Origin of the sequence: Sorangium sp. So ce726, from assembly GCF_051521405.1 — a bacterium.
In the GTDB taxonomy this organism is placed as follows: Bacteria; Myxococcota_A; Polyangia; order Polyangiales; family Polyangiaceae; genus Sorangium.
The window spans coordinates 3,585,687-3,643,357 of record NZ_CP150349.1 but is presented as its reverse complement, the minus strand read 5'-3'; the positions used below and the strand labels follow the sequence as shown (position 1 = coordinate 3,643,357).

The 57,671-nt window shown below is 72.2% G+C and carries 42 protein-coding genes and 1 tRNA gene (2 of these 43 cut by a window edge); 17 read left to right on the top strand and 26 right to left on the bottom strand.

The window, feature by feature from the left end; all coding sequences use genetic code 11:
* The 7 genes from WME79_RS13760 to WME79_RS13730 all read left to right on the top strand — a co-directional run.
* On the top strand, positions 1-660 hold the 3' portion of the coding sequence (locus WME79_RS13760) for an ABC transporter ATP-binding protein (RefSeq protein ID WP_437535284.1). 420 nt of this gene lie to the left of the window's left edge; 660 of the gene's 1,080 nt are visible here — the last part of the coding sequence; its start codon lies beyond the left edge, outside the window; the stop codon is at positions 658-660.
* A complete protein-coding gene (locus WME79_RS13755; protein ID WP_272103259.1) occupies positions 657-1,403 on the top strand; it encodes an ABC transporter permease in 747 nt (248 codons plus the stop codon). The genes WME79_RS13760 and WME79_RS13755 overlap by 4 nt, the downstream gene beginning before the upstream one ends.
* Positions 1,403-3,091: a GldG family protein gene (locus WME79_RS13750; protein WP_437535283.1), complete on the top strand. Its 1,689-nt coding sequence runs from the start codon at positions 1,403-1,405 to the stop codon at positions 3,089-3,091. Before WME79_RS13755 ends, WME79_RS13750 begins: the two co-directional genes overlap by 1 nt.
* Positions 3,091-5,430, top strand: coding sequence for a DUF4340 domain-containing protein (locus tag WME79_RS13745; RefSeq protein ID WP_437535282.1), 2,340 nt, complete (start codon positions 3,091-3,093; stop codon positions 5,428-5,430). Before WME79_RS13750 ends, WME79_RS13745 begins: the two co-directional genes overlap by 1 nt.
* 70 nt (positions 5,431-5,500) lie before the next feature.
* A complete protein-coding gene (locus WME79_RS13740; protein ID WP_437535281.1) occupies positions 5,501-6,415 on the top strand; it encodes an SH3 domain-containing protein in 915 nt (304 codons plus the stop codon).
* A 175-nt stretch (positions 6,416-6,590) separates the two neighbouring features.
* Entirely contained in the window at positions 6,591-7,109 is a 519-nt protein-coding gene (locus WME79_RS13735) for a hypothetical protein (RefSeq protein ID WP_437535280.1), read from the top strand.
* Between the two features lie 143 nt (positions 7,110-7,252).
* Positions 7,253-7,591 carry a hypothetical protein gene (locus WME79_RS13730; protein WP_437535279.1) on the top strand — a complete coding sequence of 113 codons (339 nt, stop codon included), beginning with the start codon at positions 7,253-7,255 and terminating at the stop codon, positions 7,589-7,591.
* Positions 7,592-7,857: 266 nt separating this feature from the next.
* Here the strand turns inward: WME79_RS13730 and WME79_RS13725 are convergent, their stop codons facing one another.
* The 10 genes from WME79_RS13725 to WME79_RS13680 form a co-directional block, all read right to left on the bottom strand.
* Positions 7,858-8,343 carry a response regulator gene (locus tag WME79_RS13725; protein WP_437535278.1) on the bottom strand — a complete coding sequence of 162 codons (486 nt, stop codon included), beginning with the start codon at positions 8,341-8,343 and terminating at the stop codon, positions 7,858-7,860.
* Between the two features lie 334 nt (positions 8,344-8,677).
* Positions 8,678-8,750: transfer RNA gene (locus WME79_RS13720), tRNA-Phe, on the bottom strand.
* 136 nt (positions 8,751-8,886) lie between these two features.
* Positions 8,887-9,846, bottom strand: coding sequence for a hypothetical protein (locus WME79_RS13715; protein ID WP_437535277.1), 960 nt, complete (start codon positions 9,844-9,846; stop codon positions 8,887-8,889).
* Positions 9,843-11,870, bottom strand: coding sequence for a M1 family metallopeptidase (locus tag WME79_RS13710; protein WP_437535276.1), 2,028 nt, complete (start codon positions 11,868-11,870; stop codon positions 9,843-9,845). The genes WME79_RS13715 and WME79_RS13710 overlap by 4 nt, the downstream gene beginning before the upstream one ends.
* A gap of 106 nt (positions 11,871-11,976) precedes the next feature.
* A complete protein-coding gene (locus tag WME79_RS13705) occupies positions 11,977-13,311 on the bottom strand; it encodes a hypothetical protein (RefSeq protein ID WP_437535275.1) in 1,335 nt (444 codons plus the stop codon).
* A gap of 34 nt (positions 13,312-13,345) precedes the next feature.
* Positions 13,346-15,175, bottom strand: a complete 1,830-nt coding sequence (gene dnaK, locus WME79_RS13700; RefSeq protein WP_437535274.1) for a molecular chaperone DnaK — start codon at positions 15,173-15,175, stop codon at positions 13,346-13,348.
* Positions 15,176-15,335: 160 nt separating this feature from the next.
* Complete coding sequence (locus WME79_RS13695; RefSeq protein WP_437535273.1) at positions 15,336-17,141, bottom strand: DnaJ domain-containing protein; 1,806 nt, start codon at positions 17,139-17,141, stop codon at positions 15,336-15,338.
* A gap of 84 nt (positions 17,142-17,225) precedes the next feature.
* Positions 17,226-17,828: a hypothetical protein gene (locus tag WME79_RS13690; RefSeq protein WP_437535272.1), complete on the bottom strand. Its 603-nt coding sequence runs from the start codon at positions 17,826-17,828 to the stop codon at positions 17,226-17,228.
* Positions 17,828-18,682, bottom strand: a complete 855-nt coding sequence (locus tag WME79_RS13685; protein WP_437535271.1) for a hypothetical protein — start codon at positions 18,680-18,682, stop codon at positions 17,828-17,830. Before WME79_RS13685 ends, WME79_RS13690 begins: the two co-directional genes overlap by 1 nt.
* Positions 18,679-19,341, bottom strand: coding sequence for an RNA polymerase sigma factor (locus WME79_RS13680; RefSeq protein WP_272103245.1), 663 nt, complete (start codon positions 19,339-19,341; stop codon positions 18,679-18,681). Before WME79_RS13680 ends, WME79_RS13685 begins: the two co-directional genes overlap by 4 nt.
* A gap of 310 nt (positions 19,342-19,651) precedes the next feature.
* Between WME79_RS13680 and WME79_RS13675 the strand changes: the two genes are divergently transcribed.
* The 3 genes from WME79_RS13675 to WME79_RS13665 all read left to right on the top strand — a co-directional run bounded on the left by WME79_RS13675 (position 19,652) and on the right by WME79_RS13665 (position 22,882).
* Complete coding sequence (locus WME79_RS13675; protein WP_437535270.1) at positions 19,652-20,656, top strand: rhomboid family intramembrane serine protease; 1,005 nt, start codon at positions 19,652-19,654, stop codon at positions 20,654-20,656.
* A gap of 93 nt (positions 20,657-20,749) precedes the next feature.
* Positions 20,750-21,451, top strand: coding sequence for a PA14 domain-containing protein (locus WME79_RS13670; protein WP_437535269.1), 702 nt, complete (start codon positions 20,750-20,752; stop codon positions 21,449-21,451).
* A 129-nt stretch (positions 21,452-21,580) separates the two neighbouring features.
* The gene (locus tag WME79_RS13665) at positions 21,581-22,882 is read left to right on the top strand and encodes a GTP-binding protein (RefSeq protein ID WP_437535268.1); all 1,302 of its coding nucleotides are present in this window, start codon (positions 21,581-21,583) and stop codon (positions 22,880-22,882) included.
* A gap of 170 nt (positions 22,883-23,052) precedes the next feature.
* Here WME79_RS13665 and rodA read toward each other — a convergent pair whose 3' ends face one another.
* From rodA to WME79_RS13625, 8 genes are all read right to left on the bottom strand, one after another.
* Positions 23,053-24,189, bottom strand: a complete 1,137-nt coding sequence (rodA, locus tag WME79_RS13660) for a rod shape-determining protein RodA (protein ID WP_437535267.1) — start codon at positions 24,187-24,189, stop codon at positions 23,053-23,055.
* Positions 24,186-26,141, bottom strand: a complete 1,956-nt coding sequence (gene mrdA / locus WME79_RS13655) for a penicillin-binding protein 2 (protein ID WP_437535266.1) — start codon at positions 26,139-26,141, stop codon at positions 24,186-24,188. Before mrdA ends, rodA begins: the two co-directional genes overlap by 4 nt.
* A complete protein-coding gene (locus tag WME79_RS13650) occupies positions 26,138-26,662 on the bottom strand; it encodes a hypothetical protein (RefSeq protein WP_272103239.1) in 525 nt (174 codons plus the stop codon). Before WME79_RS13650 ends, mrdA begins: the two co-directional genes overlap by 4 nt.
* Positions 26,663-26,666: 4 nt before the next feature.
* Positions 26,667-27,524: a rod shape-determining protein MreC gene (mreC, locus tag WME79_RS13645; protein WP_437535265.1), complete on the bottom strand. Its 858-nt coding sequence runs from the start codon at positions 27,522-27,524 to the stop codon at positions 26,667-26,669.
* A gap of 149 nt (positions 27,525-27,673) precedes the next feature.
* A complete protein-coding gene (locus WME79_RS13640) occupies positions 27,674-28,708 on the bottom strand; it encodes a rod shape-determining protein (protein ID WP_276598056.1) in 1,035 nt (344 codons plus the stop codon).
* Positions 28,709-28,822: 114 nt separating this feature from the next.
* Positions 28,823-28,984 (bottom strand): 50S ribosomal protein L33, encoded by a 162-nt coding sequence (gene rpmG, locus WME79_RS13635; protein WP_012235039.1) that lies wholly within the window; start codon positions 28,982-28,984, stop codon positions 28,823-28,825.
* Between the two features lie 195 nt (positions 28,985-29,179).
* Positions 29,180-30,121, bottom strand: a complete 942-nt coding sequence (locus WME79_RS13630; RefSeq protein ID WP_437535264.1) for an RNA recognition motif domain-containing protein — start codon at positions 30,119-30,121, stop codon at positions 29,180-29,182.
* 511 nt (positions 30,122-30,632) lie between these two features.
* Positions 30,633-31,586, bottom strand: coding sequence for a prolipoprotein diacylglyceryl transferase (locus WME79_RS13625; protein ID WP_437535263.1), 954 nt, complete (start codon positions 31,584-31,586; stop codon positions 30,633-30,635).
* A gap of 242 nt (positions 31,587-31,828) precedes the next feature.
* On the opposite strand from WME79_RS13625, the gene WME79_RS13620 reads away from it, so the two are divergent.
* From WME79_RS13620 to carB, 5 genes are all read left to right on the top strand, one after another.
* A complete protein-coding gene (locus tag WME79_RS13620; protein WP_437535262.1) occupies positions 31,829-32,365 on the top strand; it encodes a MogA/MoaB family molybdenum cofactor biosynthesis protein in 537 nt (178 codons plus the stop codon).
* Positions 32,362-33,579 carry a molybdopterin molybdotransferase MoeA gene (locus tag WME79_RS13615; protein WP_437535261.1) on the top strand — a complete coding sequence of 406 codons (1,218 nt, stop codon included), beginning with the start codon at positions 32,362-32,364 and terminating at the stop codon, positions 33,577-33,579. The genes WME79_RS13620 and WME79_RS13615 overlap by 4 nt, the downstream gene beginning before the upstream one ends.
* 162 nt (positions 33,580-33,741) lie before the next feature.
* A complete protein-coding gene (locus WME79_RS13610) occupies positions 33,742-35,460 on the top strand; it encodes a carbamoyltransferase family protein (protein ID WP_437535260.1) in 1,719 nt (572 codons plus the stop codon).
* 358 nt (positions 35,461-35,818) lie between these two features.
* Positions 35,819-36,985 (top strand): glutamine-hydrolyzing carbamoyl-phosphate synthase small subunit, encoded by a 1,167-nt coding sequence (gene carA / locus WME79_RS13605; protein ID WP_437535259.1) that lies wholly within the window; start codon positions 35,819-35,821, stop codon positions 36,983-36,985.
* 3 nt (positions 36,986-36,988) lie between these two features.
* Entirely contained in the window at positions 36,989-40,261 is a 3,273-nt protein-coding gene (gene carB / locus WME79_RS13600) for a carbamoyl-phosphate synthase (glutamine-hydrolyzing) large subunit (protein ID WP_437535258.1), read from the top strand.
* Positions 40,262-40,560: 299 nt separating this feature from the next.
* Here the strand turns inward: carB and WME79_RS13595 are convergent, their stop codons facing one another.
* From WME79_RS13595 to treY, 8 genes are all read right to left on the bottom strand, one after another.
* The gene (locus WME79_RS13595; RefSeq protein WP_437535257.1) at positions 40,561-41,853 is read right to left on the bottom strand and encodes a collagen-like protein; all 1,293 of its coding nucleotides are present in this window, start codon (positions 41,851-41,853) and stop codon (positions 40,561-40,563) included.
* Between the two features lie 900 nt (positions 41,854-42,753).
* The gene (locus WME79_RS13590; RefSeq protein ID WP_437535256.1) at positions 42,754-43,368 is read right to left on the bottom strand and encodes an HMA2 domain-containing protein; all 615 of its coding nucleotides are present in this window, start codon (positions 43,366-43,368) and stop codon (positions 42,754-42,756) included.
* The gene (locus WME79_RS13585; RefSeq protein ID WP_437535255.1) at positions 43,365-43,649 is read right to left on the bottom strand and encodes a hypothetical protein; all 285 of its coding nucleotides are present in this window, start codon (positions 43,647-43,649) and stop codon (positions 43,365-43,367) included. Before WME79_RS13585 ends, WME79_RS13590 begins: the two co-directional genes overlap by 4 nt.
* Positions 43,646-47,020, bottom strand: coding sequence for an HAD-IC family P-type ATPase (locus tag WME79_RS13580; RefSeq protein ID WP_437535254.1), 3,375 nt, complete (start codon positions 47,018-47,020; stop codon positions 43,646-43,648). The genes WME79_RS13585 and WME79_RS13580 overlap by 4 nt, the downstream gene beginning before the upstream one ends.
* A gap of 137 nt (positions 47,021-47,157) precedes the next feature.
* On the bottom strand, positions 47,158-49,539 hold the full coding sequence (locus tag WME79_RS13575) for a PAS domain S-box protein (protein WP_437535253.1): 2,382 nt from the start codon (positions 49,537-49,539) through the stop codon (positions 47,158-47,160).
* 243 nt (positions 49,540-49,782) lie between these two features.
* Positions 49,783-50,592, bottom strand: coding sequence for a tRNA (N6-threonylcarbamoyladenosine(37)-N6)-methyltransferase TrmO (gene tsaA, locus WME79_RS13570; RefSeq protein ID WP_437535252.1), 810 nt, complete (start codon positions 50,590-50,592; stop codon positions 49,783-49,785).
* A complete protein-coding gene (treZ, locus tag WME79_RS13565; protein ID WP_437535251.1) occupies positions 50,586-52,430 on the bottom strand; it encodes a malto-oligosyltrehalose trehalohydrolase in 1,845 nt (614 codons plus the stop codon). The genes tsaA and treZ overlap by 7 nt, the downstream gene beginning before the upstream one ends.
* Position 52,431: 1 nt before the next feature.
* Positions 52,432-55,623 carry a malto-oligosyltrehalose synthase gene (gene treY / locus WME79_RS13560; protein ID WP_437535250.1) on the bottom strand — a complete coding sequence of 1,064 codons (3,192 nt, stop codon included), beginning with the start codon at positions 55,621-55,623 and terminating at the stop codon, positions 52,432-52,434.
* 685 nt (positions 55,624-56,308) lie between these two features.
* Here treY and WME79_RS13555 point away from each other — a divergent pair.
* Both WME79_RS13555 and sbnA read left to right on the top strand, forming a co-directional pair.
* On the top strand, positions 56,309-57,283 hold the full coding sequence (locus WME79_RS13555) for a Gfo/Idh/MocA family protein (protein WP_437535249.1): 975 nt from the start codon (positions 56,309-56,311) through the stop codon (positions 57,281-57,283).
* 180 nt (positions 57,284-57,463) lie between these two features.
* On the top strand, positions 57,464-57,671 hold the beginning of the coding sequence (sbnA, locus tag WME79_RS13550) for a 2,3-diaminopropionate biosynthesis protein SbnA (protein ID WP_437535248.1). It continues 749 nt past the right edge of the window; the window shows 208 of its 957 coding nt (coding positions 1-208); the start codon lies at positions 57,464-57,466; its stop codon lies beyond the right edge, outside the window.

The following is a 57,671-nucleotide window of genomic DNA, read 5'->3' as shown; positions in this document are numbered from 1 at the left end:
GTCGGCCTCGCGGACGCGCTCGTCGGCGACCCGCCGCTGCTCATCCTGGACGAGCCGACGGCGGGCCTCGATCCGAACCAGATCCGCGAGGTGCGGGCGCTCGTGCGCCGGCTCGGCCGCGACCGCACGGTGCTCCTCTCGACGCACATCCTCTCCGAGGTCGAGGCGACGTGCACGCGGGCGCTCGTGATCGCGCGAGGGAGGCTCGTGGCGGAGGGCTCGATCGACGAGATCCGCGCGATGCGCCGGTCGTCCGGCGCGCGCGTCGTCGTGCGCGGGGCGGCGGACGCGGCGCTCGCGGTGGCGCGCGGCGCGGCGCAGGTCCGCTCGGCCGAGGCGGAGGACGCCGGCGAAGCGGCGCGGCTCACGGTCGAGTTCGACGCCGGCGCCGACGCGGGCGAGGCCGCCGAGCGCCTCGTCGCCGCGCTGGTCACCGCGGGCTTCGGGGTGCGCGAGCTCGTCCCCTGGGCCCCTTCGCTGGAGCAGGTCTTCTCCGAGCTGACCGCGGCCGACGACGCTGACGCGCGGGGCGGTGCCGGAGAGCCGGCCGAGCCCGGGGCGGAGGGCGGCGAGGCGCCTCGGCCGGCGGCCGGGAACCGGAAGAAGAAGGGCAGCGCGGCTCGGCGCGGCGAAGGCGGCGCGGTGAAGGAGCGGCGGTGAGGGGCTTCTGGCCGATCTTCAAGCGGGAGCTCTTCTCGCTCTTCGTCACGCCGCTCGCGTGGGTGCTGATCACCACATTCCTGCTGGTGCAGGGCGTGCACTTCTTCCTGATCGCGACGCAGTTCGCCGGCGAGGTGGAGCTCTCCGCCGACACGGGCCCGGTGCAGGTCTTCTTCGGGCAGACGATCCTGATCTACCTGCCGCTGCTCTTCGTCTGCCCGCTGCTCACGATGCGCCTCTTCGCGGAGGAGCGCAGGAGCGGCACCATCGAGGCGCTCCTCACGGCGCCGGTCGGCTCCGCCGGCGTGGTGCTGGCAAAGTACGCCGCGGCGCTCGTGACGTACGTGGCGATGTGGGCGCCGACGCTGCTCTACGTCGTCCTCATCGGCAGGACCGGCGAGCTCGACTGGCGGGTCGTGGGGTCGAGCTACCTCGCCGTCTTCGCGATCGGCGCCGGCTACCTCGCGATCGGGACGATGACCAGCGCGCTCACGAAGAGCCAGCTCATGGCCGCGGTGCTCAGCACGATGGCGGTGATGGGCATGTTCATCCTCGGCATCGGCGAGTTCATCTTCCCGGACGGCCCGGCGCACGATCTCTGCGCCTACGTCTCGGTGTGGACGCAGATGAACGACTTCTCCCGCGGGATCGTCGATCTGCGCCGCCTCGTGTTCGACGGGACGGTCGTCGCGCTGCCGCTGTTCGTGACCGTGCGCGCGGTGGACGCATGGAGGTGGGGCTGATGTCCGGAGAGCGGCCCGCGCAAGCCGGGGCTCCGCCGCCGGGCACATCGCTCGGCGAGAAGCTCTCGGCGAGCGTGGGGATCATCGCGGCGATGGTGCTCGCGGTGCTCCTCAACCTGCTCGTCGCCCGCCACTACAGGCGCTGGGACTGGACGCAGGGCGGCCTGTACACGCTGAGCGACGCGACCGTCTCGACGCTGCGCTCGATCGAGGAGCCGATCCGCGTCTACGTCCTGCTCTCGGAGGGCGACCCCCTGACGCTCTCGGTGCGGCACCTGCTCGACGCGTACCGGGCCGAGAACCCGCGGATCGAGGTCGAGGTGACCGATCCCGACCGGCGCCCGGCGGAGTTCCTGGCGGTGCAGCAGCGCTACGGCATCGTCGCGGGCAAGACGGACGACGGGCGCATCGTCACGGACGCGGCGATCATCGTCGCGCGCGGCGATCGGCCCCATTTCCTGACGGCGAGCGACCTTGTCGAGGTCGAGGACGAGGACGACCTGCGGTCGCGCCCGCGGCTCGAGCAGGCGCTGACCGGCGCGATCCGGAGCGTCTTGCGCAGCGAGCGGCCGATGGTCTGCTTCGCGGCCGGGCACGGCGAGAAGTCGATCGAGGGCGGCGGCGCCGGCGGGCTCGCGGCGCTCAAGGATCGGCTCAACAAGAACAACTACGAGGTCGTGGAGCTCGGCGGCGGCCGCGGCGGGGACGGCCACGGCGACGAGGAGGAGGCTGGCGCCGCGCCGTCGGAGCCGGCGCCGGAGGTCGATCTCGACCGCTGCCGGGTGCTCGTCCTCGCCGGGCCGAGCCAGCCGGTGCCGGCCAGCGACGTGGCCCGCTACCGCGCGTTCATCGAGAAGGGCGGCAGCGCGCTGATCGCGCTCGGCCCCGTGCCCGACGAGAGCGATCAGCGGTACGTCGACCTCGGGCTCTCGAGCCTGCTCGCCGTGGCGGGGGTCGAGCTCCGGTCGGACTTCGTGTTCGAGCTCGACCCGAAGCTCCGGTCGACGCAAGGCTTCGGCGAGACCTTCGCGCCGATCGTCAGGCCGCACCCGATCACCGAAGGACTCATCAAGGCGGCCGATCAGGGGCTCGGCCCGGTGCTCACGGTGGCGAGCTCGCTCGCGCCCACGGCGAGCGGGCCGGTGGTCCCGGCGCCCCTGCTCGTGACGAGCGACCAGGCCTTCGGTATGGTCGATTTCTTCGGCTGGGCCCGGGATCCGTCCGAACCGAAGCCGCGCGACGGCGATCACCCGGGGCCGCTCACGGTCGCCTGCGCCTCGGAGCTGCCGAAGCCCGCGGGGTCCAGCGCCGCGCACGGGCCGCGCGTCGTGGTGGTCGGCTCGCCCGGCGTGCTCTACGGCGCGAACTGGCAGAGCCCCGAGCTCCGCGGGACAGCCGTGTTCGTCGAGAGCGCGCTGTCCTGGCTCGCGGCGAGCCCGCCCATGCTCGACATCCCGGACAAGCCGGCGTTCACGGCGGGCCTGCGGATCAGCGAGGACTCGCTCGCCGGGATCTTCCGCTACGTCATCGTGTACATGCCGCTCGCCGCGGCCCTCCTCGGCCTCGCCGTGTACCTGGCCCGGCGCGGCTCCGAGCGCCGCCCCGGCGACAAGGGGGGCCCCGGCGCGCCGGCCGGACGCGGCGCGCGCGGCGCGTCGGCCGAGGCCGAGCGCGAAGGATCGCCGTGATGCGGCCCCTGCGCCGGCACGCGACGACGCTGCTCCTGGTCGCGCTCGCCGCCGCGGCGGCCGTCGCGCTGCTCGTCCTCGACCGGGGCTCGGTGTCCACCGACGAAGCCGAGCGCCGCAAGAAGCACCTCTTCGAGGCGTGGCGGCCCGACGAGATCACCGAGCTCACCGTGACGATGGCCTCGCCCGGCGCGCCGCAGACCGCGCGGCTCACCCGCGGCGAGGTCGACGGCGCCGGCCAGCGGCCCTGGAACGTCGAGATCGACGGGCAGCGCTACCTGGCCGACGAGCCCACGGTCGACCAGCTCCTCGGCACGCTGGAGTTCGCGACCGCGGAGCGGCGCGTCTCCGCGGAGGCGAGCGACCCGGCCGCCCTCGGCCTGGCCTCGCCCAGGCTCTCGATCGCGCTCGCGATGGGCCCGCGCCGCGAGCGCCTGCTGCTCGGCGGCGGCGCCCCGACGCCGCCCGGCGCGGTCTACGCCGAGGTCGCGGGCCGAGGCGTCTTCGTCATCACCAAGCAGCTCGCCTCGGCCCTCGACGTGCCGCCGGATCGCTTCCGCTCGCGCAGCTTCGTCCCCTACGTCGCCGCGGAGCTCTCGGGCCTCACGCTCGACGGCGACGGCGGATCGCGGCGGTTCTCGCGCGCCCCCTGGGGCGGCGGCCGCGGGGCCGGCTTCCGCTTCGCGGAGGGCTCGCCCGAGGGCAGCGGCGTCCGGGTCAGCGCGCCGGCGCTCGACCTCGTGCTCTCGGCGCTCGACCGCATGCAGGCCGAGGCGTTCCTCTCCGAGGAGGAAGCGCAGCAGGCCGCGGCGTCCGGCGGCCCCCGGGTCACGCTGACGCTGGAGCCGAGCGATCCCGCGGCGAAGCGCGGCGTGATCGACGTGGGCGGCGCCTGCCCGGGCCGGCCCGACCACGTCGTCGCGCTGCGGCGCGAGCCCGCGCGCGCGGCCGCCTGCGTGCCCGCGAGCGTGCTCGAGCCGCTCACCGAGGAGGCGTCGCGCTTCGTCGACCTCGCGCTCGTCGCCGCGCCGCTCGACGAGGTCGCCGAGGTGAAGCTCGCCGCCGGCGCGCGTTCGCTGGAGCTCGCGCGCGCCGGCAGCGAGTGGCACCTGCGGGCCCCGCAGGACCGGCCTGTCCCGACGGAGACGGGCCGCGCCCTGGTCCAGGCGATCCTCGACGCCCGCGCCACGCGCCTCCTGCCCGGGGCGAGCGATCTCGCGGCGCTCGGCCTCGCCTCGCCTCAGGCCACCCTCCGCGTCGTCTCGACGCCGCCGGGCGCGGCCGGCGAGGGCGAGCCGCAGGAGAGGATCGAGACGCTCGAGATCGGCGCCGAGCAGGCTGGTGTGGTGCACGTCCGGCGGCTCGAGGACGGCGCGATCGCCGAGATCCCGGCCCTGGCCGCCGGCGCGCTCCTCCCTTCCGAGGTGTCGCTGCGCTCCATGAAGGTGTTCGATTTCACCCCCGATCGGGTCAGCGCGCTGCGGATCGAGCGCCCCGGCCTGGTCCAGCGGCTCCGCCGGACGGGCGAGGGCGCCTGGCGGCTCGTCGAGCCGAGCGGCGAGGGCCTCGCGGCCGACAGCGGGCTGGCTGATGAGCTCGCCGAGCTGCTCGCCGGCCTCCAGGCCGAGCGCTGGATCGCCGAGAAGGGTGACCAGCGCTACGGGCTCGGCGCGCCCCGGCTCGTGGTCGAGGCCGAGCTCGACCCTGCGCCGGAGTCCGGCGGTGGAAGCACCGGTGCGGCGACGGGCGCGGCCCGGGTGGCGCTCGGCGCGCGCGCCGGCGCGGGCTCCTTCGCGCGCGCCGGGGACGGCGCTGCGGTGTTCGTCGCGCCGCCGGCGCTGGAGGCCGCGGCCGGTCGCCTGCTGCTCCGCCGCGACGTCTTCCTCGCCCCGCCTGACGAGATCGCGCGGGTGACGCTGGCCCCTCGGGACGCGAAGCCGGTCGTGATCGAGCGCTCGCCAGAGGGCTTCACGATCGCGGGAGCGGCCGATCAGGCGCGCGCCGCCGCGCTGGCCGCGGGCGTCCGGGACGCGCTCGCCGATCTTCGGGCCGAGGGCGCCGTCGCGCTGGGCGAGCCGGAGCGGCACCAGGGCCTCAGCCCGCCGCGCCTCCGGGTCACCGTCGAGCTTTCCCGGCCGCAGGCCGCCCCGGCGGAGGACAGCGACACGGTCCCGCCGCGGGCGCCGGCGGAGTCGTTCACGATCGCGATCGGCGCAGGCGACGCCTTCCGCGGCACGAACGTCGTTTACGCCCGGCGCGACGGCGTGCGCGCGGTCTACGCCATCGCGCAGTCCCGGGTTCGACCGCTCCTCGAGGCGGCGGGCATCGCGGGCGACTGAGCGGTCGGCGGCCCGATCGAACGGACTATTTCGTTCTGATGGCTCACCTGTGCTAGGCGACGTGCTGGACATGGCGAAGGCGGACATGGCGAAGAGGCAGCGCCCGCTGACGGTCGACATCCCCCGTCCCGGCGATGAGCAGCCGGTCTGGTCGCGGGTCGGGGTGATCGCGCTGGTGGGGTTTGTCGTCGGCGTCGCGTGGCCCAAGCTCGCCGGCGTCCGCATCGGCCCGACCGTGCCTTCCGACGTCAAGGCGACGGCCGAGGCCACGGCGGCGCCCGCGTCCCCTCCCCCCGCGGCAGCCGCGCCCGGGACCGCAGAGCCCGAGGCCAAGCCTCCGGAGGCCGCCGCGAAGAACCAGCAGCAGGTCGTGGTCGGCCCCGGCAGGATCACGCGCTGCTCCGACAAGAAGAACAAGAAGGTCGAGGACTGCGGAGAGCTCCAGTTCGATCCGATCGCGCTGCCCCGGCTGAAGGAGCTCGCCCAGTGTCCGGCGGCGCTCGGCGTGGACGGCAAGCTCCCGATCGGCTTCGAGCTCAACTTCGAGAAGAAGGAGGTCCAGGTCGTCAAGGGGAAGAAGACGAGCCTGCCTGCCCCGACGGTCAGCGGCATCCTCCAGTGCGCAGCGCGCGAGTTCTCGAACGTGTCCCTCGAGGAAGTCCCGCACAAGTACCGCCGGTACTCCCTCGTTTACACTGCCACCTTCTACCCCCCGGGCGCGCAGGCCGACTCCGGGAAGGCAGAGGCCGGCGGCGACGACCAGGAGCAGGCCGCCGGCACGACCACGAGCGAGACCGCCGTCAACGGCCTGGCCACGGTGAGCTGGGATACTGCGCTCGTCCGCGGTGCGCCCAAGGAGGGCGATGTGGTCATGCGGCTGGTGCGTGGCACTCGGGTCAAGCTCGTTGGCCGGCAGAACGATTGGTACAAGGTCGAGCACCGCGGCAAGACGGGGTGGATGTACCGCGGCGCCATCGGCCTGTAACCGAGGCCGCGAGCGTCGGCCTGATTGGAACCACGCAGGCGGCTTCAGGCGCGGATTCCAGGGCTGCGCCCGAGCGAGGGCGCGTCGGTTCGCGTAGAATGGTTGGGGGCCGATGGCGCGCAAGTTTTCACTCCCCCTGATCCACCTCGGCCGCGCCGATCGCGCCACAGCGCCTGTGTCGGGCACGCCCACGGTGGACGCGGTGCGTGAGCGCCTCGGCGGGCGCGCGTCGACCGAGCCCGGCGTGGGCGAGCTGGTCCTGCTGACCACCGCCACGGGCAAAGCGCTCCCCGGGGTGGTCCTGTACAGGGGTGGCACCACCGTCGATGTGTGGATTAACACCACCACAACGGCATCATCCACCCAGGACGAAGCGCGAAGCTTGGGCCTCGCGAACGCTGTGACCCCTCGGGGCCTGGTTCATCGAGCGCGACCTGCCGACCTCGCGCCGTTGCGCGTCGCTGCGCCGGAGTCGCTCATCGCCGTCGCGGCCGATGCGCGCGTCTTCGCGGCCCTGAGCGAGGGCCAGCGCATCCGGTTTCAAGACGGCGGCGATCTCGCCGAAGGCACGCTGGTGGAGAAGTGCCGCTTCGGCGGCCTGGTGCGGCGCGACGACGGCACCCTCCTCGGCGTCGGCTTCCGCCGGCTCTGGCCAGCGCAGTCCGAAGGGGCCAAACGGGGCCAGCGGAACTGAGATGGAGACGGTATCGCACACTCGCCAGCTCCCTGGCGGACGGCTGGCGGCGCACGTGCGGCTTGTGCCTCCTCCGCGGACGCGATAAGAGGGCCACCGTCATCGTAGCTCGCGCGCTGCGCGGCCAGGTCGGAGGATATCCCTTGAAGCTCACCCCCTCGTTCACGATCGCCCTCGCGCTCGCCATGCTTCCGGGCTGTGGTCCTTCGCTGTCTGGCCTGTGCGAGGACAAGTGTGATTGCACCGGCTCGTGCAGCGAAAGAGATGAAGTGGAGTGCGTCGATTTCCTCGAGGATGCCGAGAGATCTGCCGAGTACGAGGGCTGCGAGGATCAGTTCGACGAGGCCATCTCCTGCATCGACGATGAGTTCGTGTGCGACGGCAGAGACGTCGACGTCGGGGGGTGCAGCAGACCGCTAGAGAACCTGAGCGACTGCGCCGGCCTGGACGTGGCCGCCGCCGTCAGGGCCCAGTTCTTCTGATCGAGGGCCGGCGGCGCGCCTGTCACGCGCGCCGCGTGGCTCCTCTGCGCCCCTCGTGACAGGGCACCTCGCGCGAGGTGATCTCGTGTCGATCGCGTGTGACCTGCGGCAGGCCGCGCTCGACGCCTCGCGCTGCGTACGCGGAGGCACCGCGCGGCGCCTGCCGTCCCATCTTCCTGCGAGCTGCTCCTGCGCGCGGAGGGCCTTTCCGGTCGCCAGGGTTCGGTCGAAGCAGCGCCTGGCGCGCGCCGAGAGGGCGAGATCGCTTATTCGCCGAGGTGGGTGCGGACCTTCGTGAGCAGCGTATTGCTGTCGAAAGGCTTGATGAGGTAGTCGGTACACCCGTTCGCGAAGCCGATCTTGATGCTCGTCTGATCGCTCCTCGTCGTCATCATGATGATCGGCACGGTCTTCGTCGCATCGAACGCGCGGAGCCACCTGCAGGCCTGGAAGCCGTCCATCGCCGGCATGACGACATCCATCAGGATGAGATCGGGGCGCTCCGCAATCGCCTTCGCGATGGCCTCCTTGCCGTTGCGCGCGATGACGATGTCGTAGTCGTCCACGCCGAGCGTCAGCTGCTGTGACAGCAGCGAAGTCAGCGAGTCGTCGACGACGAGGATCTTCTTCTTTCGAGCGGTCTCGCTGGCCTGGCTACTTGGCGCGGACGGCCGGCTCCGCGGCGCCGAGTCGGAAGCGGAGGCCGTTTCCGGAGAGCTCTTTCGCGAGGAGTCGACACGACGATCGGCCATGAGGGAGCCTCCATGAGGAGGCGCCGTTCCCTGGAGCGCCTCCGGAGTGTTCAGGTTGCAACGAGTGATCCCCCCGTCACCTTATCAGGATCGCTACCGCACCGGAACCAAGTTCCACTGTCACCCGATGTGGCCAAACCCGCGAAAGTACTCCTGAACAGACCGATGCGCCTCACCCGCAGCGAGCCACCGAGGCCAGCTGGCGAGAGGAGGAGTTACCCGCGAACCTGCGAACCCACGACAAGCGGCTGCGCCGTGCGGAACGGCTGCTCACGCTAGCGTGTGAGGGCGGTAAGGCGGCGTTCGCTCGCCGCCCTAAGTAAGAGAACGGTAGTGCCCAGGGACGGAATCGAACCGCCCACACGAGGATTTTCAATCCTCTGCTCTACCAACTGAGCTACCTGGGCTTACTGCTGGCCCCGCGCTTACGCTGGAAGCGTCGGTCACGGGCGGGCTACGTTACGCGGATGTGGCCGAATGTCAAGGAATTCTTCCACCCCTCCCCGCGAGCCTCCTGCCTGTCGTGCGCACAGAGCGGAGCGATCATCCGGCCGCGTCGTCTGGCCCGGTGTGCTGGTCGCGCTCGTGCCAGGGCGCGGAGCGATCGAGCAGCCGGAGGGCGGCCGCGAGCCACGAGGCGCGCAGGTAGGCCACGGTGGCGAACACTGCGAGCTGCACGGCGAGCGCGGCTGCGACGCGCGGGCCAGTGCTGACCCCGGCGAGGTGCATTCCCCACGCCCCGCCGGCGAGCGCGACAACAGCGAGGGCGCCCCGGGACGCACAGGCCCAGACGGCCGCGAGCGGAGCACCACGCAGCGCGTCGAGCCCTCTGGAGACGCCGGTGTAGAAGCCCCGCTGCTCGCCGACCACGGCGACCCGCGCGAGATCGTGGAGCAGGCCGATGGCCGCGACCGGCACCAGCGCGGCCGCGGCGACGGCGATCGCCGCAAGGTCGCGGCCGCGCGGCAGGAGCGGTAGCTCCGCGCAGAGCTTCGTCCCGGGGAGCAGGACGAGCGCCGCAGCGGCGACCTGCGCCGCGAGCGCGACGCCCCAGAGCAGCGCGAGCGGGCCCAGGGCACGCGCCGCGCGGCTCCCCAGGTCCTGCGCGGAGAGCGGTCCCTTCTGGCTCAGCGCGGCGAGGAGCACCGCGAGCGGGAGCAGCCCGAGCGCGGCGGCCAGGAGGGTGCCCAAGCCGAGCTGCGTGGCGAGGGCAGCGGCGGCGTGCGCCGAGAGACGCGCGAGCTCGCTGAACATCAGGCCGCCGGGGTCGAAGAGGATCGCGTCGCCGCGCGGGTACTCGCCGACGATCTGGGCCACGAAGACGGAGAGCGGCGCCGCGACCACGAACGAGGCGAGCGCCCGGTAGCCGAAGTACAGCGCGACCGCGGCCGGCCGCTCGTGCGCGGCGGCGCGCCCCACCGCACGCCGCGCGCCCCCTGGCTCGGCCACCGCGGCCTCCTGCGAGCCCGGATCGCTCGCGCTCCGCTCCGCCGGCGCGCTCATGGCCCGAGGAGCGTGAGCGCGAGCCCCACGGCGAAGCTCGCGCGCGAGAGCACGCCTGGCGCGAGGAGGTCGGGGCGCGATCGGCGCGCGTTGTTCGCGAGGTCCTCGTCGAGCAGCACCCGGTGGTCGGGGTCGATCACCACCGCGACGAGCGGCGAGGCGCCGGCGTAAGGGATCGCTGCGGCGCTCTCGCGCGCATCCCACCGCGCCCGCTGCACGCTCCCGTCCTCGCCGTGCAGCGCGACGTCGACGGGGAGCACGAGCGAGCCGCGGCGCCGCACGACGGCGCGGCCGCGGTAACCCGCCGCCTCGATCCCGGCCTCGCCCGGCGCGGGCGCCGCGCTGTCCGCGGGCCACACGTCGAACGCCTCGACGGTGTAGTCGACCCAGGCGCGCTCGAAGAGCCCGGCGCGGAGCGCCTCGGCCGCCTCGTCGCCCACCTCCCGCCGCACCGCGTCGAGCAGCGCCTCGGGGCCGGGGTGCCGGAACCGGTTCTCGCGCGCGTAGCGGCCGACGGCCCGCCGCACGAGATCCTCGCCGTACACGCCGGCGAGGGTCGCGAGGAGCACCGCGGGCCTCCCGTACACGAGCCCGAGGTAGTCCTTTCCGTCGACGAAGGCCGCGGCCGGCTGGGCGACGGCGCCGTTGTGGCCCGACGTGAGCGCGTCGGCGCGGTACTGCGCGCGGAGGTCGATCTCGAGCCCGAGCAGCCGCGCCGATGAGCCGTCGCCGTAGCGCGCGCGCAGCGCGTCCGCTTCCGCGTAGGTGGTGAGGCCCTCGTCGAGGAACGGGTAGCGGTGCTCGTTCGTCGCGACGAGGCCGTAGAACCACTGGTGCGCGAGCTCGTGCACCGTGACCGCCTCGACGAGGCGCATGCCCACGGCGGGCCAGAGCCAGCTGCCGCCGGTCGTGATGAGCGTCGGATACTCCATGCCGCCCGCCTCCTCGGCGCCCTCCGGCGGGTGCACGATCGTGAGCGTGCCGTACGGGTAGCGGCCGAACGCCGCGCCGAAACGCTCGAGGCCGAACCGGACGAGGTCGATCTCCAGCGCCGCTTCGCGCTCGCTTCCTTCGGGGAAGAGGCACCGGATCGCGACGCCGTCGCCGGTCGTGGCGCGCAGCTCGCGGAAGCGGTCCCACGCGGCGAAGGCGAAGTCGTGCACGTCCTCCTGCACGAACCGACGGATCGCTCGCCCGTCGGCCCGCCGCTCCTCGACGAGCCGGCCGGTCGCCCCGACCGCGAAGCGCTCCGGGACGTCGACCGTCACGTCGTACGCCCCGAAGTCGGCGTAGAACTCCGAGAGCCGGTGGTAGGGGAAGTGCGCCCAGCGCCCGTCGGGCTCGAGGCGCGCGATCTTCGGGAACCACTGCGCCACCATGTGGAAGCTCCCGTAGTGACCCGTCCTGAGCGCGAGCGACGGGAGGTCCGCGTCCCACGCGAGATCGATCGTGATCGCCTCACCCGGAGCTACGGCCCGCGGCAGCTCCACCCGGATGTCGGTCTCGTCGTCGGGATCGCCGGGCGTCGTGGGCTTCCCCTGGGGCCAGACGTCCGCGCCTTCCATCTCGCGGACCGCGAAGCGGGTCACCTGAACATGCCCGTAATCATACAGTATTTCGCTGCCGCGAAAGCCGTCGACGGACGAGCGGAGGAACACGGTGCGCGGGTTCTTGAAGCCGTTCAGGTAGAGGTGGACGAACAGCTCGCGCTGCGGCTCGCGCGACGCGTTCCGCCAGAGCAGCGTGCCCTCGCCGTGCATCGTGTGCTGCGCCGGATCGAGGCTCGCGCGCAGGGTGTAGCTCGCGATCGGATCGGCGTGCGCCGCGAGCTCGGCCTGCGGCGGAGGCGCGGGCGCCGGAGCTGCCAGCGCTGGCGCGGCGCTCGCGCCGGAGGGAGCGACCGGCAGCCGCCGCGCTGGAGCGTCGGGCTCGATCGGCTGGACCGTCGAGAGGAGCGACGCGCCGATGCGGCCGGCGAGCAGCGCGAGGAGGAGACCGACAGCGGCCTGGAGAGCCGTGCGCACCGGTGCAACCTAGCGAGCTTGCGCCATCGCGGAAAGGTGGGTCTGGGGACGCGGCGGCCCGCTCGGAACGAGGAGGCGACGCCGCGACGTCAGGCGAGGCCGGCGCCTAGACGCTGCAGACGATCCCCTCCTGCACGAGCTCGTACAGGAGCCGCAAGGCCTCGAGCGTCTGCATGCCCGACACGTCGAGGATCTCGTCAATCGAGCTGTAGCCGTCGATGCACGAGAGCAGGAAGCCCGCGCGGTGATCGAGGTTCAGCGAGCGGAGCTGATCCGGCGGCACCGCGAGCCGCAGCACGCGCGAGCCGTCTCCGAGGCGCGACTGATACATCTGCCGGAGCATCTCGACGCAGCTGTCCGCGTACTGCCGCGCCATCCAGTCCTTCGGGTTCTCCTCGAGCAGGCCCTCCGCGAGGACGAGCGCACCGCCGAAATCGCCCTGATCGAACCGGTGCTGCATCTGCTCCCGCGGCCCCTGGGCGCTCAGCTGGGGCTCGGTCGCGCGTGAATGAACCCCCTTGTCGACCTTCGTGGCGGCCGCAGGCGCGCGCTCGGTCTCGGATCGGCGCGGAGCGCGCGCCGCGCCCTGCGCCTCGCCCGAGACCCTGTACGAGGTCGAACCGGCGAGCGCCCCCGTTCCGCCGCGGAACGCGGGCTCGTCGTCCTCCAAGATCAGGCCGTAACGGAGCGTGCCGGGCGGCGGCGTGATCGGCGGCTCGTCCATCGGAGGGCCCGGCTCCTCGAACCCGAGATCGAGGCGGAAATCGATGCCCAGCGGCCCGCCGTCGTCCGGGCGAGGGACGCGCCCCTTCGCGGCCGGGGGGACGTGGACGTCCCGCGCATCGACCGGCGGGCCACCGAAGACGTCGATCTCACCAAAGTTGCGCGGGTACGGCGGGCTCGGCTCGCGCAGGAGATCGTCGTCGAGCTCCGACCCGAAGTCGCGCTCAGCGTCGAGCGATCCGAACCCCATCCGCCCGCCGGGCCGCGACGGGACCCCGGGCTCGTCGCACTCCAGGCCGAGCCTCGCCCCCTCTCGGCCGGGAGCGCCGTGTTTGCCCGAGAACGAGGAGCCGGGCGGTGGCTCCCAGGGGATCGTCCTGCGCGGCGGCGGGACGGGCGGGTACCCCTCCGGCGGAAAGGCCTCCGCAGGGCGCTGCCGCTGGGCGGTGATCTCGGAGCTCGAGTGAGAGCGGCGGGTCATCATCTTTGCCACGTAGTCGCTGACCGGGATCGGCGGCGGGAGCGTGATCTTGCCCTCGCCGTCGGGCTGCAGAGGCGTGCCGGCGGGCGGGGTTTCCATGCGGGGTGCGCCCTTCTCCTCGCGAGCGAGCGCGGCGAGCGCGAGGAGCTCCTTCGAGGCGACCGGTTGGGTGTCCTCGAGCTCGTCCACCTCGTCGAGCCCCCAGGAGGAGTCCAGGGTCTTGGAGTCAGGCGGCACCGACCGCATCGTCTTCCCTCATCGCGGCCACCCCTCACCCCTGTGGCCTGGCTACGACACCCTTGAACATCCGGTGGGTGCGCGAGAGCGCCTCCATCTGCTCCTTGACCGCGGCAGCGTCGCGCCGGCCGATGGCCTGACGCGAGCGGTCCACGATCCCGCGCGCCTTGCCGATGGCATCGCGGCCGAAGTCGCTGGACGCCACGATCTGCTCGACCTGCGGGAACATCCGCTCGATCTCGGCGATGAGCTTCTCCGCCTCCTGCCGGACGCCCTCGAACTGGTCGCTCGCGCGGCGATCGACGAGGTACTCCTTCGCCGCCTCCATCATCTCGCCGACCTCCTCCTTCGTGAGGCCGCTCGACGCGGTGACCTGGATCGACTGCTGCTGGCCCGTCTCGAGATCCTTCGCGCTCACCGAGACGATGCCGTCGCTGTTGATCTCGAACGTGACCTCGATCTCGACCTGCCCCTTCGGCGCGCGGCGCAGGCCGGTGAGGATGAACTCGCCGAGCAGCTCGTTGTCCGTCGCCTTCTGGTGCTCGCCTTGCATGACCAGGATCTTCACGGCCGTCTGGTTGTCGCGGCTCGTCGTGAAGATCTTCGACCGGCTCGTGGGCACCGTGGTGTTCTGCGGGATGAGCTCCTCGAAGTTCGACCCGAACGTCATGATGCCGAGCGCGTGCGGCGTGACGTCGAGCAGGATCATCTGCTTCGTCTCGTCCACGAGCGCGGCGCCCTGCACCGCCGCGCCGAGCGCGACCACCTCGTCGGGGTGCACCCCCTTGCACGGCTCGCGCTCGAAGAAGTCGCGGACGGCCTCCTGCACCCTCGGCATGCGCGTCATGCCGCCGACGAGCACGACGTCCTCGATCTCGTCGCGGTCGAGCCGCGCGTCCTCGAGCGTCTGGCTGCAGATCTCGACGCACCGCTCGACAAGGTCCTCGCACAGCTCCTGCAACGTGGCCCGCGAGAGCGTCCGCTGGAGGTGCAGCGCCTCGTTCCGCGCGCTCGAGATGATGAACGGCAGGTTGATCTCGGTCTCCAGGACGCTGGACAGCTCGCACTTCGCCTTCTCGGCCGCGTCCTTGAGCCGCTGGAGCGCCATCCGGTCCTGCCGCAGATCGACGTCGTGCTGCTCCTTGAAGCCCTGCACCAGCCAGTCGATGACGCGGGCGTCGAAGTCCTCGCCGCCGAGGAACGTGTCCCCTGCCGTGGCGATGACCTTGAAGACCCCGCCCGCGCCGATCTCGAGCACGGAGATGTCGAAGGTGCCGCCGCCGAGGTCGAAGACGGCGATCGTCTTCTCGACGTTCTTGCCGAACCCGTACGCGAGCGCTGCAGCCGTCGGCTCGTTGACGATGCGGATGACGTCGAGCCCCGCGATCTGGCCCGCGTCCTTCGTCGCCTGCCGCTGGTTGTCGTTGAAGTAGGCGGGGACGGTGATGACCGCCTTCGAGACGGGTTCGTTGAGGTAGTCCTCGGCGAACAGCTTCATCTCCTGGAGGACCATCGCGCTGATCTCGGGGACCGAGTACGTCTTGTCGCGCAGCTGGATGCGGACGTCGCCGTGCGGCCCCTCGACGATCTTGTACGAGGCGGTCAGGATCGCGTTCTTCACCTGCGGGGACGACCACTTCCGGCCGATCAGCCGCTTCGCGGCGTAGACCGTGTTCTCGGCGTTGGTGATCGCCTGCCGCTTCGCGATGTGCCCGCAGAGCCGCTTGCCGGCCTCGGTGATCGCGACCATGGACGGCGTCGTCTTGTACCCACCGCGATTCGGGATGACGGTCGGGACGCCCTCCTCGACGATGGCAACGCACGAGTTCGTGGTGCCAAGGTCAATGCCGATGACACGCTCCATCGATGCCGCTGCTCCTCTTGTGATCTTCGGCCCGAACGGCCGCTGAGGCCACGATGCTAGACCGTTTCGCGGAGCCGAGCGGGCCAATCGTGCGCCGGCCATGCGGAAGGCGCCGCTCCGGCCCCGCCAGGGGCCAGCGCGCCTTCTGTAAGGGCCGGCGCTAGACTTGCTTCCCCTGCTGTTTGGCCTGCTCGCGCGCCTGCGCGACGAGGCCGCGCAGCCTACCATCGTTCCCTGCGAGTTCGGCGGCGCGTTCGAGCTCGCCAGCCGCGCTCTTCGCGAGCCCCGCGGCCGCGTACGACAGCGCGAGCGTGAGCCGGAACTCCACGGAGGTGGGCACGAGCTCCACCGCCCGCCGCGCAAACTCCACCGCCCGCCGCGTGCTCTCCCTTGCCTGGAGCGTCGCGTACGCGACCCGCTCGTGCGCGCCGGCGTCGTCCGGGCGGCCGTTGCACACCTTCACATAGCTCAGCGCCGCCTCGACCCAGCGGCCGTTCTGTGCCTCGTACTCGGCCTGCTTGAGGTACCCGTCCGCCAGCGCCACCGCCGCGAGGCGCTCCACCTCGGCCGACGCCCTCTGGAGCTCGGCGTCCTCCGGAGCCAGCGACGCGGCGATCCGGTACGCGTTGGCCGCGCTCGCAAACTCGTTCCGCTCGAGCGCGGCCCGAGCCACGTCGGAGTACCGCGCGATCTGGCTCCGGAGCGCCTCGTTGCGGGCGTTCTCGTAACGCGCCTTGAGCGCCTCGACCGCCCGTATCGACTCCGGCGAACGCACGCCGGAAGGGGTCTTCGGCGGCGCCGCAGAGGCGCCTGCCACCGCAGCTTGCGCGACGGCCGTTCCAGGCGCAGCGGTCGGCGCGGCGGCCGCCCGAGGCGCAGCGGTCGGCGCAGCCGGCGTGGCGGCCACCCCGGACGCAGCGGCTGCTGCCGTGGAGGACGCCCCCGCCGGAGTGCGCCGCAAGCCTCCGGTGAGCTTGCGCGCGAACGTCTCACGCCGGTCCTTGGCGGTGGGAGCAGGCGCAGCAGGCGAGGCTGGCGCTGCGCTCCGCGCCGGCGCGCCTCCGTTGTCGGGCGAGCCTCCTCCTGGAGGCGGCTGCGCCGGCGACGGCTGAACCGGCGCGGCGGCACCGGAGGACACAGCGGACGCGCCCTGCTCTGCGGGCACGCGCTCGGAGGAATAACGCCCGGGCGACGCGCCCATGTCGCGCGGATCGGCGAACGCGGCGCGCACCGTGGCGTCGACGGCGGTCGTTATGGTGGCGATGTCGCGCGGCGTCTGCTCGATCAGCGCCGCCATCGTCCGGTTCCTGTGGGTCTGCTCGAGGTACGCGTCGTACTCGGCGCGCCGCTGCTTCGACGTCAGCGTGTCGTGCGCCAGCGTGATGCGCGTGAAGATGGCCTCGATCTTCGGCTTGTAGGAGCCGAGCTGCTTCCGGAAGTAGGTGTCCGGATGGAACTCCGGCGCGAGCTGGTAGTAGGCGCTCTTGATCTGCTTCTTGTCCGCCTGATCCGCGACGCCGAGCAGCGCGTAATAGCTGAGATCCTCGAGGCGGTAGTAGAGGTCGAGGATCCGCCGCTTCCGGTCGGAGGCGAGCTCGACCGGCTCGTCGAGCTCGGCAGGATCGTAGAGCGGCAGGGACTCCATCTGCTGCAGGGCGTCCCGGCCAAGCGGGGCGGCCTCGGACCCGGACGGCATCGTCTTCTCCGGATCCACCGCGGCCGCGCGCCGCGCGGCGTCCCGCGGCGGAGGCTGTCCGGAGGGCTCCCCGTCCAGGAGGATCGCGCCGAGGTCGCGCAAGCGGCGCAGCGCCTCGACGGTATCGCCGTGCGACATTCCCGTGATCAAGGACAGATCCCGATCCGTCAGGACGCCGTCGATGCGGGACAGGAGGAACGCCTCCGCCGGTTTCAGCGGGAGCGATTTGAGATCGTACCCGGGCTTCGGCCTTGGAACACGGAACGTCATCGGGTCGAGCAGCGGCCCCCTCCCGCTCGAGTCTAACGACGAACCCGCGCCCGTCGCAATTGCAGACCACGGCGAGCGCGCCCTTCAGCGCGGCTTTTCCCCGGGGCCCTTCAGGGCCTCGGTGATCACCTGGTCCTGGATCGAGATCGCCCGCTCCAGCAGCCCGACCGCCCGCGCGCGGGCCTGCGCCGCCGCCTCGCGATCCCCCTTCGCTTCGAGCGCCTTCGCGCGGCGCTCCTCGACCACGCCCGCGACCTCGTAGAGGTGGCCCTGATAATGAGAAGGCGCCGTCGCCAACCGGAGGCCCGCGTCGATGTCGCGCGTCGCGGCGTCGAACTCGCCGGCCTCGCTCCGGAGCTCCGCCAGCCGGGCGTACGTATCCGCCGTCACCTCGGCGACCTCCGGCGGCGCCCCCGGCGGCCTCGGCGCGGCGATGATCCCCTCCAGGGCGCGGAGCGCAGCGGCGCGATCGCCCGCGCCGAGCGCGACGTCGGCGGCATGGTGCGCTGCGCGCGCCCTCGAGAGGAAGGCGAGGAGCGTGGGATCGACGACCTGGGCTGGGGCGCATGCGCACGCCGGATCGCCCGGGCCCCCAGCAGCGCGCGCCCGCTCGTCGCCCGGGGCGCACCCGAGGTGCGCCGCCGTGAGGAGCCCCAGGCAGACGGCGACGAGGTGCGAGCCCCGCATCAGCGCACCCCCCACGCCGCGTAGCGGTTCTGGCGCAGATCGGACGCGCGCGCGGCGGCGATGCGATCGATCCGCTCCGTCTGACCGCCCTCCCGCGGAAAGGGCGCGGCCGGATCGAAGAGCGCGGCGGTCGAGCGCGCCTCGATCAGCAGGGGCCGCGCGGCGACCGCCCCGCCCGGAGCAGCGGCCGCGGGCGCGCGCGCGACGGAGGCGCGCTCCTCCCTGATCTGGCCGAAGATCAGCGCCACGGCCGCCGCGGCCGCGGCGAGCGTCGAGAGCGCCGCCATCGTCACTGGCGCGATGCGCCGGGGGCCGCGCGCGGGCGAGGCGCGGAAGGCCTGGTCGATGAGCGCGCGCCCCCGGAGCTCCGGGAGCGCAGCCGGACGCCACGCGGCCCGGAGCGCAACAGCGAGCTCCGCGAGCTCGTCGCGTGCGTCAGCCGAGCGGAGCGCCCCCTCGCCCCCGGAGCCACCGCCGCGCCCCGGCCCACCGCCGGAAGCAGCGCGGGGATCGAGCGCCTCTCGCAGGCGCTCGGCGGCGCGCAGCTCGGCCTTGGTCGGCGGCGCGCCCTCGTCGCCGAGCGCGCGCGCGAGCAGCGCCTCGTGGTCCACCCTGTCGAGCCCGGCGGGGCGGGCCGCCGCCCTGAGCGCGTCCGCGAGCGGGACCTCGCCGCGATCGAGCGCCTCCGCGAGCTCGCGCGCCGCGCGCAGCTCGTCGTCGGACGCAGGCGCGAAGGGCTCCGCGCCAGGCGCGACGAGCGCGAGCCGCCGGCCGCGATCCGCGCCGGCGCGGCGCTCCTGGGGCCCGTCGCCGGTCGGCGGCGAGCGCGGATCCGAGGGCAGCCGCGGCTTCATCGCGCTCCTTCCTTGCGCTCCGCGCGCGGCGCGGCGAGCGCCTTCTTCAGCGCGGTCATGGCGCGGTGCAGGACGACATCGAACGTCGCCACGCTGACCCCGAGCGCGAGGGCCACCTCGTCGCGGGGCCGCTCGTCGAGCACACGTAGCCGGATGGCCTCGGCGTAACGGGGGTTGAGGCGCCCGAGCGCGTCCTCGACGCGCGCCCGCGCGTCGGCGAGATCGCGCTTCTCGCAGAGCTCGGCCTCTCCACGCGCGGTGAGGTCGGTCTCCGCGGCGTCGATCTCGCGCTGAAGATCCTCGGGCTCGAAGAGCGCCTCGCGGCGGCGCGCGCGGAGCATGTCGAGCGCGATGCGCAGCGCGATGACGCGGAGCCAGGGATAGATGCCGCAGCTCTGCCACTGGAACTGGTAGAACCGCTCGATCACGCGCGCATACGTCTCGGCCAGAGCATCCTGCGCGGCCGCGTCGGAGCCGAGGCGGGGCAACAGCACCGCGCGGTACAGCGCTGGCCCGTACTTGCGGAGCAGCTGCCCGAGCGCGAGGCGATCGCCCTGCGCCGCGCGCTCGCACAGCAGGCGCTCCGCCTCGAGATCGGGCCTCGCTGCTGCCACCGCCGTCACAGCGGCGACGATACCCGGACGCAGAACGGAGCGCACCGGTGTCCGCCTCGCGCCCCTCTCGGGCCGGCGCGCGCCGCGGTCCAGGAGCGCCTGCGCGCCGCTGGCGAGCCGGTGCGCGCCCCCGGCGAGGAGGGCGCGCGCACCGGCAGGCGGAACCGAGCGCGGGAGGACCACGGCATTCACCCCTCGACAACGGCCCAAACCCGTGGACCTTACGGCCAGGAGCCGCCACATTGTGCCGGCCTCCACGCGGAGCGTCCGACGTGAAAGGAGCCCAGGTGACCCTCGATACAGCGTTCAGGTCCCCCCCACACCCCGGCGTCGGCCAGCGCTCCGGGACTGCCCTGTGACGGCGGGGCCGTCCGGCGGACCGAGGCGCTCGCTGCACTGCGCGCGCTGCGGCGCCCTCAACGGCGGCGACTTCAGCCGCTGCATCCGCTGCGGCGCGCCGCTCCTCGCGCCTCCCGCCCACACCGCGCCGACCCGAGGGCGCCTCGACGGGCGAAGCCTGCTCGCGACCAAGATCCTGGGCGGGCTCACGGCGTTCGTGTTCGTGGGCCAGCTGGTGGCCGCGCACTCCCGCGATCTCGGCCTCCTCTCGGCGTGGGACGCGCCGAGCTACCTCCGCTTCGGCGCGCTCCTCCTCGCGCCCGGCGTGCCCTTCGAGCCGTTCCGGCTGCTCTCTGCGGTCTTCGTCCACATGGGCGTCCTCCACTTCGGCATGAACATGGTGACGCTCGGCATGCTCGCCCGCGCCGCCGAGCCCGCCGTCGGCTCGGCGCGGTTCGCGATCGCCTACGTGCTCACGGGCCTGTTCGGCTTCGGCGCGAGCGCCGCATGGAACCTCTTCGTGCAGCCCGAGGTCGTGTGCACCGCGGGCGCGAGCGGCGCCGTGTTCGGCGTGATGGGCCTCCTGCTCGGCTGGCTGCTCCGCCGCCGCGACCCGCGATGGAAGGACCTCGCGCTCCAGGCCGTGTTCTACATCGTCCTCTTCGGCTTCGTCGTGAACGCGTCGAGCACAGGCGTTCGCATCAACAACGCCGCGCACATCGGGGGCCTGGCCAGCGGCGCGCTGCTCGGGCTGAGCTACGCGGGGCCCGCGCGGGGCCGGTACGAGGGTGTGATGAACGCCGGCGCGCTCGCCAGCGTGCTCGCCTGCCTCGCCGCGCTCGCGCTCGCCCAGCGCTCGCCGGTCTGGCGCGCCGCGGAATCGCTCGACGGGAACGCGCGGCAGGAGGCGCCCGGGCCCGCGCTGCACGGCCAGCCCAAGGGGCCCCCCGAGGACGCTCTCGGTGCGCTCGCCCCTCGGCCGGCGGGCTCGCTCGTGCCGGGGGCTCCTGACGCGACGTGACGCTGATTGCGGCGCACGGCTCGAACGTCTAAGCGCCATCCTCGCATTCACGTGGGGGCGGGCCAATCCGTCCGTTCCCTCTCAGGAGACGTCATGGTCCGAACCTCGTCGCACATCGCCTCGTGCGTGCTTGCCGCGTCTCTCCTCAGCGGCTGCCATGTCACCATCCAGAGCGGCAACACGCCGGCAGAGGCCTCGCCGCCGCCCCCGCCGCCCGCCAAGAAGGCCTCCCGGTCGCGCAAGCCGGCCAAGCCCGACCCGGAGCCGGAGCGGCGCAGGACCCCGAAGTGGCGCCTGCCCACGAACAACGCGCCGCGCATCACCGCCCCGAACGCGTTCGGCAACGGGGAGGGCGGCGCCTTCCGGGGGCTCGCGTACGTGATCCCCGAAAACACCCAGAAGCTCCCGACCTTCGACGGGCTCGTGCCGTTCGCGGTGCTGTACACGGACAAGTTCGAGGTGAAGTCGCAGGACTTCTCCGGCGGCTTCCCGGGCGCGCTCGCGCAGAACGAGTGGTTCGCGATCCGGTTCGAGGGTGAGTTCAAGGCGCCCCAGGAAGGCGTGTTCCAGCTCAGGCTCACCTCGGACGACGGCGCGGTCCTCTACATCGACGACAAGCGCGTGGTCGCGAACGACGGAGTCCACAACGCGAAGACCGTCGACGGCGAGGCCCGCCTCACGGAGGGGACGCACCGGCTGCGGCTCGATTACTTCCAGGCGCAGCGGGGCCAGGTCGCGCTCATGGTCCAGATCGGCCAGAAGGACAAGTTCGAGCCGCTCGTCGGGCTCCGCTGACGGCGCGCCGCGCCGGACGCACCTCCGGCGCCCCGCCCGGGCGGGCACGCCGGGCGCGCGGCGGGCTTCCATGCGCCAGCGCACACCCCGCGCTGTCGTTCGCCTTTTCGTGTATCGTCGCCGCCGCCCATGGCGTCGGTGAACCCACTGTCGCGCGAGCTCGTCTTCAAGATCGTCTATTACGGGCCCGGCCTGGGCGGCAAGACGACCACGCTGGAGTACTTGCACGCCACGGCGAAGCCTGAGTACCGCGGCAAGCTCGTCTCCCTCGCGACGCCGGTCGATCGAACGCTCTACTTCGACTTCTTGCCGGTCCGGCTCCCGCAGCTGCGCGGGATGAACGTGAGGCTCCAGCTCTTCACGGTGCCAGGGCAGGTCTACTTCAACGCGACCCGAAAGCTGGTGCTCACGGGCGCCGACGGCATCGTGTTCGTCAGCGATTCGCAGGCCGTTCGCGCCGACGCCAACATGGAGAGCATGGAGAACCTGCGCGAGAACCTCGCCGAGCAGGGGCGGGCGCTGGAGCACGTCCCGCACATTTTCCAGCACAACAAGCGCGATTTGCCCGATTTGCTGCCACTCTCGGAGCTCGACGCGATGTTGAACCCGTCCCGCGTCTTCTCGCTGGCCACGTCAGCGAAGACGGGGCTCGGCCTCTACGAGGGGCTCGAGAAGATCAGCGCCGCGGTCCTGCGCGCCTTCGAGAGCCGCCTGCCCGACGCGATGGGGAGCGGGCTGGGCGGGTTCGACGCGATCGAGGGCGGGCTCGCCACCGCCCTGCGCGACGCGTCGCCGCCGCCGTCGGCGCCGCTCGACGCGGTGATCTCGCGGCTCGCGCCGCCCAGCAAGCCGTGGTCGACGATGCCACCGGACTCGACGATCGGCGATCCGAGCGAGGCCGCGGCCGCGCCCGTCGCGACCGCATCGCCTGGCGGCGAGCTCGCGCCGCGCAGCGCCGGCGTCAGGGATCCGGTGAGCCGAGGGCTCCCGCCGTCGCTGCGGCTCGCCGCCCGGAAGCTTGCCGCGCCGGCGGACGCCCCGGCGACCGCGCGCGCGGACGGCCCGTCCGCGGCGACGAGGCACCTCGCCCAGCCGGGCCTCTCGTTCGTCGCGCTCTGGCCGACCGCCGAGCGGGAGGCGATCGCGGAGATCGAGGCGACGATCGCCGCGGAGCGGTACGCCGTCGCGCTCGAGCGCTGCGACGCGCTCGTCGCGGGGATCTTCGACAAAGCGGCGGAGCTCGCGGGCTCGGGCGGCACGGCGCGCGATCCAGCGACGGTGCCGGCGCTGCTCGGCCTGGACGGGCGCCGCTACCTCGGCTTTCGCGCCGTGGTCCGAAGAGCGCGCGCTGGCGGCGAGATCACCGAGCGCGACGCGCTCAAGGCCTTCGCGTTCGTCATCGAGGCGCGGCTCGCAGAAAGCGCGATTTGAGTCCACGCGGCGGGCGCACGCGCCCCCGCCGCCCCGCCGAGCAAAGCTCGTCGGGGCCCCACCACCCCGCGATCCACCTGCGGCTTCCAGGGCGCCTTGCCGCTTCGGGCCTGGCGAACGTCGCATCGGGGGACGAGCGCCAAGCATTCAGCGTATGTCCAAGGACGCCGTCAGAGCCGATCGAGCGAGGCGACGCCGGAGTAGCGGCGCATCGACACGCTCATGAGGAGCGCGATCGCCACCATCACCGTGGTCACGCTCGATCCGCCGTACGAGAACAGGGGCAGCGTGACGCCGACGACCGGCAGCACGCCCGACGTCATGCCGAGGTTGATGACCGCGTGCCAGAAGATGATCGCCGCGCAGCCGACGCCGAGCACCGCGCCGAAGCGATCCTTCGCCATCGACGCGATGCGGATCCCCCACACGACCAGGAACGCATAGAGGCACACGAGGACCATGCACCCGATGAACCCCCACTCCTCGGCGAAGACAGGGAACGGGAAGTCCGTGAACTGATCCGGCAGGAAGAGGAACTGGTTCTGGGTGCCCCGCAGGTACCCGCTGCCGAACAGACCGCCGTTGCCGATCGCGACGCGCGAGTGGTGGGCGTGCCAGCCGCGGTGCAGGAGATCTTCCTCGGGGTGGAGGAAGACGAGCACGCGCGCGCGCTGGTAGTCGAGCAGCACGTACTCCCAGACGATCGGGATCGCCACCGCGATGGACACGACGAACAGCGCGGCGCTCCTCCACCGCACGCGCGTGACCGCCGCGATCGTCAGGAAGACGAACACCAGGATGAGCGCCGTCCCGAGATCGGGCTGCTTGAGCACGAGGAGCGCAGGGACCGCCGTCAGCGCCGCCGGGATCGCCAGATCGCGGAGGGTGCGGCCCTCGTTGCGCGGGTCATCGTGCAGGAACTTCGCCAGCGCGATGACCAGGAACACCTTCATGAACTCGCTGGGCTGGAACCGGAACGCGCCGAACTCGATCCACCTGGCGGAGCCGCGCACGTCGCGCGCGAGCACGAAGACGAGCGCCAGCGAGAAGACGCCGAACGTGTAGAGCACGTAGCCGAGGCGCTCGAGGTGCCGGTAGTCGAGCGCGATCAGCACGCCGCCGATGATGCCGCCCATGAACAGCCAGTACACCTGGCTGATGTAGAGCTCCGCGCGCGCGCCGGAGTAGACGCTCGTCGCGCTGTAGAGGTTGACGACGCCGAGCACCGCGATGGCCACCGCGGCGATGAAGAGCGGCCAGTCGAAATGATCGCGATCGCGCGAAGAGAGAGAGTCACCCCGGATCATGGCGTGCGCCCCGACGCAGCGGGCGCGCGGCCCGCGCTGCTCTTGCCCGCGCGCGGCCCTTCGCTCGGGCCGCCGCGGCGCTCCTTCGCGAGCTCCTGGTACGCGCGGACGACCTCGAAGGCGACCGGCGCCGCGTGCTTGCCGCCCGTGCCGCCGTGCTCGACGAGCACGACCACGGCGACCTCGGGCGAGCGCGTCGGCGCGTAGCCGGCGAACCACGCGTGCTCGCGGTTGAAGTACCAGACCCGCTCGGCCTCGACGCCGCGGGTGAGCCGGTGCGAGACCTGCGCGGTCCCTGTCTTGCCCGCCATCTCCACGCCCGCGACGCGCGCCTTGAACGCCGTGCCGCCCTCCTCGTTCACGCCGGCGACCATCGCCCGGTGCACGAGGGAGAGGTTCTCCGGCCGGATGTCGATCTGGCGGCGCACGCGCGGCGTGAACTCCTGGACGACCGTGCCGGCGCTCGTCTCGACGGCGCGCACGATCTGCGGCTGGTACAGCGTGCCGCCGTTCGCGAGCGCCGCGTACGCGAGCGCGAGCTGGAGCACCGTGACCGTCGTCGCGCCCTGGCCGATCGCCGCGTTCAGGCCGAACCCGAGGCGGAACTGGCCCTTGTTCCGGAGCGTCATCCACGCCCGGGTGGGCATCCTGCCCCCCGCCTCGGCGTTGATGCCGAGCCCCGTCCGCGCGCCGAGCCCGTAGCGCTGGCCCATCTCCGCGATGACGTCCATGCCGACGCCGTACTCCGCCGCGAGCCGGTAGAAGTAAACGTTGCACGACTCGGCGATCGCCTGCTGCATCGCGACCGGCCCGTGCACGTGCGTGCACCGGAACGTGCGCTTGCCGAACGTCAGCGCGCCCCGGCACCGCGAGGACTGGCGGGGATCGATGAGCCCCTTCTCGAGCGCCGCCAGCGCGGTGAACGGCTTGAACGTCGAGCCGGGCGGGTACGCCCCGGACAGCGTCTTGTCGAGCGCGGGCTTCAGCGGATCGGAGTAGAGCCGCCGGAACGCGTCGCGGATGACCTGCTTCCCCGAGCCGCCGGAGAGCGCGTTCGGGTTGTAGCCGGGCTTCGAGTACAGCCCGAGGATCCGCCCGGTGCGCACGTCGATGACCGCGACGCCGCCGGCGAGCTCGCCGCGCATCGCCTTGTCGATCGCCTTCTGGATGTCGGCGTCGAGCGTCAGCCGGAGGTCGCGGCCGGGGATCGGGTCCACCCGCCGCGGCTCCTCGATGATCCCGTCGCCGCCCGTCCTGCGCCGCCCCTTGGCGTCGACGAGCACCTTCTCCCAGCCGCGCGTGCCGCGCAGGTAGCTCTCCCAGGCGCGCTCGATGCCGGTGACGCCGATGCGATCGCCCTCGATGTAGCCGACGCTGCGGAGCGACGCGAGCCGCTCGGCGTCCACCTCGGCCATGTAGCCGAGGACGTGCGAGCCGACCTCCTCGTACGGGTAGTAGCGCACCGGGACGGGCACCACGTCGACCCCCGGCAGCTCGGCGTCGTGCGTCGCCAAGGTCGCCACGGCGTCGCGCGAGATGTCCTCCTTGAGCAGGATCTGCTGGTTCTTGCGCGGGCCCTCGTCGGCGCGGATCGAGGTGATCAGCGTCTCCAGCCGCGCGCGCTCCTCGATCCCGACGCCGAGGTACTCGACGAGCTTCGGCCAGATCGTCTCCATGTCGAGGCGCCGCGGGACGACGTAGACGTTGTACGACGGCCGGCTCGCCGCGAGCACCTTGCCGTTCCGGTCTCGGATGATCCCGCGCGTGGTCGCGAGCGTCACGCGCCGAACGATGTTCTCGCGAGCGACGGCCTTGTTCTCGTCGACCTCGAGGATCTGCAGGTAGAACAGGCGCCCGAGGAGCACCATGAAGCCGACGACCATGCCGAGCGCGATCCACCGGAAGCGCCGGCGGAACTCGCTCACGTCGGAGCGCTGGACGAGCAGGCTCACCGCGGGCTCTCCCCTGGCCGCGGGACGTTGATCGTCGCCTGGTGCACGCGCTCGGCCAGCCGGAAGACGAACGGCGCGAACAGCGCCGTCGAGACGGCGTGCGGCGCGACGAGCCGCGCGAGCGCGCGGGTGCGCGCCGCGTCGCCCCCGAAGATGGCGGTGAGGATCACGATGAGCACCCCCTCGACGAGGCCGAAGACGAAGGCCAGCGCGATCTTCGTGAGGAGCGTCTGCGCGGCGAGCCGCACGCCGGCCGCACGCGACACGACGAAGGTCGCGACGGTGATGAAGGTGAACAGGCCGACCGGCGCGCCGGTGAAGAGATCGAGCAGGTACCCGAGGAGGAACGCGAGCGCGGCGCCCCGCGCGATCGAGTACTCGTGCACCCCCATGAACACGACGAGCGGCAGAAGCAGGCTCGGCGTGGAGCCCGGGATGTTCAGCTTGCCGATGAGCCGGAACAGGTTCGACTGAAGGATCAGCAGGGCGGCCCCCATCGCCAGGAACGCGGAGTTTCTCATCGCGTCACCTCCGCTGCGCCTGGGGGGGCGTCTCCTCCGGCGGCGTCGTCGTCACGATGAGCACCTCCTCCAGCCGGGAGAAATCGACCGCCGGCGCGACGTACACCTGCTGGTAGATGCCGAAGTCGCGGCGGACGACCTGCGTCACGGTCCCGACCGGGATCCCCTTCGGGAAGCGCCGGCCGACGCCGCTGGTCACGAGGAGGTCGCCGACCTCGATCTCGTCGGTGCGCTGCACGTACTCGACGCTGCAGGAGTACTTGCTCTCATCGCCCGTGCCGCGGACGAAGCCGCGCGCGCCGGTGCGCTCGACGACCACGTCGACGCCGCTGCCCCCGTCGACCACGAGCCGCACGTCGACCGTGTCGCCGGCGCTCTTCAGCGTCGTGCCGACGACGCCGTCCGCGGAGAGGACCGGCAAGTTGGAGCCGATGTCCCGCGCCTCGCGATCGAGCGTGACGCGAACCACCCGGAAGAAATCGTTGGTGCTCTTGCCGACGACCTGGGCGCTCACCACATCGGTCCGGAGGCTCTGGCGCAGGTCGAGCAGCCTGCGCAGGCGGCGGTTCTCTTCCTCGAGCGCCTCGAGCTTCCGCACCCGCTCTCGGAGGCGTGCGATCTGCGAGGCCTGCCTGGCGTTGTCTTCCTTGACGTCGACCAGGTAGATGTAGTCGCCCCAGAGGTTCGAGATCCCGCGCGCCAGCGTCGCGGCCGCGTACTGGATCGGCGCCGCGATGCTGATGATGATCCGGTCGGCCCCCGTGTTCTGCTTGGGGTCGCGCATGCTGGCGCGCAGGAACCAGAACGGCACCGCGAGCGCCAACAGCACGATCACGAAGTCGCGGTAGCGTTTGAGGTTCACCGTGGCTCCCGGACCCAGGTAGTACGAGGCGCCCCGCGAGGCCACCCCTCTCGACGCCGCGCGCGGCGCCCACCCCGGCGCGGGGCGGCTCGCCGCGCGCCGCAAAAACCCCCGCCGGCGTGCTCACGGGCGGGACACGAAGACGACCCTCAGCTGATCGTGACCTCTTTCAAGAGCTCGAGGTGATCCAGCGCCTTGCCGCTGCCGAGCACCACGGCGCTGATCGGGTCGTCGCACACCATCACGGGCAACCCCGTCTCCTCGCGGAGGAGCACGTCGAGGTTCTTGAGGAGCGAGCCGCCGCCGGTGAGCACGATGCCCTTGTCGACGATGTCGGCCGCCAGCTCGGGCGGCGTGCGCTCCAGCGCGATGAGCACGGCGTCCACGATGGCGTTCGTCGGCTCGCTCAGCGAGTCGCGGATCTCGTCGGAGTTGACGACGACCGTCTTGGGGATACCCGCCACCATGTCGCGACCCTTGACCTCCATCGTGAGCTGCTGCTCGAGCGGATACGCGTTGCCGATCGTGATCTTGATGCGCTCGGCGGTCTGCTCGCCGATGGCCATGTTGTACTTGCGCTTCATGTAGGCCATGATCGACTCGTCCATCTTGTCACCGCCGACGCGCACGCTCTGCGAGTAGACGATGCCGGCGAGGGAGATCACGGCGACCTCGGTCGTGCCGCCGCCGATGTCGACGACCATGTTGCCGCTCGGCTCGGTGATCGGCAGCCCGGCGCCGATCGCCGCCGCCATCGGCTCCTCGATGAGGTAGACCTCGCGCGCGCCAGCGCCCTCGGCGCTCTCCTTCACCGCCCGCTTCTCGACCTCGGTGATGCCGAACGGGACGCAGATGATGATGCGCGGCTTGACGAGCGTGCGGCGGTTGTGTGCGCGCGCGATGAAATACCGGAGCATCGCCTCGGTGATCTCGAAGTCGGCGATGACGCCGTCGCGCAGAGGTCGCACCGCCTGGATGTTGCCGGGGGTGCGGCCGAGCATCTCCTTCGCCTCGCGGCCGACGGCGAGCACCTTCTTGCCGCCGCGAGCATCGCGCTGGACGGCGACCACCGAGGGCTCGCAGGACACGATGCCCTTGCCCTTCACGTAGATGAGGGTGGTTGCGGTGCCGAGATCGATCGCGAGATCGTTCGAGAACAGGCCGTAGAGCCAGTCGAAGATCATCGCTTCGCCCTAGAAAGGAAAAAAGGTTAAGCCGAGCACCGCAGAGGATGCAGCAGCCCGACCCGAGGCCCGCTCGCGCGGGCCCGGCGGCAGCGGCCAGCGGTGCAGCGTGGCCTAGCCCTTCGAGATCTTGCCTTCTTTGTGCTCGGTGTGCTTGCGCTCGGTCGGGCAGAACTTCTTGATGACGAACTTGTCCGTCATCGTCCGCTTGTTCTTCGTCGTGTGGTAGTTCGCGCGGCCACAGTTGCCGCACGTCAGCTTGATGATGTCGCGCATCGGAGGTCTCCGAAGACAGGGCCGACCTGTTTCCACAGGCGGCCCTGGTTGAACCTAGGTACGGGCAGCACGGGAAGCGCTAGCACCGCAACCGGCGGGGGGCACCAGAGGACGTGTGCCGGATCAGCGACGCCCGACCGCCCGTCTGGAGGGCGCTACCCTACGAGAAACGATGCAGTTGTCAACCGGGAGCGCTCATTCGTCGTCCCAGTCGTCACCGCCGCGGCCGCGATCCCAGTTCTTGTTGTTGCTGCGCCGGCCGCCTCCAGCGCCGCCGCCGCCGCCGCCGCCGCCACCGCCGGGAGGACCGTCCCCATCGTGACTGCCGCGCCGCCGGCGATCATCGAAGGTCTTGCGCGCAGGCGGCGGAGGAGCGCCGCCGCCGCCGCCGGCGAAGCCGCCGCCGCCGCCGCCGCCGGCGAAGCCGCCACCACCACCGCCGAAGCCGCCACCACCACCGCCGAAGCCGCCACCACCACCGCCGAAGCCGCCCGGGCGGTCCTCGCGCGCCGGCCGCTCACCCTTCGGATGGGCGAGGTTGACGACGAGCCGCCGACCGCGCACGTCCACGCCGCGCAGCGCATCGATCGCGCCGCGCGCCGCCTCGGCGCTCGCCATCGTCACGAAGCCGAACCCGCGCTTGCGACCATCAGGGTCCATGGGGAGGTGGACCCGCACGACCGGACCGGCGCCCGTCGAGCCGATGAGCCCCTCGACCTCCTCGACGCTCGCGTCGTAGGGGAGATTGCCGACGTAGAGGGTCCGATCCGGCGCTGCAGCCGGTCCGCCGCCGCCCATACCGCCACCGCCGCCAGGGCCACCGGGGCCGCCACCGGGGCCACCGCCGGGGCCCATCGGGCGCCCCTCGCGCCGCGGCGGCTCGGCCTGGAAGGGGCGGACCGAGATGGACTTGCCGCCCTGAAATGAACCGTCGAGCGACTCGCGCGCGGCGTTGGCTTCGCCGGTCGTCGAGAGTGTGACGAAGCCGAACCCGCGCGGACGACCCGTCGCGCGATCTTTCGGAAGACTGACCTCGACGACGTTGCCGCCGGTGGCCTCGAAGAGCTGCCGCAAAACGTCTTCGGTGATGGAGTCGGGCAAGCCCGCCACGAACAACTTACGCGAATCTTCAGCCATTGTAGAAAAACCTGGGGTTGGCCCCTGCGTTCCCTCTTATTTTGGTCCACTCGCTCCGTGATCGATGTCGATGACGCGGAGCCTTTCGCGAGCGCGCCTCGATCGCCCCTCCGTCGGCGGAAGGAGCGACCGAGCTCAATCGAGCGAAGGTCGGCGGGCCGACCCTCTGGTGCAAACTCCACCCCACGATATCTGGCGCCCCTGGCGCGTCAAGGGACCCGCCACGGGCGGGCGAGCCAAATGGAGGCCCGGAAGGAGCTGTCCCGGACCCCTCGGCGCCTTCGCCCCTCACCCGGGCGCCGGTCCGGAGGACCGGGGGCGCCGGTCCAGGCAACCAGGGGCCCCGCAGCGCGCGCGCTCCGTCACAGGCGGGCGTCGCCAGACCGGCGCTCGGAAAACCCGGCGCTCGGGAGGCCCGAGCGGTCCAGCGCCGCCCAGCGGATGAGCGCATCGCGCGGCGTGGATCTGCCCGAAACCCGAAACGACCGGTCCAAGGTACCCAGGTGCGGGATTACCTTTCGGCCCGGGCGCGGGAGGCCCGAGGCGCCTCGGCCTCATCATCCTCGTCGGACGGATCGTCGTCCGCGACGCGCGAAGCGCCGTCCAGCGGGCTCGCCCCGGCGCTCGACGGCTCGCCGCGCGCCGCCATGCGCAGGAAATAGAGCCCCACCACGAACAGACCGAAGCAGGCCCACTGCGCCGGAGTGAGACCGCCATAACGCGGATCGCCGCCGACGACCGTGCCCTCTCGCTCGCGCAGGAAATCGAGCGCGAACCGCACCGGAGCGTACGCGGTGCACATGATCCCGGTGTAGAAACCGAGCGGACGATGGGGGTTCCGGCGCCAGAGGACCGCGAACGCGATCGCGAGCGGGATCGCGAGCACACACTCATATAGGCCGAGATCGAACCGGCCGACGTGTCCCGTCCCGAGCGGGTATTGGACCGCGAACCATGCGTCGGAAATGCGGCCCGGATGATCGTGGACCGACGCGCAGCCTGCGCGCCCGAAGACCCACGCGAGCGGAAACGCGCTGCTGACGACCTCGCAGTAGGGCAGGATCCGCTCGCGGCGATAGAAGCGCCACGCGAAGGCGCCGATCAGCGCGCCGGTGAAGCCGCCGAAGCTCGACAGGCCGTCCCAGAGCGCGAAGAGGTAGAGAGGATCTCGGGCGACCCGCTGCGGGTGATAGAAGATCGCGTCGAGGACGTGCCCACCGATGAACCCGGCCGCCACGACCCAGAAGATGAACTCGCTCATCTTCTTCTCGTCGAGGCGCCGCTCGCGCGCGTGCCGCGTGGCGACCACGGCGCCGATGTAGACGCCGAGCGCCACCAGCGTGCCGAACGGCTTGATCGAGGGCGGCTTCGCCGGATCGATGAGCTGCCCCACAAGCGGGATGTGCTCCAGGAAAGCGAGCGGGATCTCGGGGAGCTCGATGTAAGGGATCAGAGGGCCTGACACGCCGCTCCCCTAGCGCAGCGACGAGGCGAAAGCCATCCGCCGTCGATGACGTCGGAGCGACAAGGCCGCGCCATGCGCGGCGGACGGCGCGCAAAGCGCGGCGCGGGTGCCATGGACGCAGCGAGGCCGCCTTCGCTCGATCGGCCACCGCGCCACCTCGCCACCGCGCGAAGTCCGCCGTAAGGTCGCGCCGGTGTCGTCAAGAGTTCGCCAACCGCGGGGGACAGGCGTAAACCTGCCGCATGAGCCGCTCCCCCGTGCGCGTCGCCACGCTGACGCTCAGTGACACCCGCACCCTCGACGATGACGAGGGCGGACAGCTCCTCGGCGAGTTCCTGAAGCGCGCCGGCTTCTCCGTGACATCCCACGCCGTCGTCCGCGAGGAGCCCGAGTTGCTGCGAGCGGCGATCGTTCAGATCGCGGACGCAGGCTCGGCCGACGCGGTCGTCACCACAGGCGGGACGGGGATCGCCCCGCGCGACCGCACCCTCGAGGCGCTCGCGCCGCTCTTCGAGAAGACGCTCGACGGCTTCGGCGAGGCGTTCCGGCGCCTGAGCTGGGACGCCATCGGGCCGAACGCGATCCTGTCGCGCGCCGCGGCCGGCGTCGCGCGTGGGCTCGTGGTGATCGCGCTGCCCGGCAGCCCGAAGGCGGTGGAGCTCGCCGTCACGCAGATCATCGGCCCCGTCCTCGCGCACGCGGTCACGCTGGCCTCCGGCAAGGGCGGCCACCACCACCGGCCCCCGCAGCCCGCGCAGGGCGAGGAGCAGCGCGGATGATCCCCTTCGAAGAGGCGCTCGATCGGCTGCTCGCGACCGCTGTCCCGGTCGGCCCCGAGCGGGTGCCGCTCGACGACGCCGCAGGGCGCGTGCTTGCCGAGGACATCGCGGCCTCCGACGCGATGCCCGCCTTCGACTACAGCGCAATGGATGGCTACGCCATCGCCTCCGCCGACCTCGCGGGCAGCGGGCCCTTCAGGCTGCCCGTCCGCGGCGAGAGCGCGGCCGGCCGCCCGCTGCCGGCGCTCCACCCGGGCACGGCGTGTCGAATCTTCACCGGCGCGCGGCTGCCGCCCGGCGCCGACACGATCGCGCCGCAGGAGGACGCCGTGCGCAACGGCGACGAGATCACCCTGCAGGAAGCACCGCGGGCGGGCGCCTGGGTGCGCCGCCGGGGCGCGGACCTCGCGGAGGGCGCCGTCCCGCTGCGCAGAGGAGCGCGGCTCACCCCGGGGAAGGTCGCGCTCGCGGCCGCGCTCGATCGCCCGAGCGTCCTCGTCGCGCGCCGCCCCGTGGTCACGGTGATGTGCTCCGGCGACGAGCTGCGCGCGCCCGGCTCGCCCGGCCCCGCCGGCACCATCCCGGAGTCGAACAGCTACTTCATCGCCGCGACCGCGCGCGCGGCGGGCGCGGCGGTCCGCATCGCACCGTTTGTCCCCGACGACGCGGCGCGCGCCGCCGAGGCGGTGTCGACGGCGCTGCGCGGGTCCGATCTCGTGGTGACGGTCGGCGGCGTGAGCGTCGGCGACCACGACATCGTCCGCCCTGCGCTCGAAGCAGCGGGCGTGTCGCTCGATTTCTGGCGCGTCGCCATCAAGCCGGGCAAGCCGCTCGCGGTTGGGCGCGCCGAGCTCTCGCGGTGCGGCGTCGTCCACGTGCTCGGGCTGCCAGGCAATCCGGCCTCGGCCGCGCTCACGTTCGTCCTCTTCGGCGTGCCGCTGCTCCGCGCGCTCCAGGGCGACGCGGCGCCGCGGCCGCCCCGCGTGATCGTCCGCGCGGACAGCGCGCTCAGGCGCCAGCCCGGTCGCGCCGAGTTCCTCCGCACCCGCCTCGACGTCTCGAGCGGCGAGCTCATCGCCCGCATCGCCGCGAACCAGGCGTCGGGCGCCGTCACGAGCTTCGCCGAGGCCGACACGCTCGTCCTCGTGCCGGCCGATCGGGAGCGCATCGACGAGGGCGATCGCCTCGAGGCCATTCGCCTCGCGGAGATCTGACCGCGCGCCGCGCATTGCCCACAGCGCGCGGCATTGCCCGCTGCGCACTGCATTGCCACGCGGCCGGCGAATTTACGTCACGAACCCGCGCTCGATCACATCGCGCTCCCGCGGAGGGCTCACCTTGACCCTCGCGCGGGGGCGCCGGAAGATGGCGGAGCGATGCTCATCCTCGGGATCAACGCCTACCACGGCGATGCGTCGGCCGCCCTGCTCGTCGACGGCCAGCTCGTCGCGGCGGCGGAGGAGGAGCGGTTCAGCAGGATCAAGCACTGCGCGGGCTTCCCGCGGCTCGCGGTCGAGTACTGCCTCGGCGCCGCCGGCGCGCGGGTCGAGGACATCGATCACATCGCGATCAGCCGCGACACGAGGGCGCACCTCGGCGACAAGCTCCTCTACGCGCTGACGCGGCGCTCACCGGCAGGGCTCCTCAAGGGCTCGCTCGGCGCGAGCGACCCGAAGGTGCACCTCGGCGCAGCGCTCGGCGTCGATCCGAAGCGCATCCGCGCCGCGTCGCACAGCGTCGAGCACCACCGCGCGCACCTCGCCTCCGCGTTCTTCCCCTCGGGCTTCGACGAGGCGGCGGTCCTGTCCATCGACGCCTTCGGCGACTTCGTCAGCACGATGTGGGCGCGCGGCCGCGGCAACAAGCTGGAGATCCTCCGGCGCGTCGGCTTCCCCCACTCGCTCGGGCTGTTCTACTCGGGCCTGACGCAGTACCTCGGCTTCCCCAAGTTCGGCGACGAGTACAAGGTCATGGGGCTGTCGGCCTTCGGCCAGCCGGATCTGCTCGACAAGCTCCGGCAGGTGGTGCGCGTCAAGGACGGGGCGTTCGAGCTCGGGCTCGAGTACTTCCAGCACCACACGAAGGGCATCGCGATGACCTGGGAGGGCGAGCCCCGCTACGGCCCTATCCACTCCGAGCGCCTGATCGACCTGCTCGGCCCCGCCCGCAGCCCGAAGAGCCGGATGGAAGACCGCTTCATGGCGGTCGCGGCCTCGACGCAGGCGGCGTTCGAGGAGGTCTACTTCGAGCTGCTCGCGACGGCGAAGCACCTCACCGGCTCGCCGCGCCTCGCCCTCGCGGGCGGCTGCGCCTACAACAGCGTGGCCGCCGGGAAGATCCGGCCGAAGGGGCTGTTCGACGACGTCTTCATCCAGCCCGCGGCCGGCGACGCGGGCACGTCGTTCGGCGCGGCGCTCTACGTCCACCACCACAAGCTCGACAACCCGCGCGGCTTCCACCAGACGCACAGCTACTTCGGCCCGGCCTTCTCGCAGGAGACCATCGACGAGCTGCTCCGGAAGGAGCAGGTCGCGTTCGAGACCCTCCCCGACGAGGACCTGATCCCCCGCGTCGCCAGGGCGATCAGCGAGGGCAAGGTGGTCGGCTGGTTCCAGGGGCGGATGGAGTACGGCCCGCGCGCGCTCGGCAACCGCAGCATCCTCTGCGACCCGCGGCGACCGGACATCAAGGACACGATGAACGAGCGGATCAAGCGCCGCGAGATGTTCCGCCCCTTCGCGCCGGCGCTCCCCCTCGAGCGCGTCGGCGACTACTTCGAGCAGACCTCGCCGGACCCGTTCATGGTCAAGGTCTACAAGATCAAGCCGGAGCGCCGCGCCGAGATCCCCGCGGTGACCCACGTCGACGGCACGGGCCGCCTCCAGACGGTCACCGCCCAGGAGAACCCGCGCTACCACGCGCTCATCAGCGAGTTCGGCCGGCAGACGGGCACGCCCGTCCTCCTGAACACCTCGTTCAACGCGAGCGAGCCGATCGTTTGCACCCCAAAGGAAGCGCTCGACTGCTTCCTCCGGACCAAGATGGACGTGCTCGTGCTCGAGCGGGCGTACCTCGAGCGCGCGCCGGCCCTCTAGGCAGACCCGCGCGGGCTCCGGGCAGGCCACGAAAAGCCCGCCGGAAGCGGCCAGAGAGGCTCGGCCAAAAGTTCGTGGTTGACGTGGAGCGAGGGGACGGCAAATGGGCGTCCCCGGCATGTGGAAGAACGGGACGCCGGGCGCCCTGCCCCACCTCGACGGAGCGCCGGAGAAACCGGTTCCGACGACCGGGGGTGCTTGGACGCCTTGCCTCGAGCATGATGCCGGCCCGCCGCGCGGCGTGCGCGCGGACCTGGTACCCCATGGGCCCACGGCGCTGCATGCGCTCACGGCCCCTCCTGCGTAAGGGTCCGCGCCGCGGCGGCCCAGGCGGTCAAAGAGGATGGATGCGAATCGGATGAAGCTCGTACTCGAAGACGGGACGACCATGACGGGCCGGTGCTTCGGCGCCCCGCGCGCGGTGAGCGGCGAGGTCGTCTTCAACACCGGCATGACAGGGTACGTCGAGACGCTCACGGATCCCTCGTACAGAGGCCAGATCCTGACGATCACGTACCCGCTCGTGGGCAGCTACGGCGTGCCCGCGCCGCGGAGAGCTGGCAGCGTCGACGGGCCCTACGAGGCCGACCGCATCCAGGTGCAGGGGCTCGTGGTCCAGAGCTACGTGGAGCGCTACAGCCACCACGCCGCGGTCCGCTCCCTCGGCGCCTGGCTCGCCAGCGAGGGCATCCCGGCGATCACGGGGATCGACACGCGCACGCTGACGCGGCGGCTCCGGGAGGTCGGGACGATGAAGGGCTGGCTGTTCCCGGCCGAGATGGACCTGGAGCGGGTGAAGCGCTCGGCCGAGGCCGTGGACATGCGCGAGGAGGTGTTCCGCCTCGTTTCGCCCCGCGAGCCCATCACGTACGAGGGCGGCCCCCTGAAGGTGCTCCTCATCGACGCGGGCGCGAAGGACAACATCGTCCGCTCGCTCCTGCGGCGCGGGGTCACCGTCATCCGCGCCCCCTACCACGCGCCCATCGGCGAGCTCGCCGAGAGCGCCGACGGCATCCTCATCGGCAACGGCCCCGGCGACCCCAAGGACCTCGGCCAGCTGGTCGCCGCGCTGCGCGGCCTGCTCGGCACCTACACGAAGCCGATCTTCGGTATCTGCCTCGGCAACCAGATCCTCGCGCTGGCCGCCGGCGGCGACACCTTCAAGCTGCCGTACGGCCACCGCGGCGTGAACCAGCCGGTGCAGGACCTCCTGAGCCGCCGCTGTTACGTCACGAGCCAGAACCACGGGTACGCGGTGAAGCACGAGTCGCTGCCCGCCGAGTGGGAGCCCTGGTTCGTCAACATCAACGACGGCACCAACGAGGGCATCCGCTCGCGGCTCCGCCCCTTCTTCAGCGTCCAGTTCCACCCCGAAGCGACGCCCGGGCCCGAGGACGCAAGCTACCTGTTCGACGACTTCCTCCGCCTCTGCGGCGCGATGAAGGGGTCCTCTGATTCGCGACTCAAGACCGCGGGGGCCGCTGCCGCGGATCCCCGCGCCACCCCCACCGCAGGAAGGAGCTGAGCCATGTACGGCGCCTATCTCCCCAAGAAACCCCGGCGCGTCCTCGTGCTCGGCTCCGGCGCGCTCCAGATCGGTCAGGCCGGCGAGTTCGACTACTCGGGGTCGCAGGCGATCAAGGCCCTCAAGGAAGAGGGGATCGCCACCGTCCTCGTGAACCCCAACATCGCCACGATCCAGACGAGCGAGGGGCTCGCCGACCGCATCCACCTCTGCGCGGTCACCCCGGAGTTCGTCGAGCGGATCATCGTCAAGGAGGAGGTCGACGCGATCGCCCTCTCCTTCGGCGGGCAGACGGCGCTCAACTGCGGGCTCGAGCTCCACGACTCGGGCATCCTCGACAAGTACGGCGTGCGGGTGCTCGGCACGCCGATCAAGGCGATCCGCGACACCGAGGACCGGCGGCTCTTCATCGAGCGCCTCGACGAGATCGGCGTGAAGACGGCCCGCAGCCGCGCCTGCCGCTCCGCGGCCGAGGCCATGGCGGCGGCGCGCGAGATCGGGTTCCCCGTGATGCTCCGCGGCGGCTACGCGCTCGGCGGCAAGGGCAGCGGCATCGTCGAGAGCGAGCGCGACCTCGAGGACGCCGTGCGCCGCGGCTTCGCCGGCGGCGTGCCCCAGGTGCTCGTCGAGGAGTGCCTCCGCGGCTGGAAGGAGATCGAGTACGAGGTCGTCCGCGACGGGCGCGACAACTGCATCACCGTCTGCAACATGGAGAACCTCGACCCGATGGGGATCCATACCGGGGAGTCGATCGTCGTCGCCCCGTCGCAGACGCTGAACGACGAGGAGTACCAGCTCCTCCGCTCGGTCGCGCTGAAGACGATCCGCCACCTCGGCATCGTGGGCGAGTGCAACATCCAGTACGCGCTCGACCCGCACAGCGCCGATTACCGGGTCATCGAGGTGAACGCGCGCCTCTCCCGGTCGAGCGCCCTCGCCAGCAAGGCGACGGGCTACCCGCTCGCCTACGTCGCCGCGAAGATCGCCGTCGGCTACACCATGCCGGAGATCGCCAACGCGATCACCCGCAGGACGACCGCGTTCTTCGAGCCGGCGCTCGACTACCTCGTCTGCAAGGTGCCGCGCTGGGACCTCGGCAAGTTCCGCGGGGCCTCGATGCGGATCGGCAGCGAGATGAAGAGCGTCGGCGAGGTCATGGCCATCGGCAGGACGTTCCCCGAGGTCATCCAGAAGGCGCTCCGCATGCTGGACATCGGGGTGAAGGGGCTCGACCCCGACGCGTTCACCTTCCAGGACCTCCGCGACGAGCTGAAGAACGCGACGCCGCTCCGGATCTTCGCCGTGGCCCGCGCGCTCCAGGAGGGGATGTCGGTCGACGAGATCCACGACCTCACCAAGATCGACCGGTGGTTCTTGAACCAGATCGAGCCGATCGTGCGGATGCAGCGGGACCTGAAGGCGCTCAAGGTCGCCGTCCCCGCGCAGGCCGACAAGGCCGCGGCCGCGCAGCAGCCCGCGCTCGAGGAGGCGACCCTCCGGGAGGCGAAGCAGCTCGGCTTCAGCGATCGGATGATCGGCACGCTGACGGGCGCGCCGCGAGGCTCGATCCGGGAAGCCAGGAAGCGGCACGGCATCGTGCCGCACCTCGCCCAGATCGACACGCTCGCGGCCGAGTTCCCCGCCGAGACGAACTACCTCTATTCGAGCTACCACGCGTCGGCCACCGACGTCGCGCCGTCGTGGCGGAAGAAGATCATGGTGCTCGGCTCCGGCGCCTACCGCATCGGATCGAGCGTCGAGTTCGACTGGTGCTGCGTCAACGCGATCCGCGCGGCCTCGGAGCTCGGCTACGAGACCATGATGCTGAACTACAACCCGGAGACGGTCAGCACCGACTACGACACGTGCGACAAGCTGGTCTTCGACGAGATCAGCTTCGAGACGGTGCTCGACATCTACGAGCGGGAGCAGCCCTACGGCATCGTGGTCAGCATGGGCGGGCAGGTGCCGAACAACCTGGCGCTCCGGCTGCACGAGGCGGGGGCGCGCATCCTCGGCACGAGCCCGGGGAGCATCGACACCGCCGAGGACCGGAAGAAGTTCAGCGATCTGCTCGATCGGCTGGAGATCGATCAGCCGCGCTGGGCGCACGTCGTCGACGCGGCCCAGGCGGGCGAGATCGTGAACAAGCTCGGCGGCTTCCCCGTCCTCGTGCGGCCGAGCTACGTGCTGAGCGGCGCGGCCATGAGCGTGGCGCACGAGCCCAACGAGCTCGATCGCATCCTCGCCCGAGCCAAGGCCGTCTCCCCCGCCTACCCCGTGGTCGTGTCCAAGTTCGAGACCCACGCCCGCGAGGTGGAGATCGACGCGGTCGCCGATCGCGGGGAGATCATCCTCTGGGCGATCAGCGAGCACATCGAGAACGCCGGCGTCCACAGCGGCGACGCGACGCTCGTCCTGCCCCCGCAGTCGCTCTACATCGCGACGATCCGCAGGATCAAGCAGATCGCCCAGCAGGTGGCGCGGTCGCTCTCGATCACCGGGCCGTTCAACATGCAGTTCTTGGCCAAGCACAACACGGTCAAGGTGATCGAGTGCAACCTGCGCGCGTCGCGGAGCTTCCCCTTCGTGTCGAAGGTCACGGGGAACAACTTCGTCCGGGAGGCGATGCGCAGGATGCTCGGCGTGTCGCAGCCGGTCGAGAACCGCGGGCTCGACCTCGATTACGTCGGGGTGAAGGCGCCGATGTTCTCGTTCTCGCGCCTCGTGGGGGCCGATCCGATGCTCGGCGTGGAGATGGCGAGCACCGGCGAGGTCGGCTGCTTCGGCGACGACATGCACGAGGCGCTCCTGCACTCGCTGCTCGCGACCGGCTTCCGGTTCCCCAAGAAAGGCGTGCTGCTCTCGCTCGGGCCCCTCGAGGACAAGTACTGGTTCGCCGACGAGGCCCGCGTCATCGCCGAGCACCTGAAGCTCCCCATCTTCGCGACGCCGGGCACGGCCGAGGCGCTCCGGGCGCTCGGGCTCGCGTGCACGAGCCTCGCGAAGCAGCCTGACGAGGGGGAGACGGCGATGAGCGCCATCGAGCAGGGGAAGGTGGATCTCGTGATCAACATCCCCCGCGAGTACGACCAGCTCGGCCGTCCGGATGGCTACCTGATCCGGCGGCGCGCGGTCGACGCGAACATCCCGCTCATCACGGACCTCCAGCTCGCGCGGGCGGTCATCGGGGCGATGCGCTCGAAGAGGATCGAGGATCTGCGGACCCTGTCCTACGACGAGTACCTCGCGCGGAGCCCGGTGGCGCTCAGGTGACCTGAGGCGCCACCGCGGCGGCGAGGAGAGGCTCCGCCGGGTAGCTCGGGAGGTTGTGCCGAGCTGCCCGGCCCCGCGACGGACATTCCCGCACGGGGCCTGTCACCTTCCCGAGAGCAGAACAAACACCGGTCCCCTCCGCGCTCCGCGACGGACACCCCCGCACGGGGCCGGCTGCCTTCCTGAGAGCAGAACCAACAGCGGCCCTCTCCGCGCTCCGCGACGGACACCCCTGCACGGGGCCGGCCGACTTCATGAGAGCAGAGGCGGGCTCACGAACCCGGACGGCGGGCTCGCCCTCAGTCGTTCGTTACGATGAACCAGCCGTTCACCATGCCGTTGCCGGTCGACGCGCTCGATCCCTGGATCGAGCTGGTCCCCTCATTGCGGAGGCACATGCCGACATTCCATTCGCCCTCTGGCAGCACCGTCGTGGCAGAGACCGAGTAGGTCGTGCGGGTCGGCGTGAAGTAGTGGCTCGCAAAGGTGCCACCGAAGAAGTTGACGGGACCGCCGGTGCCGCCGCGCCGCTCGTAACAGAGGCCGAGCGGGGCGACGAACGGAGCGCGGGACGGCTGCAGCCCGAGCGGCACAGAGGCCGATCCGGTCACACGCTGGCTGCGGGTGATGTTCACCGTCCCCGTGGGGCCGACGAAGACATACGCGGCACTTCCACCATCAAAGCTGGGAGCAACGTTGCCCGCAATCGCGATCGTCGCGACCACACCCGTCGGCCCCTGGGGCCCTGTTGCGCCCACTGGCCCCGTCGGTCCCTCCGGCCCCGTCGGCCCCTCGGGTCCCATCGGTCCCTCGGGCCCCATCGGCCCCTCGGGCCCTGTCGCGCCCTCGGGGCCCATCGGTCCCTCGGGCCCCATCGGTCCCTCCGGCCCGATCGGCCCCATGGGCCCCATCGGTCCCTCGGGCCCCATCGGTCCCCTCTCGCCGGGCAGGCCAGTCGGCCCCGTCGGCCCCTCGGGCCCTGTCGCGCCCACGGGCCCCGTCGCTCCCTGGGGCCCCGTCGGCCCCGTCGGCCCCTCAGGCCCCTTCGGCCCCTGGGGTCCCGTCGGCCCCTCCGGCCCCTGGGGCCCTGTCGGCCCCATGGGCCCCGCGATTCCGCTCGAGTTGCCTACCCAGTTGCCGCTCTCGTCGATGACGACCCTGCCGCCGATCTTCACCAGCTTCGGCGTGATCTCACCAACAGCGTTGTTCGCGACCATCGCATACGGGACGCTCCCTATCGAAGCGCGAGGCTCCATCTCCTGATCGTCCCCGACCGTGATTCCGATGTAGCGAACCGAGCCGTCAAAGACCTTCGCGGCCTGCTCCTCGGTGAAGTCGAGCACCGTGGAGAAAAAGCCCTCATCGAACGAGAGCGCGATCACCTCGCTCCAGAGCGGCTCGTCGTCGTCCTCGGCGGCGTAGATGGCGAACGTCACCGAGAGGACGTCATTGACCGGCTCGCCGTTGGCTGTGAAGAGACGCCCCTGATGCGAGATCTGCATCGGTACGGCGGCGGCCGCGCTGCGCACGAGGCCGACGGAGGCGGCGAGAAGAACACCCATCGCGAGGACACGCCGTCCCATCCCGTTCATGGCAAGCTCCCGTTCGCCCCGACCAGACCGCCCTGCACGCGGTAACTCGGTGAGGTCGTCTTTCCCTGATTCTGCGTCGGCTGGCCGAGCGTGAAGACCATGCGATAGCTCGGACTCCTCACGACCTTCCCCGCGCTGACCATCTCGCCCGCGGCGATGCCCCGCTCCCCGACCTCGGGACGCCCACCTGCCCCACCCCCGCCCGCCGAAGCCACAGGATCGCCTGCACCGGCCCCGCCAGCACCCCCGAGACCCTCACCCCCCGACCCGGCCCCAGCCACGGACACGTCGGGACTGCCACAGCTACAGCCCGGAAACACGGCGAGTGATGCAACAGTCAGGCCTAGCCACACCGGGAATTGCAGTCGCACCATCAACGTGTTCCCCTCTGCTTCCGGGGCTTACGATCCGGACCAAGAAGGTACGCGCCCAGGCACCAAGGTTCAATCTATTCCCGAGCCATTGTGAGACATCGCCGCTTTACGTCGGGGTCAACAGGCGGCGCCACGAGCTCGAAAGCGCACCGACACGTTCACGCCGCGATCGCAAGGCGATGTCCGAGGCGAGCTGAACGTCGAGAATCCTGGCCCCGCCGGCGGAATGCCCTCGTCCCACGCTCTCCTGCCCTCCGCGCGAGCGCGCGGGGACAGCTCCCGCCGCGCGCGCCGAGCCGATGGGCTCGCCTTCAGCCGCGCCCGGAGCGCCCCAACCGGCGGTGCGTCCGCGGAGCGGACATGCCTCTCTACAGTGGTTTCCGCCCACCTCTGCGACGCGCAGAGCGACGGTCACCCGCACAGGAGACGGGCCCAGATCGGCGTTTTCGGCGCGCAAGCGCACTCCGGTGCGCTGAGCACCGAAAACGCCGAGGTGGGCCCGTATCCGAAGCGGGTGACCGTCGCTCTAGAGATCGTCGCAGACCGGGCCCGCCTCGCCGGGCCCCTCGCCCGTGACGCCCGCCTGGCCCTGCGCCCCGCCGCCGCTGTGCAGCTCCTCCGAGATCGCCCCGGGGTTGAACGTCATGAACCACCGGAGCGACCACCAGAGCAGGTTGAACCAGGCCGGCACAGGCAACCTGCGCGTCGCCCCGACCTCGGCAAGCCCCGCCGCCGCGAAGACGACCGGCAAGATGGTGCCCAGATCCGCGCGGTAATCCATCGCCTCGCGCACATCGGCGTTGATCCCGGCAAAGGCGTGCGCGACCGCGCGGGCGACGCGCGTCGGGCCAGGGTGCCCCTCGGGCCGCGGCGCGCCGATCGGGTGGCCGTCGTCGTCGCGCGCCCCGTCGACCAACCCGGCGAGCCGGGCGCGGAGCCGCTCCGGATCGAGCCCGCCCACGGAGCGCTCGACGATCACCGAGCCCGTCATCGGACGGATCGAGACGACCTCGCAGGCGGGATCGGCCGCGAGCTGCTCCGCGATCCGCTCACACACCCGACGATGGCCGGCCAGCGCCGGCGCGCGCAGGCGGACGCGCCGCGCAAGGGCGTGGACGACGAGGACCGGCGGCGACGTCATGACGACGGCTCGCCGTGGAGCTCCGAGGCGCCGTTGCTCTTGTGCGCGGCCCGCTCGCCGCGCGCCCCGCCCGCGGCCTTCTGGCGCACCCGCTCCGTGACCTCGGCGAAGAGATCCTCGACGTGCTCCCGCTGGCGCTCGAGCAAGCCGAGGCCCAGCCTGCCCAGGTGGAGCCCGAGCGCCGCGATCTCGACGACCACCGGCCGGAGGTGCTGCTTCTTGCCCATCAGGAGGACGGCCGCGCCGACCCCCAGGGCGAACGACGGTGGATGGAACTTCATGATGCCATGTCTCCCTTGCGCAGCCCGGCGACGCGCGCGGCGCGCACGCCTTGCTTGCGTCTCGCGGCCGCCCCCGCATCGTCGCCTGCGCCCTGGTCCGTTTCCGCTTCCGCTCTCGCGTCTGCCGCTTCCGCCTCTGCTGACGCGTGCGGTTCCGATTCCGGTTCCGATTCCGATTCCGACTCCGATTCCGATTCCGCGCGCCTGCCGTTGACGATCACGATCTCGCGGCCAGCGCTCGGGGAGCGCGCCAGAGGACTGCGGAGCAGCGCTGGCAGCGCCCCCACGGCGACGGCGAGCGCGAGCTCCCCGGCACGGAGGCGCTGCGCCCCGAGCAGGCGGCCGAGGGGCCTGGAGCCGAGCGTGAGCGCCTGGAGCGCGGACGTGGCGGCGAGCGCGCGGGCCACGTGCGGGTTGTCCCCGCGGAGCGCGGCCGCCGTAGCGCCCTCCCCGGCGCCGGCGCGGCAGGCCAGGATGTGGAGCAGCTGCGCGATCACCAGCGCCGTGAACGCCCTCGTCCCCGCGGTCGCCCGGCCGCCGAGCGCGTACGCCGACAGCGACGCGCCGGACATCGCAGCCGCGTCCACGCCCAGCGCGCGAAGATCGGCCGCGCCGAGCAGCCGCGCCGCAGGGTCGCGCGGGGGGCGCTGCATGACGCCGGCCTCGGCCGGCTCGAGCGCGAGCGCGAGCGCCGGCGCCACGTCGGTGAGCAGGTTGATCCAGAGCAGCTGCAGCGGCGTGAGCGGCGAGGCGCCGCAGAGGGCGCCGACCAGCATCGTGAGGACCTCGCTCGCGTTCGTCGCGACGAAGTAGGCGATCGCCCGGCGGACGTTGTCGTGCAGCCGCCTCCCCTCGCAGACCGCCTCGGTGAGGCTCGGCAGATCGTCCTCGGCGAGGACCACGTCGGCCACGGCCCGCGCGATGTCCGTGCCGCGCTTGCCCATGGCCACGCCGACGTCGGCCGCCTTGAGCGCCGGCCCGTCGTTCACACCGTCGCCCGTCATCGCCACGATCGCGCCGCCCTGCTGGAGCGCCCGCACGATGTCGAGCTTGGCCTCCGGGGTGACCCGGCTGTGCACGGCGTCCGGCGAGATGCCGAGCTCGACGCCGATCGCGCGCGCGGTCCGCTCCTGATCGCCCGTGAGCATCAGGGTGCGGATGCCTGCGCCAGAGAGGGCCTCGAGCGCCTCCCGAACGCCGGCGCGCGGCGGGTCGCGGAGGCCGACGAGGCCGGCGAACTCGAGCGGTGCGTCGTTGTCCGGCCGGCCGTTCTGCCGCCACGCGAGCGCGAGCACGCGCAGCCCCCGCGAGGCCATCGCGTCGTTGTGCCGGAGCACCTCGGCGCGCTCGTCGCCGGCCCCCTCGCGCGGTGCGTCGCAGCGCGCGACGACCTGCTCGGGCGCGCCCTTCACGAGCTCGATGTGCCCGAGCTCCGGGTGGTCGTGGACCGTCACCATGAACGCGCGCTCGGCCGAGCGTCGCGCCTCGCTCACGCGCCGCGCCGCGAGGCGCCGCGCCGACACGGGGTAGCCGGCGGCGAGCGCGAACTCCACGAGGGCGCGCTCGGTGCCGCTGCCCTGGACGACCTTGCCCGCCTCGCTCAGCTCGACGTCGGCGTTGAGCGCGGCGATGCGCGCGAGCGCGTGCACGCGCGGGGCGGCGGCGTCGACCTCGCGCCCGTCCTCGCCGATCAGCGCGATGCCGCGCCCAGGCCCCGCGCCGCCGCCCCGGCGCGCGGCGCGCTCCACCCGCAGCGCGCCCTCGCCGGGGAGGAAGATCTCGGCCACCTGCATCCGGTTCTCGGTGAGCGTGCCGGTCTTGTCGGCGCAGACGACGCTCACCGCGCCGAGCGTCTCGGCCGCGGCGAGGCGGCGGATCACGATGCCGGAGCCGCGCAGGCGGCGGCTCGCGAGCGCGAGCGCCGTGGTGCCCACGGTGGGGAACCCCTCGGGGATGGCGGCGACGCCGAGCGCGACGGCGCTCCGCAAGAGCGCGCGGAGCGGCCTCCGGCGCGCGAGGCCGACGACCATCACCGCCGACGAGCTCGCGAGCGCGAAGGTCGCGAGGCGCCGGCCAATCCAGGCGAGCTCCTGCTCGAGCGGCGGGGCGCGCTCGGACTCGCGGGAGAGCGCGCGCTGGATGTCCCCGAGCGCGGTCCAGCGGCCCGTCGCGACGACCACCGCCGCCCCGTCGCCCGAGGCGATCGTGGTGCCCGCGTACACCATGCCGCGGCGGTCGGCGAGCGGCGCGCCCTCGTCGACCCTCGCGGCGCACTTCTCGGCGGGCTCGCTCTCGCCGGTCAGCGTGCTCTCGTCGGCGGCGAGGCCGTGGGCGTCGACGACGCGCGCGTCCGCCGCGACCGGCTCGCCGGCGCGCAGCGCGAGCACGTCGCCCGGCACGATCTCCGACGCGGCGAGCCGCTGCTCGCGCCCGTCGCGAACGACGCGCGCCCACCCGACGCGGAGGTCGCCCCACGCGTGCAGGAGCTCCTCCGCGCGCGACTCGGTGTACGTGCCGATCGCTGCGTTCGCGCCGACGACGAGGAGGACGGCGCCGGCGTCGATCATGTCGCCGAGCGCGAGCGACAGGCCCGCCGCGCCGAGGAGCATCCCCGTGGGCACCGTGAAGATCTGCCCGGCGAGGATCTCGATCGACGAGCGGGTCGCGACGCCGGCGAGCTCGTTCGGGCCGACCGCGCGGAGGCGGCGGCGCGCCTCGGCGGCGCGGAGCCCCTCGCGCGGATCGACGCCGAGCGCGCGGGCGACCTCGCCCGCGTCCTCCGCGTGGGCGCAGAGCGCCACGTCGACGCGGCGGGCGCGCTCTCCTCCGCCCTGCCCGGCTGGCGCGCCCTCACCCTGCCCGGCCGGCGCGCCCTCACCCTGACCGGCCGGCGCGCCCTCGCTCCCCCAGGTCCGCGCCTGCCACGCGCGGCGCTCGCCCTCGCCCGCCGCGCCCTCGCGAGGGCGCGCATAGCGGCGCGCCGCGCGCACGAGCGCGCCCACGCCCTCGGCCATGGCCCGCGCGGCGCGGCGCGCGGACGGCGGCGGCGGTGCGCCTGGCACGGCGTGGGCGCCAAGCACGAGCGCGGCCTCGTCGGCCGCGTCCTCCCCCACGCGCACGAGCACCCGCCCGGTGCGCGCGCTCGCCCGCGCGGACACGACGCCGGGGATCGCCGCAAGGTCGCGCTCGATGCGCGCGGCGCGCGCAGCGTCTCCGAAGAGGCCGGCCACCTCCGCGCGCACCCGCGCGATCCCGGCGGGCCCGTGCAGATCGCGCGCAGGCGTGCGGTCCGCGCGAGCGCGCCGCCGCGCGCCGCCGCGGCCCCGGCGCCCACCACGAAGATCGATCCAGCCCGTTCCCCGACGCTCCATGATCCTCCGCGCTGAGGCGGAGGCCTTTTCAAAGGTCGAGCCAGCGCCTGTGTGCGAGCGAGCCACATCGAGCCGCCGGGCCGGCGCGGCGGCGCACCAGCGCCCTCGTCGCCGTCACGCCCGCGCCCTCGTCGCTGTCACGCCCGCGTCGCCACGGAGGCCAGGAGGCTCTGCAGCGAGCCCGGATCGATCGGCTTGACGAAGTGCATATCGAAGCCGGCCTCGCGGACCCGGCGCTGGTCCCGCTCCTGGCCATAGCCCGTCAGCGCGATCATCAGCGACGGGGCGACGTCCGCGCTCTCCTCCAAGGCCTTCAAGGTCCGCGCCACGCCGCAGCCATCCATCCCGCCGGGGAGGCCGATGTCGCACAGGATGACCTCCGGCTGGAACGAGCGGGCCGCTTCCACCCCCGCGGCCCCGGACAGGGCCACCTCGACCTGATGGCCGTTCATCGCGAGGAACATCTGCAGCATCTCGGCGGCGTCCTCGTTGTCCTCGATGATCAGGACGCGCAGCGACCTGACGGCGTCCGCCGGCCTCGAGTCGAGGCGCGGCGGCGGCGCGGCGCGCTCCGGGGACGCCTCGGGCCCGCGCGCGAGCGGCAGGCGGAGGACGATCTCCGTCCCGTGGCCGACGCCCGCGCTCTCGGCCGATGCAGTACCGCCGTGGAGTTCGACAAGACCCTTTACGAGCGCCAGCCCCAGCCCGAGCCCACCCCGGTTGCGGTCCAGGCTGTGCTCGGCCTGGCTGAACGGCTCGAACATGCAGGCCAGCGTCGCCGGCTCCACGCCGATGCCGGTGTCGCGGACGCCGATCACGGCGGAGCCGTCCGACGTCGCCGACAGCGCGACCGTCACCCGACCGCCGGCGTCGGTGAACTTGTTGGCGTTGTGCAGCACGTTGCTGACCGCCTGCGAAAGGCGCGTGGGATCGCCGGAGACCCAGAGCGGCTCGATCGGCAGATCCAGCTGGAGCTCCAGGCCGCTCGCCTCCAGCGTGCTGCGGTAGTCCTCCGCGGTCTGCCGGAGCAGCCGGGGCAGGTCGCAGCGCTCTTTCCTCAGCTGGATCCTCCCGCGCGCCACGCGCGACACGTCGAGCAGGTCGTCCACGAGCCGGGCCATATGCGCCACCTGCCGCTCGATCACGCCGCACGCCCGCAGGAGCGGCGGCTGCTCCGTCCCGGTGTTCCGCAAGATCTCCACCGCGTTGCGGATGGGCCCGAGCGGATTGCGCAGCTCGTGCGCCAGCATCGCCAGGAAAGCGTCTTTGCGCTGGTCCGCTTCCCTCAGCGTCGCCTCCCAGGCGTCGCCGGCCCGCTTTCGCTCGGTGATGTCGTGAGCGATGGAGACCAGGAGCCGTCGGCCCGCCGCGTCCTTCCCCAGCGGCGCCGCGCTGAAGACCCACGTGCGCCTGGCGCCGCTCGCCGTGATGATGGTGAGCTCGTTCTCGTCCGAGGCCTCCTCCAGATCGAACAGGGACGCCACCCTGGCGCGGACGGCGGCCCCCGTCGCCCCGTACGCCCTGTCGTACCACGCCGTCACGGTGGGGATCTGCTCGTGGGTGTACCCGCTGATGTCCGTCCACGCGCGGTTGACGCAGACGACATGCCCGTCCTCGGCGTGGATCATGATGGGGAACGGGGTCTCCATGATGGCCCGACGCAGCCCCTCCTCCCGCTCCTGCAGCTGGAGCTCCGCCTCCTTGCGCTCGGTGATGTCGATGATCGAGCCGACGTAGCCGAGGAACTCGCCGCCCGGGCCGAGCCGCGGAGCGGCCGAGTCGATGCACCAGCGGTACACGCCATCGCGGCGGCGCACGCGGAAATCCATCCTGTAGGCGTCCCGCCGCTCGTGGGCTCGCTGGAACGCCTCCTCGGCCGCCGACCGGTCCTCGGGGTGCACCGCCTCGAGCCAGCCGGTGCCCAGGGCGGCCAACTCGGTCTGGCCCGAGAAGTCCAGCCAGCCACGGCTCGCGTAGCTGCAGCCACCGTCGGCGCCCGTCATCCAGCTCATGACGGGCGCGTGATCGGCCATGTTGCGGAAGCACGCCTCGCTGTCGCGCCGGGCCTCCTCGGCGCGCCGCCTGGCGGTGCTCTCGCGCCCGGTCTCCAGGACGAGCCGCCGGCGCTCCGCCCCTTCGACGAGCCGGAGGCGGCTCTCGACAAGGATCTCCCGGCCGTCGCGGGTCGTGCGCCGGATCTCGCCGTCCCAGAGGCCGTCGCGCGTGAGCGCCGCTTCGATCTGCGCGCGCGGCGCCGGCAGGGCGGTGCGCAGGAGATCGTGGCTCGACCGCCCGACGGCGTCGCGCGCCGGGAAGCCGTAGAGCTGCTCGGCCCCGTCGCCGAAGTACACGATGGCGCTCGATCCGCCGAGCTCCCACGCGAGGGTCGCCTCGCCGAGCCGGTCCAGGAGGGCCGCCTTCAGCCGCAGCTCCCCCGCGATCTGCCCCCTGTCGCCGCGGCCGTCGTCCGGCGAGGCCGCGTACGGAACCGGCGAGGGCGCGCAATGAAGGGGGCTCACCCCCTGGTTGGCCGAGCTGCAACGACGCTGCGGCCGCACCGTCAGCAGGCGTCTCCGTCGAGCCCGCTGGCCCGATAATCACCCGAGATGTCCCCGATGAACACACTCAGCATTTGTCCGCCTCGAGCGCATGCTGCAAGCGACAGGGGCGTGAATCGTCACGCGAGATCCGCGGAATAAAAGGCGATCTGCGCGTGCCTGGCGAGCAGGCGGCGCGCTGGTCGATCGCCGATCGCCCGTCCGCTAGCCGCGGCCGAACCGCTCCACGAACCGCCGGTGCGCGTCGAGCTCGGGGCCCTCGCCGCCGACGAGCTCCTTCTCGCGGTAGCCCGTCGCCACCGACAGCACCTCGATCCGCCGCCCCTCGGCCCTGAACCGCACCCGCCACGACGTCACGGCGAGGCGCATCGCGTCCCCGTCGGCGCGGATCCGGCGGTAGGGGTGCGGCTGCGGGCCGAGCGCGAGCACCCGGTCCACGCGCTCCCGCAGCGCGAAGCCGTGCGCCTCCTCGATCCACGCGGCCTGCTCGGCGGCGCGCGCGCACCACGCCACCTCGAAGCCGGGCTCGGGGTCGACCGGCGCACCGCCGCCCGGCTCCTCCGCGAGCGGCGTGAGCCAGCCGGTGCGCGCGTGCGGGTGGGCGTCCGCGTACGGCACGTAGGGCTTCAGATCGAGCACCGGCGTGCCGTCGATCATGTCCACGCCGCCGACGCGCAGGGTGAGCCCGTCCACCGCGAGGAGCCTCACCGCGCTGAGGCCGATGGGGTTCGGGCGGTGCGGCGAGCGCGTCGACAGCACGCCGCGCCGCTTGCCGGAGCTCCGCGGGGGCAGCACCTTCGGGCGCCAGCCCTCGTTGAGGTGGAACCAGAAGACCACCCAGAGGTAGTCCCACCCCTCGATGTCCGAGAGCGCGTGCTCCAGCCCGAGCCCCGGCACGAGCTCGATGGTCCCCTCGGCGCTGCCCGCGGCGTGGGGCTGCCGCGGCGCGCTCACCTTATCGGAGAACGGCGTGCGCACCACGCCGATGGGCGTGAACGTGACGGGCTTCAGCATGGGGCCCCGGAGGCATCGGGCACCTCGACGATCAGGACCGCCGGCCCCTCGAGCTCCACCCAGCCGCGCTCGATCGGGGGCCGCCGCGCCGCGCCTCCGAACCTCGGCTCCTCGCTGAACGCGAGCGCCCGCGCCTCCGGGCGGCCGAGGTCGAGCGAGAGCGCGCCCCGGAGCGCGCAGAGCGCGATCACGGCGGCCCCGCCGCCACGGCGCTCGATGCAGATCGCGTCCGGCGAGAGCGCGTCGGCCGAGAAGGCGCCGCGCGCGCGGCTCCGCAGCGCGGGGTGCGAGGCGCGGAGGCGGAGGAGCTCGCGGTACCACTCGAGCACGCCGGCGTGCTCGGGCCGCTGCCGCTCGGCGTGGTCGAGCTTCGAGCGCTGGAACGTCCGCGGATCCTGCGGATCCGGCACCTCCGCGCCCGCGAACGCCGCGAAGTACTGGAACTCGCGCCGGCGGCCCTCGGTCACGAGCCGGCCGAGCTCGGCCTCGTGATCGGTGAAGTACTGGAACGGCGTCCGCGCGTTCCACTCCTGGCCCATGAACAGGAGCGGCGTGTACGGCGTGAGCAGGAGCAGCGCCGACATCGTCCGGAAGGCCGCCGGGCTCACGTTGTCCCCGAGCCGATCGCCGACGGCGCGGTTGCCGATCTGATCGTGGTTCTGGATGCAGTGGACGAAGCGCGGCGGCGGCACCGGATCCGCGGGCGTGCCCCGCGGCTTGCCCGTGTGCTTCGAGATCTGCCCCTCGTAGAGCCACCCCTTGCGGATGGTCGCCGCGATGTCCTCCGCGGTGCCCGTGTGATCCTCGAAGTAGCCGTCGCGATCTCCGGCGAACAGGACGCGCAGCTCGTGATGGAAGTCGTCGGACCACACCGCGTCGAGGCCGTGCCCGCCCTGCGAGACGGGCGTCACGAGGCGCGCGTCGTTGTGGCTGTCCTCGGCGATCACGAGGACGCGCCGCCCCTCGCCGGCCGCCCGCGCGCGCTCGCCGATCTCCCGGAGGATGTGGGGCTCGGAGTCGTCGACGATCGCGTGGGTCGCGTCGAGGCGGAGGCCGTCGATGTGGAAGTCGCGGATCCACATCTCGACGTTCTCGAGGACGAACGCGCGGACCTGCTCGGCGCCCGCGCCGTCGTAGTTCACCGCGTCGCCCCAGGGCGTCTTGTGCCGATCGGTGAAGTAGCGCCTCGCGTAGGCGCGGAGGTAGTTCCCGTCGGGTCCGAAGTGGTTGTAGACGCAGTCGAGGATCACGCCGATCCCCGCGGCGTGGGCCGCGTCGACCAGGCGGCGCAGGCCCGCCGGGCCGCCGTAGGCCGCGAGCGGCGCGAAGAGGTCGACCCCGTCGTACCCCCACCCGCGCTCGCCCGGGAAGCTCGCGACCGGCATGAGCTCGATCGCCGTGATCCCGAGCTCCCGGAGCTCGGCGAGCCGCCCGATGAGCGCGTCGAACGTGCCCTCCGCGGTCGCCGCGCCGACGTGGACCTCGTAGAGGACGAGCTCCTCGAGCGCGACGCCGCGCCACCCCGCGTCGGTCCACGCGAACGAGGGGTCGTCGACCGCCGACGGGCCGTGGACCCCGAGCGGCTGCGCGCGGGAGTACGGGTCCGGGAACGGCCCCTCGCCGTCGATCCGCACCTTGTAGAGCGCGCCGGCCCCGAGGCCTGGCGCCGTCGCCTCGAAGGTGCCGCCGCCGGTCGGGGCCGCAGGCAGCTCGCCCGTGACCTCCTGGCCGTCGGCCCCGTAGGTGACGATCTCGATCCGATCGTGGTCGGGCGCCCAGACGCGGAAGCGGACCGCGCCGCCCTCGAGCCACGCGCCCATCGTGCGCTTCGCCTTCATGTCACTGGCCTCGCTGCGCCGCCCGCAGGAGCAGGGCGACGGGGAAATCGGAGAGCACGCGGTCGAGCGGGAGCGCCGCGCCGTCGCCGGGCTCGGGCGGCGCGGTCGCGTCGCGCGGCGGAGCGGCGGACGGCGACGCCTCGAGCTCGGCGCCGGTGAAGAGATCCGTGTAGAGGCCGGGCTCCACGTCGACCGAGGTGCCGGCCCACGCCGCGCCGATCGGCGGAGAGCAGGCGCCGCCGAGCAGCCGCGCGCTGAACCGGGGCGCGACCACGACGAGCGAGCGCCCGTCCGGCGCGCGGCGCGCGAAGGAGACGACGTGGGCCTCGCGCTCGCCGATCACGGCGCGCGGCGCGTAGTCCCCGTCGGCCCCGAAGAGCGCCGGGTGGCGCCGGCGCAGCTCGAGCGCGACGTGCGTGACGAACAGCTTGACGCGGCCGTCGCGCGCCTCGGCGCAGAGCTCGCGCGCGAGCGCGCGGCCCCCGCCGCGGGGCCGCCAGCGCGCGCGGATCTCCGCGAGCGCCCGCTCGCGCACGGCGTAATCGACCGGGCGGCGGTTGTCCGGGTCGACGAGGCTGAAGTCCCACACCTCGTTGCCCTGGTAGATGTCGGGCACGCCCGGCGAGGTGAGCTTCAGGAGCGTCTGCGAGAGCGAGCCCCACATGCCGTGGTACGCGACCACGCGCGCGAGCGGCAGGAGCGCGCCCACGACCTCCGCGGACGCGAGCGCCTTGCGGACGAACGCCTCGACGGCGGCGTCGTACTCGGGCTGCGCGTCGATCCAGGACGTGTTGACCTTCGCCTCCTTCGTGGCCTTGCGCATGTAGTCCACGAGGCGGTCGGCGTACGCCGAGAGCGCGTCGCCCTCGGGCGCGCGCGGGCCGCGTTCGCCGCCGAGCAGCGGCTCGATCGGCAGGCTGCCGAGCAGGGTCTGGTAGAAGAGGTACTCCTCGTTGCCGTCCGGCGCGAGGCGGCCCTCGATCTCGGCCTTGAGCGGCGCGGCGGCGGCGGCGGCGCGGTGGAGCGCCTCCTCCCAGGCCGACGGCAGCTCCGAGAGCACGCTGATGCGCGCCCGCACGTCCTCGCTCCGCTTCGTGTCGTGCGTCGACGTCGCGAGCATCGAGTACGGCCACGCCCTGTGCCGCTGCACGTTGCCGCGGTGGAACGCGAGGACGCTCGATCCGTAGCGCTCGGGCTCGCCCCCGACCTCGTTCAGCGACACGAGCCGGTTGTAGATGTAGAACGAGGTGTCCTCGAGCCCCTTGGCCATCACCGGCCCGGTGAGCTGCTGGAACTTCATCACGAAGTCGCAGAAGAGGTGCCGGTCCTCTTCGCGGAAGAGATCCGTGCCGTCGAGCATGAGGACCGAGCGCACGAACGTGAAGATGGAGCCCTCCATCGTCGGGTTCTGCCGGCGCGCGAGGGCGACGGCGCGGCCGATGGCGACGCGGTCGTGATCGGAGATCGCCGGCGTCCGATCGTTGATGTAGGTGCGGTAGACCGGGAAGCACGCGATGACCTCGCGCAGCGCCTCGTTGAGCGAGCCCAGGGTGAAGTCGCGGAAGCGGCGGTCGCGCTCGGTGAGCCGGTTCAGGGCGTGGGTGAGCACGTTGAGCTCGCTCGCCAGGGCCGTCCGGAGGATCACCTTCTTCTTCTCGTAGACGAGCGCCTCGAACGCCATGTGGTCTCCGATGAACCGCTCGTAGATCGCGGTCATCTGCCCCTCGCTCGAGGCGTCGACGAAGAGCTCGCCCACCAATGCGGTGAAGTCGTAGCCGCTCGTCCCATGGACGGGCCAGGCTTCCGGCAGCGTCTCGCCGCGCGCAAGGATCTTCTCGACGACGACGTAGAGCGGCCGCGCGTTCAGCGCGTCGCGCGCGGCGCGCTCCGAGAGGGCCGCGCGGAGGGCCGGCTCCAGCCGGGCGAAGCGGGCTTCGGGGCGGCGCCGGGGGTCGAGGAAGCTCCGCTGCTCCGGCTCGTCCGCGGCCTCGGCGAGGAAGCGGCGCCGGCAGCGCTCGATCAGGTAGCCCTGCTGGAGATCCTCGAAGTAGCCGATCGGGTCCCAGAGGCCGTCGGGGTGGTCGATGCGCAGCCCCGTGACCTGGCCCTGCTCGCAGAGCTCGAAGACGAGGCGGTGCGCCTCGGCGAACACCGGCCGGTGCTCCATCCGGATCGCGGCGAGGTCGTTGATGTCGAAGAACCGGCGGTAGTTGATCTCCTCGGCGGCGGTGCGCCAGAAGCTGAGGCGGTAGGCTTGCTCCTCGAGCAGCGCCTCGATCGGGTCGAAGCTCCGCGGATCGCCCGCCTTGCCGTTGATGCGCAGGACGCCCTCGGCCACCGCCGCCGCGACGTCGGGCGAGTCCGCGACGAGCGACGCGAGCCGCCGCTTGAGGATCTCCTTCTCCCGACGCCGCTCGATCACCTTGGCCCGCTGTGTCTCGGTCCGCGGCGGCATGTTGCGGAGCCCGGTCAGGATGCTCTGCAGCTCGAGGAGCGCGTCATGCTCCTCGCCGAGCGCGGCGACGAGCCCTGGCACGAGCGGCCCGATGATCATGCTGTACGTCCGCGGGTTCACCGGGAAGACGTGATCGAAGTACCGGAGGATGAACGCGCCGTTGTCGAACTCGATCTTGAGCTCGCCGCGCTCGAGCACGCGCCCGAAGTGGTCGCCGAGCACGGGGAGCAGCACCTTGTGCTTGAGCTCCGTCTTGAGCGGCGCCCAGTCGATGTCGAAGAACGGCGCATAGAGCGAGCTCGGGCCGTTCTGGAGGACATCGTTCCACCAGGCGTTGTCGGAGGTGCCCACGCCCATGTGGTTGGGGACGAAGTCGAGCAGGAGGCCCATGCCATGCGCCGCGAGCTCGCCGGTGAGCCGGTCGAGGTCGGCGCGCTCGCCGATCGCGGGGTTGAGCGCGTTGTGGTCCACGAGGTCGTAGCCGTGCATGCTCTCGGGGCGCGCCTTGAAGAACGGCGACGAGTAGAGATCGCTGACGCCGAGGGCGTCGAGGTAAGCGACGACGCGCCGCGCCTGCTCGAAGGTAAAGTCCTTGTTGAGCTGCACGCGGTACGTGGCGCGCGGCAAGCGAGGCGCCACGCCCTCGCCCGCCGCGTCGGCGAGCTGCGCTGCCGTCACCTGCAGGCCAGCGCCGTCCGCATGGCCGCTCGTCTGCTGTTCGTCTGACGTTCCGGTCATCCCTCGGTTGCCTCCGGCGGCAGAATCTACTGCGAACGAAGCGATGAGCATCCGCGGATCTGCGCAGCTCGCGCGGCTCCTGTCCTTTCGGCTTGCGACACGAAGGAATGACCTGATGCGCCTACGGGGAACGCAGCAGCAATGAGGTTGGCGCCATGGATCACGGCGGGGTCACGCGTAGATTCGGAGGGATGACGGGCTCAGCGGCTATCGAACGCATGCCGGGCTCAGCCGTCGTCGAGCGTGCTTCGCAGGGTCGACTCGACAGGAGCTTTCCTGCGAAGAGCGCGCTTGCTCATCAAAGGCATATGCGAACAGCGCGCCGACATGAGCAGAGAGCGTGTCTGAGCTCCTGTTGAGCCAGGGCAATTGCCATCGCCCGCGAGCGCGCTAGCCGGCGTGGAGCTGGACAAGGCTTGCCGCTCCGGCTGGCGTCGCATGCGAGCCAGGCGTGGGCTCACGAGGAGGCTCCCCGTTCTCGGCCCGGTAAATGGCAGCGCATCGTTCCACCCAAACCGGACGATGTGGATGCGCGGCGCAACCCCCGCATGACGTTGGCGTGACATTCATCGTACGGCACGGCGGGGTGCGAGGATCGAAGACGCGCGGGTCACGCTTGCGCTGTGAGGCAGCTCCGTAGTATACCGCACCGGAGTCCGTCGAATTTAAGGATGGACGGCTGGGTATGCGCAAGATCGGCGTTGGAATCATCGGCTTCGGCACGATCGGCGAGCGGATCGCTCGCCTCTTCGCGCAGCGCCCCGATTTCCAGGTCGTCGCCGCGTGGGACCCATCCGCCGAAGGAGCTCAGCGCATCGAGGCATTCGACCGGGCTTGCCTGCGGGGCGCCGCCGAGGAGGTGGTCGCCGCTCCGGCTGAACTGATCTACATCGCCTCGCCGCCGGCGACCCACCTCGAGCACCTGCGCCTCGCCGCAGGGGCGGGCAAGGCGATCCTGTGCGAGAAGCCGCTCGCTGTCGACGTCGGCGAGGCGGCGGTGACCGTGGATCAGCTCGAGCGCGCCGGCGTGCGCGCCGCCGTCAACTTCGGCTTCGCCGTCTCGCCGCCGGTGCAGGCGCTCGGGGACGCGCTGCGCGCCGGGCGCATCGGTGAGGTGCAACAGGCGCGCATCGACGCCTCGTTTCGCGCGTGGCCTCGACCGTGGCAGCCCGCCAGCGGCTGGCTCGTCGGCCGGCAGGAGGGCGGCTTTGTCCGCGAGGTGCTGTCGCATTTCGTGTTCCTGGCGCAGCGCCTGCTCGGGGCGCTGCGCGTCGAGCGCTCGCGCGTCGATTTCCCGGCGGACGGCGTCGCGTCGGAGACGGCGATTCAGGCCCGGCTGACCGCGGGGGCCATTCCCCTCGAGGTGAACGCCTGCGTCGGCGGAGAAGAGGACGATTTCAACGCCTTCACCCTGATCGGCGAGCGCGGAGCGGGCCGCACCCATCACTGGTACAACGCCGAGATCCGGGAAGGCGCGAGCTGGGTCGATCTCTGCCCCGCCACGCCGGAGCAGGCCCTCACGCGCAACCGGACGGCGCTGCTCGACGACCTCGCGGCGATGATGCAGGGCGGCTCGCACGCCCTCCCTGGCTTGCGTGAAGCGCTCTCGGTCCAGAGCTGTATCGAGCGCCTCCTCGCCGCTGGGGCGACGGGCCCGTAATTCGGAGCCGTTGTTCGTCGTCAGTCGCCATCAGTCGCCATCAGTCGCCATCAGTTTCCATCATTCACCGTCAATCATCGTCAAATACCATCAGTCGCCGCCCGTTCAGCCAGCGGAACGGAGTTCGCTCAGGTCGCCCCGTGGAATGGACTTCACGTTAGCTCACGAGAGTAGTCTCCCATGGCTGAAAAACTCTTAACGAAGGTCACCTCGCTCCTGGGGACCCTTCGACAAACGACCGTGCTCCCCCTCGAGTGCGATGGGGTCAAACTCTTCGCCAAGCTCGAGGGGCACAACGCGGTAGGGAGCTTGAAGGATCGTCCCGCGCTCTGGATCCTGCACCAGGCCATCAAGCGGGGCGAGATCCACGACAAGACCGTCCTCATCG

Coding starts and splice junctions, on each gene's coding strand:
- carA (WP_437535259.1), top strand. CDS start 35,819: ATGAAGCTCGTACTCGAAGACGGGACGACCATGACGGGCCGGTGCTTC.
- WME79_RS13585 (WP_437535255.1), bottom strand. CDS start 43,649: ATGAAGTTCCATCCACCGTCGTTCGCCCTGGGGGTCGGCGCGGCCGTC.
- carB (WP_437535258.1), top strand. CDS start 36,989: ATGTACGGCGCCTATCTCCCCAAGAAACCCCGGCGCGTCCTCGTGCTC.
- WME79_RS13590 (WP_437535256.1), bottom strand. CDS start 43,368: ATGACGTCGCCGCCGGTCCTCGTCGTCCACGCCCTTGCGCGGCGCGTC.
- WME79_RS13580 (WP_437535254.1), bottom strand. CDS start 47,020: ATGGAGCGTCGGGGAACGGGCTGGATCGATCTTCGTGGTGGGCGCCGG.
- WME79_RS13740 (WP_437535281.1), top strand. CDS start 5,501: ATGGCGAAGGCGGACATGGCGAAGAGGCAGCGCCCGCTGACGGTCGAC.
- dnaK (WP_437535274.1), bottom strand. CDS start 15,175: ATGGAGCGTGTCATCGGCATTGACCTTGGCACCACGAACTCGTGCGTT.
- WME79_RS13620 (WP_437535262.1), top strand. CDS start 31,829: ATGAGCCGCTCCCCCGTGCGCGTCGCCACGCTGACGCTCAGTGACACC.
- WME79_RS13690 (WP_437535272.1), bottom strand. CDS start 17,828: ATGCGGGGCTCGCACCTCGTCGCCGTCTGCCTGGGGCTCCTCACGGCG.
- WME79_RS13745 (WP_437535282.1), top strand. CDS start 3,091: ATGCGGCCCCTGCGCCGGCACGCGACGACGCTGCTCCTGGTCGCGCTC.
- tsaA (WP_437535252.1), bottom strand. CDS start 50,592: ATGCTGAAGCCCGTCACGTTCACGCCCATCGGCGTGGTGCGCACGCCG.
- WME79_RS13685 (WP_437535271.1), bottom strand. CDS start 18,682: ATGAAGCCGCGGCTGCCCTCGGATCCGCGCTCGCCGCCGACCGGCGAC.
- WME79_RS13665 (WP_437535268.1), top strand. CDS start 21,581: ATGGCGTCGGTGAACCCACTGTCGCGCGAGCTCGTCTTCAAGATCGTC.
- treY (WP_437535250.1), bottom strand. CDS start 55,623: ATGACCGGAACGTCAGACGAACAGCAGACGAGCGGCCATGCGGACGGC.
- WME79_RS13555 (WP_437535249.1), top strand. CDS start 56,309: ATGCGCAAGATCGGCGTTGGAATCATCGGCTTCGGCACGATCGGCGAG.
- WME79_RS13650 (WP_272103239.1), bottom strand. CDS start 26,662: ATGAGAAACTCCGCGTTCCTGGCGATGGGGGCCGCCCTGCTGATCCTT.
- WME79_RS13750 (WP_437535283.1), top strand. CDS start 1,403: ATGTCCGGAGAGCGGCCCGCGCAAGCCGGGGCTCCGCCGCCGGGCACA.
- rodA (WP_437535267.1), bottom strand. CDS start 24,189: ATGATCCGGGGTGACTCTCTCTCTTCGCGCGATCGCGATCATTTCGAC.
- WME79_RS13630 (WP_437535264.1), bottom strand. CDS start 30,121: ATGGCTGAAGATTCGCGTAAGTTGTTCGTGGCGGGCTTGCCCGACTCC.
- WME79_RS13595 (WP_437535257.1), bottom strand. CDS start 41,853: ATGAACGGGATGGGACGGCGTGTCCTCGCGATGGGTGTTCTTCTCGCC.
- WME79_RS13725 (WP_437535278.1), bottom strand. CDS start 8,343: ATGGCCGATCGTCGTGTCGACTCCTCGCGAAAGAGCTCTCCGGAAACG.
- WME79_RS13670 (WP_437535269.1), top strand. CDS start 20,750: ATGGTCCGAACCTCGTCGCACATCGCCTCGTGCGTGCTTGCCGCGTCT.
- WME79_RS13610 (WP_437535260.1), top strand. CDS start 33,742: ATGCTCATCCTCGGGATCAACGCCTACCACGGCGATGCGTCGGCCGCC.
- WME79_RS13615 (WP_437535261.1), top strand. CDS start 32,362: ATGATCCCCTTCGAAGAGGCGCTCGATCGGCTGCTCGCGACCGCTGTC.
- WME79_RS13640 (WP_276598056.1), bottom strand. CDS start 28,708: ATGATCTTCGACTGGCTCTACGGCCTGTTCTCGAACGATCTCGCGATC.
- WME79_RS13715 (WP_437535277.1), bottom strand. CDS start 9,846: ATGAGCGCGCCGGCGGAGCGGAGCGCGAGCGATCCGGGCTCGCAGGAG.
- treZ (WP_437535251.1), bottom strand. CDS start 52,430: ATGAAGGCGAAGCGCACGATGGGCGCGTGGCTCGAGGGCGGCGCGGTC.
- WME79_RS13695 (WP_437535273.1), bottom strand. CDS start 17,141: ATGACGTTCCGTGTTCCAAGGCCGAAGCCCGGGTACGATCTCAAATCG.
- rpmG (WP_012235039.1), bottom strand. CDS start 28,984: ATGCGCGACATCATCAAGCTGACGTGCGGCAACTGTGGCCGCGCGAAC.